Raw genomic sequence first — 57,111 nt, 5'->3', positions numbered from 1 at the left:
TGGCGCGCAGCACCGTCTTGCCCGCGTTGGGCGTATAGACGCCGCCGGCGCTGAACACCGTGTTCCCTCCGAACCGCGACTGGTGATCGTAGCGCACGCCGCCGTTGAGCGTCAGCCCGGCGAGAGGCGTCGCGCGCAACTCGCCATAGAGGCTGTCGGTCGAAGCGCGCTGCGGCACCAGCGCATAGGGCGCGGTGTTGTTGCCGGGCGAGGCCGTGGTCATGCGCTGTTCCTCGCGTTCGGCGCCGAACACGGCCTGCACCGCGTCGGAAAAGCGGAACGACCCCTGGTATTCGAAGCGGCGGACGCGGCCGTGCGCGTCGAAGTTCAGCGGGCGGATCGCGCGGGCGGGATCGTAGTTCTCGCGGTCGGTCTCGGTCTGCATCGCCGCCAGCCGGTTGGTGAAGCGGCCGTCGAGCAGCGCGAGATTGAGCCCGGCATAGCCCGACCATTCCTTTGTCAGGCCATAGACGAGCGAGTCGCCCGAGGTGCCGTCGAAATCGTTGCGCGCGTCGGCCCAGTAGCCGCGCAGGTCAAACGACAGGTTGGGCGTCAGCTTGAACGTGGCCGTGCCACTGGCCGAGGTGCGGCGGTATCCGTCCGGCTCGGTGCCATTGCTGCGGGCCGAAATGCCGTCGGTGGAGAAGGTCGAGGCGGACAGCCGCCAGTCGACCAGCGTGCCCGTGCCGCCGACGCCGGCTTGCGCGTTCACCGTCTTGTGCGTGCCCGCCTCCACCGCCAGGCTGCCTTCCAGCGGTTTTTCCGCGCGGCGCGTGGTCACGTTGACGACGCCGCCGATCGCGTCGCTGCCCCACAGGATCGATTGCGGGCCGCGCAGGATCTCGATGCGTTCGATGTCATCGACGAACAGGTTGGAAAAGGCATAACCGCCGGACGTGGCGGACGGATCGGACAGCCGCACACCGTCGATCACCATGACCGACTGGCCGGCGTCCGCGCCGCGGATGCGCAGCGAGGTGGCGGTGCCATAGCCGCCGTTGCGCGAAAGGCTGATGCCGGGCGTGCGGACCAGGACATCGGTCACGGCCAGCGGCTGCACCTGCCGGATGGCCGCCTCGTCCAGCACGGTGACGGTGGACGAGACGCGATCCTGCGCGACCGGCGTGCGCAGCGCGGTCACGACGATGGAGGTGTCAGGCGCCGCGTCGGGCGCCGGATCGTCGGGGTAAGGGGCGGCATGGGCGGCCACGGGAAGGCCCAGCGAGAGCGAGAGGACGGAAACAACGGAACAACGGGTCAGGCGCATGGTGCGGTTCCCTGGATACGAACGGCGATGACCTGCCGTTCGGACCGCATGGAAAACGCCCGCCGCGCGACGCCCCGGCGAGATCGCCGGAGGGCACGAGACGACGCTTCCCGCACGGTCTTCCCGGCAGGCAGTGGCTGTCGTTGCGCGAGGGATCGTCCCGCCTTTGACGCGGGAACCTCGAACGTCCGGTGCACCCTGCCCGAACGAAGAACGACCGCGTCAGGCAGGTCTCCTGGCTCGCGGGTCAATGCTGGTCCGGCCGCCTTCTCAGGACGGTGAAGTCCCAATGGCGTGATGGCCGGTCGGCTCGCCGCTTACAGTTGCAGGGGCAGCCGGGGTTTCGCACCCCGTTCCCTTTTGATCCCCTTTCGGGGAACCTGTCGCAGAGCGGCGGATAGCTTCGCGCCGGCCATGCCGCAAGCGCGAATGCTTGCGGCGGCGCATCGCTTCGCTTATCACCGGCAGCGTAACGGGTGCCCGAAAGGGCTTAATCGGGAAGTCCGGCCGGCGGAAATCCGCCGAATCCGGCACTGCTCCCGCAACTGTGACCGGTGAGCGCATCGCCATCACGCCATTGGGGTTCCGGCCCTGAGAAGGCGGCGACAGGCGCGATGATCCGGGAAGTCAGGAAACCGGCCCGCTACCGTCGTTCCTTCGCGCGGGCGGGATGCACCGGGCGGACGAGGGCTTCTCCCTTGGCGGACGACATATGTGCGTTTGTTGCCGAAGGGGGCCTGTGATGAACTGCGTCTGACATCCACGACACCCGCAGCAGGCGTGCGCCCCGGCCCCGAGCTTTCGGTTCCGCGCCCGCCCGCGCACCGCAAAGGCCCCCGCGCCGCAGCCGATGGTCGCGTGCGCGGCCACAACGCGAAATCCAACCCGTTCAGGAGACCCCTCATGGTCCGCAATACCCGATTCGAACTGTCCGTCTTCGGGCTTCTCGCACTCGTCATGCTCGTCACGCGCAGCCATTCGCTTAGCCAGGTCATCCACCTGCCCGATACCAGCCTCGCCAGCTTCTTCGTGCTGGGCTTCTTCGTCCGCCGCGCGGCGGCGTTCGGCGCGCTGTTCCTGCTTGGCTATGCCATCGACGTGGTAGTGATCGGCTGGTTCGGCCAGTCGAGCTTCTGCTTCACGCCCGCCTACTGGATGCTGGTGCCCGCCTATGGCGTGATGTGGCTGGCCGGACGGTACGCGCAAACCCGGCTGGGTGCGAGCCTTGCCGCCCTGCCGATCATGGCCGTGCTGCTGATCTGCGCCACCTTCGCGTCCGAACTGCTTTCCAGCGGCGGCTTCTACTTCCTCGGCGGCCGCTTCGCCGATCCCACGCTCGCCGGCTTCCTGCCGCGCATCGGGCGCTATTTCCCGCCGACGCTGTGGGCCACGCTGGGCTGGAGCGGCCTGGCCGCCGCCGCGTTCTCGCTGCTGTCCCTGATCCGGCCCGAACTGCGTGAAAGCGAGCGCCGGTGAGCGGAACCGACGACAGCGCGCACCGCGAGCGCACTCGCCGGCACAAGGCGGTGGTCGACGCCAAAATCGCCGCCGCCACGCGCGACAAGGGCCTGCTGCTGGTGCTGACCGGCAACGGCAAGGGCAAGTCCTCCAGCGCCTTCGGCATGGTCGCGCGCACGCTGGGATACGGTCGCAAGGCGGCCGTGTTCCAGTTCATCAAGGGGGCCGAGAACGTGGGCGAGCGCGCCTTCTTCTCGCGCCATCCCGACGTGATCTGGGAAAAGTGCGGCGAAGGCTTCACCTGGGAAACGCAGGACCGCCAGCGCGACATCGCCGCCGCGCGCGCCGGCTGGGAAAAGGCCAGGGCGGCGCTCGCCGATCCCGCGATCAGCCTGGTCGTGCTGGACGAGCTGACCTACCTCGTCACGTATCGCTACCTCGCGCTCGACGAGATCATGCCCGCGCTGGAAGCACGGCCTGCGATGCAGCACGTCGTCATCACCGGCCGCGCCGCCGACGAGGCGCTGATCGCCGCCGCCGACACCGTCAGCGCGATCCGCGACGTGAAGCACGCCTTCCGCGACGGCGTGCGCGCGCAGGAAGGGATCGACCGGTGAAGACGGCGCGTTGCCCGGCCCTGCTGGTCAGCGCGCCGGCATCCGGACAGGGCAAGACACTGGTGACGGCGGCGCTGGCCCGCCGCCACCGCCAGGCCGGGCGCAGGGTTCGCGTGTTCAAGTGCGGCCCGGACTTCCTCGATCCGATGATCCTCGAACGGGCAAGCGGCGCGCCGGTCTATCAGCTCGACCTGTTCATGGTGGGCGAAGCCGGATGCCGCCGCCTGCTGGCCGATGCCGCGCGCGAGGCCGATCTCATCCTCGTCGAAGGCGTGATGGGCCTGTTCGACGGCGATCCGTCCGCCGCCGATCTGGCCGCCCGCTTCGGCCTGCCCGTGCTGGCGGTGGTGGACGGCAGCGCCATGGCGCAGAGCTTCGGCGCGCTGGTCCATGGGCTGGCCACCTACCGCGATGACGTGCGCGTGATCGCGGGGCTGGCCAACCGCGTTGCGGGAGAACGTCATGCGGCCATGCTCGGCCACAGCCTGCGCGGCGGCGTGCAATGGCTGGGCGCCCTGCCCCGCGATGCCGGGATCGCCTTTCCCGAGCGCCATCTCGGCCTTGTGCAGGCGGACGAGATCGCCGATCTCGACGGGCGCATCGACCGGGCGGCGGCCGCGCTGCCCGACGAAGCCTGCTGGCTGCCGGCGCTGGTGGATTTTGCCAGACAGGACGCTCCATCCCCCGCGCAACGCGATCTCGCCGGGCTGCGGATCGCCGTCGCGCGGGATGCGGCGTTCGGCTTCCTCTATCCCGCCAACCTCGATTGCTTGCGCGCGATGGGCGCGACGCTGGCGTTCTTCTCGCCCCTCGCCGATACGGCGCTGCCCCCATGCGACGCGCTGTGGCTGCCCGGTGGATACCAGGAACTTCACCTCGACCGGCTGGCCGGCAACCACACTATGCGCGATGCGATCCGCGCGCACCATGCGGCGGGAAAGGCGGTGCTCGCCGAATGCGGCGGCATGCTCTATTGCCTGGAGGCACTGGACGACGGCAAAGGCGCGCACGCCCCGATGCTGGGCCTGATGCCGGGCCGGGCGACAATGCAGGCGAGCCTTGCCGCGCTGGGATTGCAGGACATGGCGCTGCCCGCCGGGAGCCTGCGCGGCCACACGTTCCACTATTCCCGGCTGGAAACCCCGTTATCGCCTGTTACCCGCGCCACGAACCCAAACGGACGAACCGGAGAGGCCCTGTTCCGGCAGGGATCGCTGCACGCCAGCTACATGCATTTCTATTTCCCCTCCTCGCCCGCCGCTGTCGCCAGCCTGTTCGGCGCATGAAGACGGACGATTCCTGCGCAGATCGCATATAACCCGCGTGGCGCAATGCGATAAATCCGGCGCAGTTTCGCATCCCGGGAGCAGGCAGGCAATCGATGGCAACCAACGTGACCACGACCATAGACGGCCGGCTCAAGCGCGTGCTGCGGCACATGCCCGCGCCGGTGGGCATCGTCACCAGCTTCGATCCCGCAACGAACACGCCGGTCGGCCTCGCCATGTCCGCGATCATGCCGGTGTGCCTCGATCCCTGCGCGATGGCGATCTGCGTCAACCGGTCGGGATCGAGCCACGACGCGATGATCCGCGCGGAGCGCTTCTGCATCAACCTGCTGCATGACGCGCACGACGCGCACATGGCGCCGTTCGCCGGTGCGGCCGCGCGCGAGGAACGCTTCGCGCAGGACGACTGGCGTCAGCATGGCCCGGTCTGGTTCATCGAAGGGGCGCCCGCGAACATCTTCTGCGCCATTCGCGAGCGCGTGCCCTATGGAACGCATGACCTGCTGGTGGGCGAGGTCTATGACCTGTTCGACAACGGCGGCGAGGATATCCTTGGCTGGGCGAACGGTGCGCTCGGCCGGATCAATCCTCTGCGCTGACCAAACTCAGGCCAGAACCGCGCGATAGCGGGCGGCGACCTCGCTGCGGGAAAGCTGGGGGCCAAGCGCCACGCGCGCCGACTGCATCGCTTCCCACCCGGCCAGATCGGCCAGCGGCGGAATCGTCACGCTCTCGCCGCGATCGAGCCCGACCAGCGCGGCATCGACCAGATCGTTCACGTCCATCACCATTTCTGCCGGGAAGGCATCGATGTCCTTGCCCGACCGTTCCCATATCTCCGTGCGCGTCGCGCCCGGAAGCACCGCCTGCACGTGCACGCCGCTGCCCGCCAGCTCGGTGGACAGCCCCTGCGAGAGGTTCAGGATGAACGCCTTGCTGCCGCTGTAGGTGCCATCGAACATTTCCGGCGCCAACGCGAGCACCGACGCGAGGTTGACGATCGCCCCGGCGCCCTCGTGCGTCAGGCGCAGCGCCGCGGCGCGGGCCAGCAGCGCCGGCGCGGTGATGTTGAGCGCGATCAGGCGCACCACTTCGTCGGCCGGACTGGTAACCAGCGTGCCGGTGAGCGACATGCCCGCGTTGTTGACGAGCAGACCAAGGTTGGGGATCGTGGCGATCCGGTCGGCCACGCGCGCGACGGCGGCAGGATCGGTGAGATCGGCCGGCAGCACCTCGATGGCTCGGCCGGTCTCCGCGCGCAGACGCTCGGCCAGCGCGTTCAGGCGGGCAACGTCGCGCGCGACGAGGACCAGATCGTGCCCGCGCCGGGCCAGCCGATCGGCATAGACGGCGCCGATACCCGTGGAAGCGCCGGTGATCACGGCGGTCGAATGGTGAGGGATAGTCATTTCGGGGATCCTTCAGTTGGAAAGTTGGACGTTGGCGGTAACGGAAAGGCCGGGACGCAGCGTGGCCAGCGCGGGCTGGCCGGGATCGAGCCGTATCCGCACCGGCACGCGCTGCACGATCTTGGTGAAATTGCCGGTCCCCGGCTCGAACGGCAGCAGGGCGAACGTCGAGGCCGATCCTGGCGCCAGGCTTTCCACCGTGCCCTTGAGCTTCGCGCTACCCAGCGCATCGACGCGGATGGTGGCGCGCTGGCCGGGGTGCATCCGGCGCGTCTGCGTTTCCTTGAAATTGGCGGTCACATAGAGCGCCTGCATCGGCACCAGCGTCAGCGCGCGCGTGCCGGGCTGCACGTAATCGCCCACACGCAGCTGCCGGTTGGCCACCACGCCATCGATCGGCGCGCGCACCTCGGTATGGCGCAAATCCTGTCCGGCAAGATCCAGCGCGGCGCGGGCGCGGGCCTCGCCCGCCTGTGCCTGCGCCAGCGCGGCCAGCAAATCGCCGCGCCGCGCGCCGACGACCGCCACCTGCCGGCGCGCCACGGTCAGATCGGCCTCGGAACGGGCAAGCGCCTGCCGTGCCGCGACTGCGCCCGTGCGGATGCTTTCCGCATCGCGCGCGGCCACCGCGCCGGTCGCCAGAAGCGCGTCATAGCGGCGCTGATCAGCCGAGGCGTGCCCGGCATTGGCCTCCGCCGCGCGGATCGTCGTCGCCGCCGCGCCGGCCTGTGCGCGGGCCAGCGCCTCTTCCGTACCCTGCCTGACCAGGGCGGCACGCGCCGCCGCCACCGCCGCCCGCGCGTCGGCGAGATCGGCTTCAGCCGTCGCCCGGCGCGCGCCGTATTCCTCGGGATCGATGCGCAGCAGCGGCATGCCCGCGCGGACCGACTGGTTTTCCTCGACCAGCACCGCGCTGACGAAACCCTTGATACGGGGCGCCACGCTGGTCGCATCGGCACCGACATAGGCATCGTCGGTGGACTGGCTGGCCGGCTCGGACAGGATCCAGGCCGCGCCCAACCCCGCCGCGACAAGCGCCGCCCCTGCCGCGATCACCGCGCGCGGCGCCCTGCGCCGGGGTGCCGGCACCACCGCGTCATCAACCTGGGATTCCGATGTGCGCTGAAGCATGGAAATGCACTCTTGTTGATATGATGAAAATAATATATATGTTGCCCATCATTCGTCCAGAGGGAAAATTGCCGCCATGCCCAGATGGTCTTTCGCGCGCTTCGGCACGGACTGGTCGGACGATCCGACGGCCATGCCCACGGCCCGCAAGTTCCTGATCTTCGGATTGATGGCATTCGGGCAGTTTCTCGCCCTGTTCGACATCCAGATCGTCTCCGCCTCGCAGCGCGAGGTGGCGGCCGGGCTCGCCGCCGGAGCGGATGAAATCAGCTGGGTGCAGACCGCCTACCTGATGGCCGAACTGGTGATGATTCCCCTGTCCGGCTTCCTCGCGCGCGCCCTGTCGACGCGCTGGCTGTTCGTGGCTTCGTGCACCATGTTCACGATTTCCAGCCTGCTGTGCGGCCTGTCGTGGTCGATCGGATCGATTATCGCCTTCCGCGCCTTGCAGGGCTTCACCGGCGGCGCGATGGTGCCGCTGGTGTTCGCGGTCGGGTTCACGCTGTTCTCGGGCAAGCAGCGCGCGCTGATCCCGGCCATCCTCGGCACCGTCAGCGTCCTGGCGCCGGCGCTCGGCCCTTCGGCGGGCGGATTGATCACCGACGCGCTGGACTGGCGCTGGCTGTTCTTCGTCAATGTTCTTCCGGGCCTGGCCATCGCGACGGCCTGCGCCATGCTGCTGCGGATCGACAAGGCCGACACCAGCCTGTTGCGCAGGATCGACTGGGCGCACTTCGTGGCCATGGCGGTGTTTCTCGCCGGCCTTGAATACGTGCTGGAGGAAGGCCCCCGTCACGACTGGCTGGGCGATGAAACCATCGCTATCGCCGCCTGGCTTTCACTGGTGGGGCTGGTGCTGTTCGTGGAGCGCGCGCTGTTCTCGCCGATGCCGGTTGTTTCGCTGCGCCCGTTCCGCCGGCCGATCTTCGCCTTCGCCTGCCTGTTCAACCTGGTGATCGGCTTTGGAATGTATGCCTCGATCTCGCTGGTGCCGGTCTATCTGGCTCAAGTGCGCGGGTACGATGCCCTGCAGATCGGCAAGACGATCTTCGTGGTCGGCGTGGCGCAACTGGGGTCGACGGTCGTCGCCGCGTCGCTGTCGCAGCGCATCGACATGCGCTGGATGATCAGCGTCGGCCTTTCCCTGTTCGCGCTGAGCCTGTGGCTGACGTCGGGCATGACCAGCCAGTGGGGCTTTTCGGAACTGCTGGTGCCGCAGATGCTGCGCGGCTTCGCCCTGATGCTGTGCATTGTTCCTTCGGTAAACATGGCTCTTTCGGGCGTGCCGCCGCAGGATCTCGGCGCAGCCTCCGGCCTGTTCAACCTGATGCGCAACCTTGGCGGCGCGATCGGCATCGCGGTGGTCAACAGCTGGCTGCAGGACGATACGCGCATCGCCGCCGCGCGCCTTTCCGAAGCGCTGGGTCGTCACGCGCGGCCCGCCAGCGATGTCATGGCCAGCCTGGGGCAGCGGATTGCCACGATGACGCCCGACGGCGCGCGCGCGCAGGACATGGCGCAGGCCGTGATGGCGCGCGTGATCGGGCGCGAGGCGCTGGCGCTGGGGTTCGACGACGTGTTCCGGGTGATGGCCTGGATGTTCATCGCGGCACTGGTGCTGGTGCCGTTCTGCCGGCAGGAGCCGGGCGCGACGCCCCCTCCCGCCGATGCCGCGCATTAAGGAGAAGTCTCATGCGTTTCCGCAATCTGCGCCCCGTCGCGCTCGCCCTGATCCTCATGGCCGCCACGCCGGCGACGGTTCACGCCCAGCCTGTCACCGGTGCGTGGTGGCAGGCGTTCCACGATCCGCAGCTCGACGAAACCGTCCGCCGCGCGCTGACCGGCAACCTTGACCTCGCCGCCGCCGCGGCGCGCGTCGATCAGGCACGGGCCATGGCCAAGGGCGCGCGCGCGGCGCTGTTGCCCTCCTTCGACGCCACCGGCGCGGCCGAAGCCGACCGGCAGTCGCTCCATTCGCCGATCGGTGCGGCGTCGCGGCAACTGGGCTTGCCCCGGAACTACGAACTCTATCAGGCCGGGGTGGAAGCCCGCTGGGAAATCGACCTGTTCGGAGGGCTTTCGGCGCGGCGCAAGGCCGCGGCGGCCAACGCGGCGGCTACGCTGGCCGAGCTGGATGCCATGCACCTGGCCATCGCCGCCGAAACGGCGGACGCCTATCTCCACTTGCGCGGGCTGCAGGAACGGCTCGCGCTGGCGCAGCAGCAGGCGCAATTGCGCGGCAACCTGGCGGCACTGGTGCGCCAGCGCGCCGATCAGGGCCTGGCCAGCGATTTCGATGCCAACCGCGCCGAAGCGGCCCACGCCGCCACGCTCGCCACCTTGCCGCCGCTGCGGCAGGCCATCGAAGTCGACATCGACCGGCTGGGCGTGCTGACGGGGGGAAGCGACCGGGCGTGGCTGGAACGCCTGCGCGAAACGGCCGCCATCCCCGCCCCGCTCGATCCGGCGCTGGATGCCGATCCCGCGACGCTGATGCGTCGCCGCCCCGATCTGGCCGCTGCCGAACGGCGCGTGGACGCCGCACGGGCGGGCATCCGCGTGGCGCGGGCGGAATACTACCCCCACCTCTCGCTCGGCGGGCTGGTCGGGCTGGTGACGCTGGGCGGCGCCTCGTTCGGATCGGGGGATTCGGTTTCGGCCAGTGGCGGGGCGACGCTGCGCTGGCGCTTGTTTGACTTTGGACGGCTTGATGCGGAACTCGCCGCCGCGCGCGGGCATGAGCGCGAGGTGCTCGCGCTGTGGCGGCAGGCCGCGCAGGTCGCCAGCGCCGAAGTGGCGGACGCGGTCGCCGCGCTGGCCGAAGGCCGGCGGGAACAGGACGAACTTGCGCGGCAGGTTTCCCTGCTCCGCCGTGCGCGCGATCAGGCGCGCGAAGCTTACGCGCAGGGAATCGTCGCCCTGATCGACGTGCTGGATGCCGATCGCAATCTGCTGGAGGCGACCGATCGCCTTGCGCAGAATCGCGAGGCGCTTGCGCGCGCCTCGGTCGCGGCGGTACGGGCGATGGGCGGCGGCTACGGCCCCGGCGAGCAGGAGGCGGATCACCATGGCTGACAAGAGCGCCCACAAGGCCAAAGTGCGCGCCCGGATTCTCGACGAGGCCGCCATCGCACTGCGCAGCGGCGGCACCGAAGGGTTGAGCGTCGCCAATCTGATGAAACGCGCAGGCCTGACGCATGGCGGGTTCTACGCCCATTTCGAGAACCGCGACGATCTAGTTGCCCACGCCGTCGATCGCATGTTCGAAGACAGCCGCGCGATGCTGGAACGCTTCCTGGGCGACCGGCCCGACCTTGGCGGGCTGATCGACCACTACCTGTCGGAAGCGGCCATGCGCCGGCACGATCTTGGCTGTCCCCTGCCCTGGCTGGCGGGTGAGGCCCCGAGAATGCCCGAGTCCGCACGCCTCCGCTTCCAGGCCGGCATTTCCGCCATGCGCGATGCCATCGCCGGCGCGCTGGTCAGAAGCGGCCACCCGAAGCCCGAAGCCGATGCCCTTGCCGCCTCGACGGTCGCCGAAATGGTCGGCGCCATGACTCTCGCCCGCGCGCAGGGCGAAGGCGAGGAAGCGGTCGCCACGCTGAAGGCCGCGCGCGCGGCGCTTCACGCACGCGTGGCGTTACGGCCTCACTGAAACGGGCCGCGGACTCAGGCGAAAGGCGCCAGCCCGGTCAGCACCATCCGCACCAGATCGGCCTGCCCGGCGGCCCCGGTCTTGGCATAGATGCGCTTCGAATAGTTCCGCGCGGTCTCGCTGGTCAGGCGCAGGCGGCGGCCGGCCTCCACGATCGTTTCGCCCATGCTGATGGCGTGCGCCAGCGCCGCTTCGCGATCCGACAGGCCATGGACCGCCGCCAGCGTACGGACCGCTTCGCGCGCGGCTTCGCGGTGTTCACGGCGCAGCGTGCCGATCACTGCCGGGAAGGCGCAAGGCTCCACCAGGGCAAGGTCCGACTTGCGCAGCAACACGTCGAGCGCCGAGCGCTCGTCGAGCCGGATCACCCGCGTTCCGCCCGCCGGACCGGCCGCCAGCGCGGCGCAGGCTGCATCGAGCGCGCGCGCGACATCGGGAAGCACCTGCAACCGACGGCCCGGCGCCGGCCCCGGCTCCGGCGTGAACGCCAGCAGGGCTTCCGCCCAGGGATCGGCGGCCATGACCCGCCCACCAGCATCGAACGCCAGTTGCCCCACGCCCAGCCGCGCCAGCGCGGCCTGTGCCATGGCGGCCAGCAGGCGCTGTTCGATCAGCGCGACCAGCGTGCGCAGGGCGGCGGTCAGGTGCGGCGCGATCGCCGCCAGCGCGGAGACGGCGGCGGCGCTGAAGTCCTCGCGCTCGCGCACCAGCAGCAGCCAGGCGTCGGCCGCGCCACCGGCGGAAACGCGCAGCCAGCGGCCATAGCGAATACCCATGGCGTGCAGCGCCGCGCGCTGTTCGGCAAGCCGGGCGGGATGGTCGTAGTCCAGCATTTCGTCGAGCGCATAGACCCGCCCGGGGCGCAGCGCGCCATAGGGATGCAGCCGCAGCGCATCGAGCCGGCGGAAATCGAGCGGTGGCTCCTGCGCCGCGCGCGGCGCGGCGACATGGATCACGGTCGGCTCCTGCGTGGGTGCGGCATTGGCCAGCGTCACGATCAGGAACGCCCGCCGGGCATAGGTCCGCGCCACCAGATTGCGCATGAACGCGCCCCACGGGGGGCTTTCGTGAATGCCCTCGATCAGGGGCAGGAATAGCTCGCGTTGATCGGCCGAAAGAAAAGCCATGTGTTTTTGCTCCCATATGGGAGCTTCATGGTCAAGCCGTTACGCCGATGTGACGGCCAGTCACTCCCGTGGAGTCATCCATGTCCAGTTCGTTGCACCGTTCCTCGCTGACCCATCTCGAACGGCTCGAGGCCGAGGCGATCCATATCCTGCGCGAAGTCGTGGCCGAGGCCGAACGCCCGGTCATGCTCTATTCGGTGGGCAAGGACTCCGCCGTGATGCTGCATCTGGCGCGCAAGGCGTTCTATCCCTCGCCGCCGCCCTTCCCGCTGCTGCACGTCGATACGACCTGGAAATTCCGCGACATGTACGCGCTGCGCGACCGGATGGCGCGCGAAAGCGGCATGGAACTGCTGGTCTATCGCAATCCCGAAGCGCTGGAGCGGGGCATCAACCCGTTCGACCACGGCGCGCTCCACACCGACATGTGGAAGACCGAGGGGCTGAAGCAGGCGCTCGACAAGTGGGGCTTCGATGCGGCCTTCGGCGGGGCGCGGCGCGACGAGGAGAAGAGCCGCGCCAAGGAGCGCATCTTCTCGTTCCGCACCGCCAGCCACGGCTGGGACCCGAAGAACCAGCGCCCGGAGCTGTGGAGCACCTACAACGCCCGCAAGAGCAAGGGCGAATCGATCCGCGTCTTCCCGATCAGCAACTGGACCGAGCTGGACATCTGGCAGTACATCCACCTTAACGACGTGCCGATCGTGCCGCTCTATTTCGCGGCGGAGCGCCCCACCGTGGAGCGCGACGGCATGCTGCTAATGGTCGATGACGATCGCTTCCCGCTGCGCCCCGGTGAGGAACCGGTGATGCGCTCGATCCGCTTCCGCACGCTGGGCTGCTATCCGTTGACCGGCGCGGTCGAAAGCAGTGCCGCCACGCTGCCGCAGGTGATCCAGGAAACGCTGCTGACCACCACCAGCGAGCGCCAGGGCCGCGCCATCGACAAGGACGCGGGCGGCGCCGGCATGGAAGTGAAGAAGCAGCAGGGGTACTTCTGATGTCCGAAGCAGAACCCATCTACAAGACCGATGCCCTCATCGCCGAGGACATCGACGCCTATCTCGAAACGCATCGCAACAAGACGATGCTGCGCTTCATCACCTGCGGTTCGGTTGATGACGGCAAGTCCACGCTGATCGGCCGGCTGCTCTACGATTCGAAGATGATCTTCGAGGACCAGCTCGCCGCGCTGGAGGCCGACAGCAAGCGCGTGGGCACGCAGGGGCAGGAGATCGACTTCGCCCTGCTCGTCGATGGCCTTGCCGCCGAACGCGAACAGGGCATCACCATCGACGTCGCCTATCGCTTCTTCGGCACCGAAAAGCGCAAGTTCATCGTCGCCGACACGCCCGGCCACGAACAATACACGCGCAACATGGTGACGGGCGCCTCCACCGCCGACCTCGCCGTGATCCTGATCGACGCGCGCAAGGGCGTGCTGACGCAGACGCGGCGGCACTCGTACCTCGCGCACCTGATCGGCATCCGGCATATCGTGCTGGCGGTGAACAAGATGGACCTTGTCGATTACGACCACGCCGTGTTCGACGGCATCGTCAAGGACTACACCGCGTTCGCGCGCTCGATCGGCATCGAAACCTTCGTGCCGATCCCGATCTCGGGCTTCAAGGGCGACAACATCACCGCCCTTTCGGCGAACACGCCTTGGTACAAGGGGCCGACGCTGATGGAGCATCTGGAGACGGTGGAAGTGGACGCCACCATCGACCAGACCAAGCCGTTCCGCCTGCCGGTGCAGTGGGTCAACCGTCCCAATCTCGATTTCCGGGGCTTCTCCGGCCAGATCGCGACCGGTTCGGTGAAGCCGGGCGACGCGGTGCGCGTGCTGCCTTCGGGCAAGACCAGCACCGTCACGCGCATCGTCACGCTCGATGGCGATCTCGAGGAAGCGGTCGCCGGCCAGTCGATCACGCTGTGCTTCGCCGACGAGATCGACTGTTCGCGCGGCGACGTCATCGCCGCCGCGGACAATCCCCCGCAGGCCGCCGACCAGTTCGAGGCGACGTTCGTGTGGATGGCCGACGAGGCGCTGATTCCCGGCCGCGCCTATTGGCTCAAGCTGGGCACGCAGACGGTTTCGGCCACGGTGCAGCAGCCCAAATACACCGTCAACGTCAACACCATGGAACAGCTTGCCGCCAAGACGCTGGACCTCAACGCAATCGGCGTGGCCGAACTGACGACCGACCGCGCGGTGGTGTTCGAACCCTACGCCGAAAGCCGCGCGCTGGGCGGGTTCATCCTGATCGACAAGATCACCAACGCCACCGTGGCGGCGGGGATGCTGAACTTCAGCCTGCGCCGCGCGCAGAACGTCCACTGGCAGGCGCTCGACGTGACCCGCAAGGCCCACGCCGCGCTTAAGCACCAGACGCCCGCGGTGCTGTGGTTCACCGGGCTGTCCGGCTCGGGCAAGTCCACGATCGCCAACCTCGTGGAGAAGAAGCTCCACGCCTATGGCAAGCACACGTTCCTGCTTGATGGCGACAACGTGCGCCACGGGCTGAACAAGGATCTCGGCTTTACCGAGGCGGACCGCATCGAGAACATCCGCCGCGTCGGCGAAGTGGCCAAGCTGATGACCGACGCCGGCCTGATCGTGCTGACCGCCTTTATCAGCCCGTTCCGCGCCGAACGCGAGATGGTGCGCGCGATGCTGCCCGAAGGCGAATTCATCGAGGTGTTTGTCGACACCCCGCTGGAGGAAGCCGAGCGGCGCGACGTGAAAGGCCTCTACAAGAAGGCGCGGTCCGGCCAGCTCAAGAACTTCACCGGCATCGACAGCCCCTACGAAGCTCCTGAACGGCCGGAAATCCGCATCGACACCACGCGCGAAACACCCGAAGATGCCGCCGAACGCATCGTCGAGCGCGTGATCGGCAGCTGGAGCCCCGTGATATGAACGACACCGAACTGGCCGCCCACCTCGCCGACGTGGCAGGCAAGCTGCTGATTACGGTGCGCGAAAGCGGGATTCTGAGCCTCAAGGCGCTGGGCAAGGCAGGCGATGCCACGGCCAACCAGTTCCTGTGCCACGCGCTGCGCGAACAGCGCCCGGACGATGCGCTGCTCTCCGAAGAGGAGAAGGACAGCCCCGATCGACTCGACGCCGCGCGCGTGTGGATCGTCGATCCCGTCGATGGCACGCGCGAATATGGCGAGGCGCGGACCGACTGGGCGGTCCATGTCGGGCTGGCGGTGGACGGCGCGCCTGTGCTGGGCGCGGTGGCGCTGCCCGGCGCCGGGGTGATACTGCGCTCCGACCGGCCGATCCCCCTTCCCCCCGCACCGGCGCGGCTGCGCATGGTCGTCAGCCGCACGCGCCCCGCGCCGGAGGCGACCGCCGTAGCCGAGCGGCTCGGCGCGGACCTGGTGCCGATGGGCTCGGCCGGGGCGAAGGCCATGGCCGTGATCCGGGGGCAGGCGGACATTTACCTGCATTCGGGCGGACAGTACGAATGGGATTCCTGCGCGCCGGTCGCCGTCGCGCTGGCGCATGGCCTCCACGCCAGCCGCATCGACGGCAGCCCGCTCGTGTACAACCAGCGCGATACCTACATGCCCGATCTGCTCATCTGCCGGAAGGAACACGCGCAACAAGTGCTTGATCTGGTGCGCGACGTGCGCGTGGAGGCATGATCACGCACTAGCCTGGACACGGCACCGCGGCGCGATCCGACAGAAATGAAGATGCGGAAGGGGAGGACAGTTTGATGGCGTTGAATGCACAAGTCGAAGCCCTGCTCGCGATGTTCGCGCAGATGCCGCCCGTCGATTTCGCCGCGATCTCCGCACGGGCGCTGCGCGAAATCAACGACCAGCGGCCGATGCAGATGGGGCCGCCGCCTGCCGTGGCGATCGTCGAGGACCTGTCGCTGGATCTGGCCGGGCGGACGATCCCGGCGCGGCTCTACGTTCCCGAAGGTTCGGGCGAGAACCCTCCAGTGGTGATCTATTACCATGGCGGCGGCTGGGTGATCGGCACGCTCGATACGCACGACGGGACCTGCCGCGCGCTGGCGCGGGCCAGCGGCGCGGCGGTGCTTTCCATCGGCTACCGGCTGGCGCCGGAGCACCCCTTCCCGGCCCCGTTCGACGATTGCTACGACGCGCTCGTCTGGGCGCGGGACCATGCCGCCGATCTGGGGGTGGACGGCACCCGGATCGCCGTGGCGGGCGACAGCGCCGGCGGCAACCTGGCAGCGGCGGTGGCGATCCGCGCGCGCGACGAAGGCGGACCGGCGCTGCGCCACCAGTTGCTGATCTATCCCGTCACCGATGCCGATTTCTCGCTGCCGTCCTATGCCGCCAACGGCGGCGGGCAGTATTTCCTCTCCACCGCCGCCATGCGCTGGTTCTGGGACCAGTATGTCGGAACCGAGGCCGACGGGCATATCCACGGCGCGACCGTGCTGCGCACCGAAAGCCTTGCCCGGTTGCCGTCCGCCACGGTCATCACCGCGCAATACGATCCGCTACGCGACGAGGGCGTTGCCTATGCGGAACGCCTGACGGCCGCCGGCGTGCCGGTGGAGGCGGAGGAGGCGCCCGGCATGGTCCATGGCTTCTTCTCGATGTTCGCGTTCGTGCCGGATGCCATGGCCTATATCGACCGCGCCGGCGCGCGCCTGAAGGCGGCTCTGGCCTGATCGAAGAAAAGGGGTGGATGGCCATGCCACCCACCCCAGTTTTGCGCAGGGTGAGGATCCTGCGCGCCCTTCGATAGCTCGTCAGAAGGTGATCGAGGCTTCCAGGCCGAACGTGCGCGGCGGGTTGAAGTTGCCGTAATCGCCCAGCACCGCATCGTTCGCGCCCGAGCGGCGATAGATATGCGTTTCGTTGAACAGGTTGCGCGCCCAGGCGGCGACCGTCAGCTTCTGGCCGTTGCCGTTCATCGGAATGTCCGCCAGCGCGAGCCGGCCGTTGACGATGAAGCTGTCGTCCGTCTTCACGTTCTCGGACTGGAAGCTGTACATGCTGCTCGCATAGTTGGCATCGATGTGGAAGCGCAGCGCAGTGCCCGCGGCGCTGAGCGGGACTTCGTAATCAGCGTAGGCCGACGCCGCGTTCCGGGGCGTGTAAACCACGAAGACCTGCGTCAACTGCCCGAACGTCGGCCCCGGGTTCGGGTTCGCCGTGGCGGGGATGTTGGTGTACGTATAGGCATAGGACGCGCCCAGCGTCATGTTCTCGACCGGACGCACCGTCAGGTCCGCTTCCACGCCACGGATCTTGGAGGTGCCCGGCGCATTGGCGGTGTTTTCGGTGTGCAGGTTGTAGGTCGGGTTGGGCGAGCCATCGGCCAGGAACTGCAAGGTATCGACGTTGTCGAAATCGATCTGCGTGCCGGTGCGATCCATGATGTAGCCGGCAAGGTTCAGGCGCACCTTGTGGTCCAGGAAGTCCATCTTCGCGCCGAGTTCGTAAGCCTTGACCTTCTCCGGTCCGAACGCGCCGAACGTGCTCGACCGGTCGTTGGCGCCGCCGGCGCGATAGCCGGTGGAATACTTGGCATAGACGTTCACGCCGGAGGACAGGTCGTAGGCCAGCGTGACCATCGGATCGAACCGGTCCTTGTCGAACCGGAACGTCCACGGCGTGGCGACGCCCGAAACCGTGGTCAGCGCGCCGTTGCGCTTGTCCTTGGTATAGCGACCGCCGACGGTGATGTGCAGCGGGTCGATCGGCGACCAGGTGACTTGCGCGAAGGCGGCATAGCTGCGGGCCGTGGCGTGGCTGTCGCGCTGGATGAAGCGCGAGCCATAGGCCCAGCCGTTGTTCGACGCGGTGATCGCGCCGTTCACGATCTCGCTGTTGATGATGTAGCCGGTGCCGTCCGCGTTCCAGGTGTTCGACGAAGGCGTCGCCGCCGATTCCTGCGCGTTCTCGGTGAAATAGTAGAGGCCGACCACATAGTCGAAGCGCGCCAGGCTGCCCACCGCCTGCAGTTCCTGGCTGAACTGGCGCTGGTGCAGGTCGGAAAGGCTGTAGCGGCTGAACGTGGCGTTCGGCAGAAACACCGTGCGGTGCGCGCCGCCGGAATTGTCCCACTGGTTGGTGGTCACGCCGCGCCATGCGGTGATCGAGCGCAGTTCGAGGCTGGGACTGACCTTGTACTTGAGCACGGCGGAAAACCCGTCGGTCTTGTCCACGCTCGGCTGCTGCGGCACGCCGATGTCCGCAACCGACATGCGCTGGTTGCCGCTCACCACCACCAGAGGCGAAAGCGGCGCGATGAAGCCCTTGGGCAGCTTGCCGCCGTTGGCCTGGATCTGCGCCAGCGTGGCAACCGGCAGGCCATTGGGGTTGTAGTTGATCAACTGGCTGTAGAACGGCGTGTTCTCATCGCGCGACTGATCATAGGAAAACTCGGCCGAAAAGCCGTCGAACGGCTTCCACAGGGCGGTGGCTCGGCCGCCGACGCGCTGATACTGGTTCCAGCCCGCCTGACCCGCCAGCGGGTTCTTCACAGTCGGGTCCTGATGCTGGACCACGCCGTCCAGCTTGAAGGCAATGTTGTGGAATTCGGGCAGGTTCACGTGCAGTTCGCCGTTGTAACTGCCGTAATTGCCCACGCCCGCCAGCACCCGGCCGCCGAATTCGCCGGTGGGCTGCGCGGTGACGATGCTGACCGCGCCGCCTTCGGTGTTGCGGCCGAACAACGTGCCCTGCGGTCCGCGCAGGACTTCCACGCGCTGCACATCGAACAGCGCGGCGTTCAGGCCCTGCTGGCGGCCGAGATAGACTCCGTCGAGATAGACGCCCACACCCTGGTCGCGCGCGGTCTGGTTGGCGTCGAACGGCACGATGCCGCGAATGCCGACCGTCAGCGCCGACTGGCGCGCTTCGAACGTGGCCACGCGCAGCGACGGAATGGCGCCATCGGCGAGATCGATCAGGCTTTGCACATGGCGATCGCGGATGACCGTGGGGGTCACCACGGAAATGGCGATCGGGGTCTTCTGCAGATTGGTCTCGCGCTTGGTCGCGGCGACCACGATCTGCTCCAGCCCGCGGCCGGAGTCGGGGCTTTCCGCCTCGGCGGCGGCGGGTGTCGCATCGTCAGCGGCGTGCGCCATGGCGGGCGCGAACGCGAGCGGCAGCGCCAGCGGCAGGGCCGCCAGCGACGTATGGAACTTCATTTCCGAATTCCTCCCTGGGGTGAAGGACGGGCTGCGACGATCGCTTGCACCCAAGTCCTTCGACACCGCGGGAGCTAACTTTAGTAATTTTCATTCACGTTACAGAAACAGTGTGGAAAATTAACTTTAGGTAATCTTCGACAGATTCCTGCGCGACCGCCACGATCAGGCCCAGCCGCCGCCTACGGCCTTGAACAACCCGACGGTCGCTTGCTGCCGGCGCGTGTCGATCTCGATCGCCTGCCGCTGCGTGCGCAGCGCGGTGGTCTGCGCCGTCACCACGTCCAGGTAGCTCACCGCACCCTTCTCGTACCGCCGCGTTGCCAGCTGCTCGACTTGCGCCGCCTGTTGCGCCGCGCGCTCTTCGGCGGCGGCTTCGTCTCCCAGGTGATGCAGGCGCGACAGTCCGTCCTCGACATCCTGCATCGCGCCCAGCACGCGCAGGCGATAGTCCGCCGTGGCCTGCTCCCACCCTGCCCTCGCTTCGGCAACGCGCGCCCGGTTGCGACCGCCATCGAACAGCGTCAGCAGGACGTTGGGACCGACCGACCAGAACAGGTTGGGCGCGCTGGCCAGGCCCGCCAGCGCGGTGTTCTGGACACCCCCCTGCCCGCCCAGCAAAAGCGAAGGGAAGAAGGCCGCTTTGGCAACGCCGATCCGGCGGTTGGCGGCGAACATCCGGCGTTCGGCCGCCGCCACGTCTGGCCGGCGCTGCAGCAACGTCGATGGCAGGCTGACCGGCACCTCCGGCATGGGCAACGGCGCGGAGGAAGCGGCGATCGAAAAGCCCGACGGCGTGGTTCCGACGAGCGCGGCAATGGCGTGTTCGGTCAGCGCGCGGGCGTTGCGCAGATCGGCCAGCTGGCCCTGCGCCTCGGCAAGCTGCGTGGCCGATTGCCCGGTTTCCATGCCATTGGCGATACCACCCGCGAACCGCCGGCGCGTCATGGCATCGGCGCGGGAATAGGCATCGACCGTCCTTTGCAGCAGATCGATCTCGCGATCGTAGCCGCGCAGGGCGATGTAATCCGTCGCAAGCTGCGCTTGCAGCGAAACCCGCACGGCCGCCAGATCGTCGGCACTGGCCTCCGCATCGGCGCGACCGGCCGCGACGCTGTTGCGTACCCGCCCCCAGAGGTCGGCCTCGTAGCTCACCTGTGCGCCCAGCGTATCGGCGGCATAAAGGTCTGGCTGCTTCTGTCCGCGCAGCGGGCGATTGTCCGACTGGCGGTTCTGCGTGACCGTCGCCTGCGCCCCGATCTGCGGGAACAGGCCCGCGCGCACTTCGGCGAGATAGGCCCGCGCCAGGTCATAGCGGCCGACCGCCGCCGCCAGCGATGGATTATCGGTGGCGAGCCGCGTTTCCAGCGCATCGAGCGTGCCATCGCCGAATGCGGTCCACCAGGTTGGCGACGGCGCGGCATCGCCGGGCGCGGCCGGCACCCATGGGCCGGCCTCCGCATACGTCGCCGGCACCGACACGGCGGGCGGCTGGTAGGGCGGCGCCATCGAGCAACCCGCCAGCGCGGTCAGCCCCAGCAGCGCGGCCAGCGCGCGACGGTCAGCCATGGCGGCTCTCGTCGACATGGACCGCTTCGCCCGTGGCGATCGAATCCGGCGGGTTGTCGACGATGCGCATGCCCGGAGAAAGGCCGGAGAGCACCTCTACCGTGCTGCCGAGATCGCGCCCCAGCGTGACGCGGATCAGGCGGACCTTCGAATCCGCGCCCACGGTCGCGACCTGGGTGCCGGCGGCCCGGAACACCAGCGCGCTGGACGGAATTGCCACGGCGCCCGTGCTGCCCGGCAGGTCGAACGAAACCTGCGCATAGCCTCCGGCGCGCAGCACCTGCCCCGGATTGTCGGCAACAAGCTGGACCTGCAGGGTCCCGGTCTGCGGATTGATCGCGTCCGACGTGCCGACAAGGCGCGCGGTGAACTGCCGCCCCGGATAGTCGGGCACGGTCAACCGCGCCTGCAAGCCCGGCTTCATCGCCGCCGCGTAATTCTGCGGAACGCTGACGTAGAGGCGGATGCGGCTGATGTCGGCGATCGTGAACATCGGTTGCTGGCTGGACGCGCCCGGCCCGACAAGGTCGCCAATGTCGGCATTGCGGGCGGTGACCACGCCGGCAAACGGGGCGCGGATGGTGGCATAGGCCTTCATCGCCAGGAGCCGGCCGAGATCCGCTTCGGCCCCTCGTACCGTCGCCACCTGCACGGCCAGATTGCCGTTCTTCTCGTCCGCCTCCTGTTGCGACACCGAATGATCGGTCAACAGGTCGTTCCAGCGGGCCGCCGTGCTGCGCGCCAGGCCGGCGCCAGCCCGCGCCCGCGCCAGGGACGCCCGCGCCGCGACGATCTGCTGGTCCAGTTCCGGCGTGTCGATCCGCCCCAGCGGCGTCCCCAGCCCCACGGCCGCGCCGATGTCACGATCCCAGGACCGGACGTAGCCCGGCACGCGCGCGAAGATGTGCGCGGTGTTCCACGCCGCCATCGTCCCGGGCAGCTCGAGCTGCCCGTTCGCATCGGCGCCGCGCACGGGGATGAGGTGGACCGTGGGCAGCGAGCGCGCGTCGCTCCACGCCTGCGCGCGGCTGGTGTCGCTGGTGCGACTGATCATGCCGGCGGCCACCACGGCCAGCGCCAGCGCTCCGGCAACGATCCCGGCGGTTTTCAGCCCCCGTGGGGACGCGGCCGGCGTTTCGGCAAGCCGTTCACTCTGCATGGACAAGGTCTCCCGTGGAGGAATGGGGCGCGGCATCGGACGCGGGGCGGTCCTTGCGATGCGCGATGGAGAAGACGACCGGCACGAACACCAGCGTGGCGATCGTGGCGCAGATCAGGCCGCCGATCACGGCGCGGCCAAGCGGCGCGTTCTGCTCGCCGCCCTCGCCCAGCCCCAGCGCCATCGGCGCCATGCCGATGATCATGGCCAGCGCGGTCATCAGCACCGGACGGAAGCGGGTCGATCCGGCTTCCACCGCGGCGGTCACCGCATCGCCCACGGCGGCGAGGCGTTCCCGGGCGAAGCTCACCACCAGCACCGAATTGGCGGTGGCGACGCCCATGCACATGATCGCGCCGGTCAGCGCCGGCACCGACAGCGGCGTGTGCGTGGCGAACAGCATCCAGGCGATGCCTGCCAGCGCGGCCGGCAGGGCCGAGACGATCACGGTGGGATCGATCCAGCTCTGGAAGTTCACCACGATCAGCAGGTAGATCAGTGCGATAGCGCCCAGTAGGCCAAGGACCAGGCCGACGAACGCGGTGTTCATCGTTTCCACCTGACCACGCAACTTCACCGTGGCGCCCTTGGGCAGGTCCGCCTTCGTCGCGTCCAGCACCTTCTGCACGTCACCGGCGACGGCTCCCAGATCGCGGCCTTGCGTCGTCGCATAGACGTCAAACGCCGGCTGGACGGCATAGTGCGAGATCACGGCGGCCGACGGTTCGCGATGCATCGTGCCCAGCGCGCCAAGCAGCTGCACGTCGCCCGGCCGGCCGCCGCTGACCGGGATGTTCTGGAGATCGGGAATGGTGTCCGTCCGGTACTGCGGCGTCTGGACGACGATGGGATAGGACACGCCGTTGCGGGGGTTGAGCCAGAACGCGGGAGCGACCTGGAAGCTGCCGGCAAGGTTCACGGAAAGGCTTTTCGTCACGTCGTTCTCGGTCACGCCGACGCGGTCGGCGGCGGTGCGATCGACGTCGAACCGCAGTTCCGGATAACTGCTGGCCTGTTGCAGGCGCACGTCGGCGATGCCGCCCACGTGCTGCATTCGCGCCACCAGTTCGTGCGCATAGGCTTCATTCTCGCGCACGTTCGGGCCGGTCACCATCACGTCGATCGGCGCGGGCGAACCGAAGTTCAGGATCTGGCTGATGATGTCGGCCGGCAGGAACGAGAACGTCGATCCGGGGAAGACCTGGGGCAACCGTTCGCGCAGGGCACGGACATAGCCCGCCGTGGGCCGATGCCCTTCGCCCAGCGTGATGAGAATATCGCCGTCCTGCGGGCCAACGCCGCCGGTATTGGAATAGGCGCGGTTGATCCCCGATACCGGCAGGCCGATGTTGTCCACCACCGAGACCAGTTCATCCTTGGGCACGGTGCGCCGGATCTCGTCCTCGATATGGTCGAACAGCGCCGCCGTTTCCTCCAGCCGCGTGCCCACCGGCGCGCGGACATGCAGGCTGATTTGCCCGGAATCGACGCTCGGGAAGAAGTTGCGGCCCAGGAACGGCACCAGCGCCAGCGATGCCAGGACCACCGCCATAAAGGCCGGAACGAACACCCTGCGCCGCTCCAGCGCGAACACCAGAACCGAGACGTAGTAGGCGCGCACTTTCTCGAAACGGTGCTCGAATCCCTGCTGGAACCGTCGCAGCGGATGGCCGCGCGGCGCGCGGCCCGCCAGCGCGTCGTGACTCGCCATGATTTCCGCCGTGTGCTGCGAGGCGTGGTCGCGCAACAGGTAGTTGCTCATCGTCGGCACCAGCGTGCGCGACAGGACGAAGCTGGCGATCATGGCGAAGACCACCGCCTTGGCCATCGGCGCGAACAGGAACCCGGCGACGCCCGGGAGGAAGAACATCGGCACGAAGGCGATGCAGATGCACAGCAGCGACACGAAAGCCGGGCGCACGATCTGCTCCGCGCCGTCCATGATCGCGGCGCGCACGGTCTTGCCCTGTTCCAGATGCCAGTTGATGTTCTCGATGGTGACCGTGGCGTCATCGACAAGGATGCCGACGGCGAGCGCCAGTCCGCCCAGCGTCATGATGTTGAGCGTTTCGCCCGCCGCCGACAACCCGGCGACCGCGGCCAGAATCGCGAGAGGGATGGATGTCGCGATAATGACCGTCGATCGCCAGGAACCGAGGAAAAGCAGGATCATCAGCGAGGTAAGGCCTGCCGCGATCACGCCTTCGCGCACCACGCCCGACACGGCCGCCTTCACAAACAGCGACTGGTCCGAAAGCAGCTGCACCTTGAGATCGGCAGGGAGCGTCTCCTTGAGCTTGGGCAGCAGCGCCTTTACCTGGTCGACGATGGCGATGGTGGAAGCGGAGCCGGACTTGAGGATCGTCATCAGCACGGCGCGGCCACCGTCCACGCGCACCTCGTTGCGCTGTGGCGGCGAACCATCGCGGACGTGCGCCACGTCGCGCATATAGACCGTGATGCCATCAACCGTGCGGATCGGCAGGTTGTTGAGCTGATCGACCACTTCCGGGCTGTTGTTCAGCCGGATATTGTATTCGTACTGGCCGATCTTGGCGGTCCCGGCGGGCACGATCTGGTTCTGCGCCGCCAGCGCCAAGCCGACGTCAGTCGCGGAAAGGTGACGCGCGACCAGCGCGGCGGGATCGAGATCGATCTGGATCTGGCGTTCGCGCCCGCCATAGGGCGAAGGGATCGCCGCGCCCTGCACCGATGCCAGCGACGGCCGGATGAAGTTCTGCCCCAGATCGAAGATCTTCTGTTCGGACAGGCCCTTGGACGACAGCGCCATCTGCAGGATCGGCACCGTGGAGGCGTTGTAGTTCAGGATCAGTGGCGGGGTGATGCCCGGCGGCATCTGCTTGAGCACCGTCTGCGAAACCGACGTGACCTGCGCCGTCGCCGTGCGGATATCAACGCCGGGACGGAAGAAGATCTTCACCACGCCGATCCCGTTGAGCGACTGGCTTTCGATATGGTCGATGTCGTTGACCGTCGTGGAAAGCTGGCGCTCGTAGTAATAGACGACGCGGCCCGACATGTCCTCTGGCGGCAGGCCGCGATAGGTCCATACCGCCGCGATCACCGGGATGCGGATGTCGGGGAAAATGTCGGTGGGTGTCCGCACCCAGGCGATCGAGCCGGACAGCACGATCAGGATGGCGAGGACGACGAACGTATAGGGCTTGCTCAAGGCAAGCTTGACCAGTTGCAGCATGGCAGTTCCGCAAATCGCGCTCGCGCAACCGGGGCCGGAAGGGGGGAGGCTGGTTGCGCGAGCGCCAAAGTTTGCCGTGGTCGCCCGTTGCGTGCGCCGCCGGCCGGCGCCTCAATTGCGCCAGCGCGGCCCGAGCGCCAGTGAAATGAATTTCACCTGGCCTGTTGCGCTTCCACAGGCGCGACGATGCGCGCGCGCAGGCCCGGTTCGGCGGGCAAAAGCTCCAGCGCGAACTGGTGCAGATGCACGATCGCGGCCACTACGCTGAGGCCAAGGCCCGATCCGGGCACAGCCGCGGACGCCACGCCCCGGTCATAGCGCCGCAGCACGGCCTGCAACTGGTCCACCGGAATACCCGGACCGTTATCGCGTACCTCGATCACCACGGAACCATCGTCATTCGCCAGCCGGATCGACACGCCCCCTCCCTCCGGCGCGAACTTGATCGCATTGTCGACAAGGTTGCTGACGGCCTCGAAGATCAGCTTCTCGTCGCAATACAGGCGCACAGGCGGCGCACCGCGCCACCGCAGCGCGACATCGCGCTCCTCGGCAAGCGGGCAGTACAGTTCGACCACCGTGTCCAGCAGCCGATCGATGCGGCTCATCGCAAAACCCTGGCGGCGGCCGGAGGCCTCTAGCTCCGAAATGCGGAGCAGCGCCGCGAACCGCGCCAGAACAAGATCAAGATCGGCCATGGCCGCCTCGATCCGCACGACATCGGCCGGCGCCATGGCCGGATCGTGGCTGGCGCGATAGAGCTGGTTGCGCACCCGGGTCAGCGGCGTCCGAAGATCGTGCGCGATCGCGTCGGTGACGGATTTCACCTGGTCGACGGTGCGCTCCACCTCTCCGATCATCCGGTTCACGGTGCCGGCAAACAAGTCCAGCTCGTCGCCCCGCCCCTCGATCGGCATCCGCGCCGCCAGCCGCCCCGATCCGATCTCCAGCGCCACGCGCTGCAGACGGTCCACGCGTCGGAGCGGCCCAAGACTGACAGCGAACCCCGCCGCCAGCAGCAAGGGCGCCACGAACAGGCCGCTGAGGACGAGAATTTCCACCATGCGCCCGCGCAGATCGACGATCGGCCGCACATCGCGGCCGACCATGAGCAGCGCTCCGCCCGGTGTTCGCATGGCCAGGATGCGCAACGGCCCGCGCACGTCCGGCCCGTCATCGCGCTCGTAGGGATGCCCGACAACCAAGGGCGGGCTCGCCCCGAGATCCCCCGCCAGCCAGCGTCCGCCCGAGGACAGCAGGCCGAAGTGGTTGAGACCACTGATGCTCGCTGCCGAGGATTTATCGATTTCCGCCGGCAGGTCCGCCTCCGGCAAGGCTGCCAGCCGCGCGATTTCGGTGCGGAGGATACGGTCGCTGCGGCCGTTCAGTTCGCGTTCGGTCAGGCTGTAGATGATCAGCAGCAGCAGGAGCACGCCAACAGTCGCGGCTCCGCCCAGGGCCAGTGTCAGCCGGAACGTGCTGGTCTTGCGAATGTCGCGCAGATGCGGCCAGTCACCCGGCATCGAAGCGGTATCCCTCGCCCTTGACCGTCGCGATCAGCGACGCGTGCCCTGGCCGGTCGATCTTCTTGCGCAGCCGCGCGATGTGCACGTTGATGAGGTTCGCGCCCGGATCGAAATAGTACCCCCACACGCGTTCGAAGATGATCTGCCGCGTGACGATCTCGCCCGCGTTGCGCATCAGGAATTCCAGCAGGCGGAACTCCATGTGCAGCAACCGCACCGGATCGCCATCCACGCGCACCTCGCGACGGATCAGGTCCATCTCGACCGGTCCGCCCCGCAGCATGGCGGCAGCCGTTTCCAGTTGCCGGCGCCGTCGCAGCAGGACTTCGACCCGCATCGCCATCTCGTCCGGCGCGAAGGGCTTGATCAGATAGTCATCGCCCCCGGCGCGCAGCCCGTCGATCCGCGCATCGACATCGCCCAGTGCGCTGATCATCAGCACCGGCGTAACGATGCCGGCGTCGCGCAGCCGCGCCACGACGGCCAGACCATCCAGGCCGGGCAGCATCCGGTCCAGCGTGATCGCATCGAACGGCTCGCGCAGGGCGCGCTCCAAACCGTTCTGCCCATCCGCCTCGGCATGGACGGCGTGACCGTGCACGCGCAATTCGTCCGCAATCTCGCGCGCCGTTTCGGCATCATCTTCAATGACGAGAATGGAAGCCATGTGCACCGTCGATCGGGCCACTGCCCTGAAAGCTCGCCCCTCATAGCGAACGGCACCGATGCGGCGCACGTTACATCTGCGTCACGTGGCGGGCCGCATTCCGCGCAGCGCGCGCGGAGCCAGGCCGCCACGATGCCGCTTGATTTCCTGCGCGGCATCGCGTGAATGCGCGGTCGCACACGGACAGGATACGGCATGACGGACAGCCCCGCGCCCGCAAGCGCGACACCCTACGAAACGCTGGGCGGCGAACCGTTCGTGCGCGCGCTTTGCGCCCGTTTCTATTCGCTGATGGATACGCTGCCGGAAGCCGCAGCCTGCCGGAACGTGCATCCGCCGTCGCTGGCCCGGGCGGAAGAAAAACTGTTCGAGTATCTTACGGGCTGGCTGGGCGGCCCGCCGCTCTACACGGACAAGTACGGCCACCCCCGCTTACGCCAGCGCCACTTCGTCGCGGCCATCGGACCGGACGAGATCGAGGGCTGGCTGCTGTGTTTCCATCGCGCATGGGACGAACTGGCGGAACCCTCGCCCGTGGCGGATGCCATCCTCGGCAAGATCGACGCGCTGGGTTGGCACATGCGCAACCAGGCGGGCGCGACGCCGGTGGCCTGATCCATCGTCCGGAATCCGAATCGGCGCGGCGACGCACGGCGCCCGAATCGATTCGGGCGTGGCCTTGGCGAACATTCCGTGACGACCCTCGCCTCGGTCACATCCTAGCAGGATTAACCGTTTTGCACGGAACGGACGGTTGGGATGGTGGTGCGCATATGTGCCCCGATAGTGCGGCCAAATGCAGCTTAACAACTGTTTTAATTTGATTTTTTACGAGCGCCTTCCGGCGTCGACCAGTCGTATAGTGCCCGAAAAAAGATATTGGTTTACAAAGAGTTAACAGAATTGCCCGGAAACCGCCCTTAGAGGCGCAAAACGCCCTGCGGGGTAGTCGTGCATAGGACGCTGAACCTTCGCGCTTCCACGGGCTCCTGAGCGCAAATTTGAACGCATCGGTTCCGCGGGGATGATCGGGCTGGGCGATCCGGAAGGGTCGAATGCGCCAAATCGGCCTTTCCTGAACCCACAATGCATCATCCGTTGCGTGTTGAAGCATTTTCGTGCATGTGTGTTGAACAAAGCTTCATATCCGCGCGCGGGGCAGTCCATGAATGAAATTGTAGCCCAGATCGGCGATCTTGCCGATGCCGGCGAAAAGATGATCGAGCGGCTGCGGCGCAAGGCCTTTCTGCCCGAAAGCCGCAAGGGGCTCAACTTGCGCTTCGGCATTGCCGAGGCGGCGCAGCTTCTAGGCTGCTCCACCAACCGCATCCGGATGGCGGAGGACGACGGACGCCTTCCCCCTCCCCCGGCGGGAGAGAACGGCCGTCGCGTGGGCTACACCATCGAAGAGCTGCTCAACATGCGCGAAGTGCTGGGCGCCGCGCCGCATCGCGCCCCGCTCGATGTCCCCGCCGTGATCGCGGTGCAAAACTTCAAGGGCGGCGTGGGCAAGTCCACGGTGACGACGCACCTTGCGCACTACTTCGCCGTCCAGGGCTACCGGGTGCTGGTTGTGGACTGCGACAGCCAGGCAACCACCACGACGCTGTTCGGCTTCAACCCGCACTTCAACATCACGCGCGAGGAAACGCTCTACCCGTACCTCTCGATCGATCCGACCCAGGCCGACCTGCTCTATGCCGTGAAGCGCACACCCTGGCCCAACGTGGACCTGATCCCGTCGAACCTCGAACTGTTCGATGTCGAATACGAGCTGGCCGCAGGCGGTGCGGACGGGCAGTCGGTCCTCGCCGCGCGCTTCCGCAAGCTGAAGGCGGGCCTGATGGACCTCGCGCGCGATTATGACGTGGTGATCCTCGATCCGCCGCCGGCGCTGGGCACCATCAGCCTGGCGGTGATGCAGGCGGCCAACGCCCTGCTTGTTCCGTTGGCCGCCACCACGCCGGACTTTTGTTCCACGGTGCAATTCCTGTCGATGATGGACCAGGTGATCGCGCAGCTCGTGTCCGCAGGCATCACCGTCGATTACAATTTCGTCCGCCTGATCTGCTCCAAGTTCGACAGCAACGACCCTAGCCACGCGATGATCCGCACGGTCATGGAACAGACGTTCGGTCCGGCCCTCCTTCCCGTTCCGATCCTCGAATCCGCCGAGATCAGCCACGCGGCGATGCGGATGATGACCGTGTACGAACTCGAAAAGCCGATCGGCACGCCGAAGACGCACAAGCGCAGCAAGGCCAATCTCGACGAAGCGCTGGGTCAGATCGAACAGCTGGTCCGGCAAGGCTGGGGCCGCGTGGCCCCTGCGCGCGAGGAGGATGTTCTCAATGCCGCATGATGCCCCTTCCCCCCATGGCCTGACGCCATCCAGCGAGAAAATCCATGGCGCGTAAGCAAAGCGACTATCTTGCCGCGCTGCTCGCGGACGATGAACCGATTGAAAAATCGTCGAAAGATGACCTGATCCAAGCGGAATCGCAGACGCCGGCCGCCCCGCCTGCCCCAGTCGAGACCCCACGCGCCGAACGGCTGCGCGGAACCACGCTGCTGGGGCGCGAAAGCGCTCTTGCCCGCGTCGCCAGCGGCGAGGTCCGGCAGGTTACGCAACTGTTGCTCAATCCCGAACGGGTGCGGATCTGGCCGGGGAACGCCCGCTCCTATGAGCATTTGACCGAGGAATCCTGCCGCGAACTGATCGATTCGATCGTGGCGGAAGGCGGCCAGAAGGTGCCTGCCGTGGTCAGGCGCGTCGAAGGCGACCCGGAGCACGATTACGAAGTGATCGCCGGTACGCGGCGGCACTGGTCGATCGCCTGGCTGCGCCGTCATTCCTACCCGGACATGATGTTCGTCGCGCAGGTTGCCCAGCTTGACGACGAGGCGGCCTTTCGCCTTGCCGACCTGGAGAACCGGGCGCGCAAGGACGTGTCGGATCTCGAACGCGCGCGCAACTACGCCCAGGCGCTCAAGGATCATTACGGCAACCACCAGACGCGCATGGCCGAGCGCCTCAGGCTGTCCAAGGGCTGGCTTTCGAAGATGCTCAAAGTCGCCGCCCTGCCCGACGACGTGGTCGCCGCGTTCGCCTCCCCGGCCGACGTGCAATTGAAGCCGGCCTACCCGCTTGCGCAGGCGCTGGACGATCGCGGCGCGGCGCAAGCCATTCACCGCGAAGCTCGGGCGCTCGCCCGGCTTCAGGACGCCCGGCGCAAGGCGGGCGACGCCACGCTTCCCGCCGCGGAAGTGCTTCAGCGGTTGCTCGCGGCGCCGATCGGCGACAAACGCCCTGCCGGCCCGCTTGCGGAATGGGTCAACCCCCGCACGCAGCGCGCGGCGGTTTCGGTTCTGTCGTCCAACCGGCAAGGCGCGACGGTGCGCCTGCACGCGGGTTCGGGATCGAACACCGAAGATCTGCTGAACGGCATCCGCGATGTGCTGGAGAGACTGGCGGCGGACGGCAAGGGCGTACAGGCTTGAGGACGTGCGATCGTTTCCTGCCCGTCCACGCATGGCCCCTGCCCCGTCCTGACCGCAGGAACGCGCGCCGAACAGCTGCCCGGGTTTCCCCGGGGAAACTTTTACCGTGAGCCGGGCACGCAAGGCTGGCGACACGGACCAGTTTGACCTGTTTCTTCCCTATATCGCCGACCTCCCCTTGCGCGATCAGCGCGAGATGATGGAGCGGCCGTTCTTCAGTCTCGCCAAGTCGAAACGCCTCAAGCCGATCGATTACACCTCGCCCGACGGGAAGCTGTGGGTGCATGTCTCGGCGAATCCGGATTACGGCATGGCGACGATCTGGGATGCGGACATCCTGATCTATTGCGCCAGCGTGCTTGCCGACATGGCCCGGCGTGGCGTGAACGACGTGCCGCGCAAGCTGCACATCATGCCCTACGACTTGCTGCGCGCGATCGACCGGCCCACCACGGGACGCGCCTACGAGCTGCTGGGCCAGGCGCTAGACCGGCTTGTCGCCACAACGATCAAGACCAACATCCGCGCCGAAAACCGGCGTGAAGCCACGTTCTCGTGGCTGGATGGCTGGACCCAGCTTGTCGACGAGAAGACCGAACGGTCGCGCGGCATGACCCTGGAGCTATCCAACTGGTTCTGGGAAGGCGTGATGATGAAGGGCGGCGTCCTCTCGATTGATCGCGCCTACTTCAAGCTGACCGGTGGCCGCGAGCGCTGGCTTTACAAGGTCGCGCGCAAGCACGCAGGCGGCGCCGGCGATGACGGGTTTGCCATTTCCATGCCGGTGCTGTTCGAGAAAAGCGGCGCCGAAGGCGAATACCGCCGCTTCAAGTTCGAGATCGTCAAGCTGGCGGAAAAGAACGCCCTGCCCGGCTACACGCTGGCCATCGAGCCCGGCAAGAACGGCGAGCCGCTGCTGCGGGCCACGCGCACCGACGGCAAGGATGGAGGCAGCCGCCCGCCATCCCAACGGGCAACCGCGACGGTTTCCCCGGGGAAACTTCCCTCCCCTGCTCCGCTTTCGCCGCCCGCGTCTTCCGCCGTTCGGGCTGCCCCGGCACCGATAGACCAAGCCCCCGCCGCTCCGACCGACGACGTCGACATGACGGTCGAAGCCGGCGCGCTCGTCCGAACTGCCCTCGCCGGTTTGACCAGCGCCTCGACCCGCGGCTTCGTCACGGGCGAAACCGCGGAGTATCTGCGCGAGACCTGCCCAGGCTGGGACCTCTATGCCCTGCATGCGGAGTTCGAACGCTGGGTCGATGCAGACCCTGAACGCACGCCCGCCAATTGGCAGCGCGCTTTCATCGGCTGGGTCAAACGCCATCACGCCAAGAACCGGAACAGCCTGCGCTGAGTTCCGAGCCGCGCGCAGCACCGCGACGGCCTGTCCGATCAGTCCCCGCACTCTCCCTCCCGGAAAGGGCAACGCGGGAAGGGGAGGGGAGATGTTCCTTCATCTCGTCGGCCCGGACCTTTTGTCGCCGCTCGCGATGAAATCCCACACACCGCTGTGTCGATACGATGCCCCGTTCTTTCTCTGTGAAGCGCTGCAATATGCCAGCGCTCTTGCCGTCGTCCGTTCCTGAAGTGTCGGGCCGGCGATCACAGGCGGCACGTTCCGTAACGAGCGCCCAAGGCATCTGCGCGATTTTGAACCTCGTTCCGGGCTCATTCGCTGGATTTGATTCAAACCCGCGTGCCAAAAATCGAGCGGCAGGCCATCATCGACCTATCAGGAACACCGGATCGGCAGATTTCGATCCTTCGGGAACGCCAGGACGATCCTTCGGGAACGCAAGATCGATCCTTCGGGAACAGATTAGCGGCACATCGGGAACGCGATCATCGTGCGACTCGCGCTGAATCAACGAGTCGGAAGGGCGTTTTTCCCTTTAACTCCTCTAAAGGCATTTAACCGTATCTAACGCCTAAGGAAATTTCATGCTGAAAATGGATACTGGAGAATGCGCGTCCCATAAGCGAAACCGGAACACCAACCGTTTCGGCCTCCTAACGCACGGCCTGCCACTTCGCATATCTTGTAGCGATTCCGCGACATCGAGCCCGATGGAGACGGTGAGGGGAAGGGGGGGAGGGAGGACAGCCCGGACAAACCGTAACCAACGCCTCGGCTCCTTTCACACAGGCCTCGCCAGCCCGGTGACGCCCGACGTCAACGAGAAGTCCGCGCGGTGCTGGAAGGAGCGACCTCGCCAGCCCGATTCTCTTCCAGATGGCGAAGCAACCGCAGCAGGCGAGGGCCGGCAACATAGCCGCCGCCTTCGCTCCGCGCGAGATAGCCCTCCGCCGCCAGCGTCACGACCTGGCGATGCGCCGTCGCCGGCGGAATGGCGAGATCACGCGCGATCTCCGTGATTGGCCGGTCCGCACCCCCCAACAACACGGCGTCGAGCGTTGCCAGTGTTCGCCTGAGCGAGCTCATCTGTGGCGTTCCATTTCTCACAATGTAAGATTGTAACGTTTGTTGCAAGAATGTCAAGAGGGAAGGGGTGGAGCGGTGTCCTAGGGAGAAGAATGCCGGGACGGCCTGGCGTAGGAAGGTGGCGTCAGCGCCAGCGTGAGCCCCATACAGCGGTGTGCCGGCACGTGCCGGGGATCGGCCGAGTAAAAGGCCTGTGCGCGCTTGTGGGGCCATCGGACGGGCCTTCACGGATGGAGCGCTCCTGGTGACGTCAGGAAGCTGACAGTGCCGGCGGCGGTTTTCTCGGTCGCGCGGCATCACGTGCCGCCAAACAGGCGACAATGGGTTATCCTTGGCCCGTCCGGCCCATGGCGAGCCGCCACAGGCAGGTCAGGTCAGGCTGTGCTGCATCCGCGCGGTATCGGGCCGGTGGCCCGTGATAATCTCCAGCGCCAGCGCGGCCTGACCCACGACCATGCCGATACCGTTGATGGCGCGGCATCCCTTGCTTCGTGCGACCCGAAGCAGCTCGGTTTCCGGCGGGAAGTAAATGATATCGGCGACCCAGTGACGCGGGGCGAGGGCATCTAGAGGGATCGGCGTGCCCGGACGTGCCGCCATGCCGATCGGCGTGGCGTTGACGATGCCGTCCACGCTGGCGGTATCCAGATCGGCGAGCGCGGTGGCGAAAACCTGTGCGGAGGGAAACCGTTGCGTCAGTTCCTGTGCCAGCAAGGTGGCGCGGGCGCTATCGACATCGACCAGTTCGAGCCGTTTCACCCCCAGCGAGAGCAGCGCGTTGGCCACAGCCGCGCCCGCGCCACCGGCGCCGAGCTGCATCACATGGTCCAGCCGCGCGTCGGGGAGGCCGGCCAGCAGGCTGTCGCGAAAGCCGGGCATGTCGGTGTTGTGCCCGATGAGTCGGCCGTCGCGCACCGCCACGGTATTGACCGCGCCGACCATCGCCGCGCTTTCGGAAAGTTCGTCGAGCAGCGGGATGATCGCCTGCTTGAACGGATAGGTCACGTTGAACCCCGCAAAGCCTTCGTCGCGCAGGCGCGCCACGATCGCGGGAAGATCGGCATCGTCCAGGCCCCGTTCGGTAAAATCGAACAGTTCGTAAGTCAGGTCCAGCCCGAGCGCCTTGGCCTCCTGCTCATGAAGCCAGGGAGAGCGGGAGGCCATGATGGCGCGGCCCAGAAGCCCGGAACGGATCATTGTTGCCTTTCGCAAAAAGGCCCGGCGCCGCGAGGGAGCGGCGCCGGGAGAGGGTGGATCAGAAACTGACTTTCGCGCCTATGTAGAAGGAACGCCCGATCGCGTCATAGAGCGCGACGTCCGTGCCGTTCTGCGAACTGGCGACATAGGGCAAGCCCTTGTCGAACAGGTTGTTCACGCCGCCGCGCAACTCGAAGTTCTTGCCGACCTTCACGGTGCCGAACAGATCCCACAGGTTGTACGCGCCCACGCCCACCTGCGCGGCCGACGGCGTCAGGACGGAGGTGGTGTCGGCCATGCTGCTCTGGAAGCGCCAGCGCAGGCCCATGCCGACCCGGTCGGAACGATAGCCGAACGTGGTCAGCGCCTTCCATTCGGGCGTGGCGCGCGGGGGCACCGAGCTGGGGCCGGCAGCGCCGTTGCTGATGCCGGTATAGTTCAGGAACGGCCCGCCGGGCAGCAGTTGCACCTTGTAGCTGTGCAGCCAGCCCACCGCCGAATTGATGTAGAGCTTGCCGGTCTGGCCCAGGAACGGCGCGGGGACGCCCCAGTTCGCCTGCACTTCCACACCGTCGGTCTTGAGCGAGCCCAGATTGAGATAGGGCGTGGCGACGTTGACGATCTGGCCGGTCGAATCCCGCTGGATCAGCTGGCAGTAGAGGTTGTTGACCGAATAGCCGGGATTGGAGCCATCGAGGTTGTAGCACTTCGACAGCACGGTCAGGCCCGGCACGGTCGAGATCACGTTCTTGATGCTGATGTTGTAGTAGTCGACCGACAGCGAGAAGTCCGCGAGCGGGCCGCTCTGCGCGGGCGAAGTGAACACGAAGCCCACGTTGAAGGTGTTGGCGCGCTCGGGCGTCAGCTTGGTGTTGCCGGAAACCAGCTGTCCGGTCGCGGTGGTGGGGAAGGTGTAACTGGAAATCGCGGCCTGCGGCACGCCCTGCGCGACGCAGAGGTTGGCGACACTGGTCCCGTTCGCGCCGGTGCGGGCGGTGGAGCGGTAGTCGCAGGGATCGCCCAGTGCGCCCGGCGGCGTACCGATCACCAGCTGGCTGCCCTGCTGCGGGGAGAACAGTTCGCCGATGTTGGGCGCGCGCACGGCGCGCTGGAAGCTGCCGCGGAACAGAACCGCATCGACCGGGCGCCAGCGGGCGTCGGCCTCGAAGCTGGTGACTGACCCGGTGACCGAGTAATCGGACACGCGCACCGCGCCACCGATGCCGAATTCCTTGAAGAACGGCTTGTCGGCAAGCAGGGGCACGTCGATCTGCGCCGCGAATTCCTTCACGGAAATGCGGCCCGATGCGGGCAGCGAAGCGATCACGGCCTCGATGTTCTGGGTCCGCAGGTCGCTGTCGGGCACGAACGAATAGGTGTTCTTGCGGTAGTCGGCGACAAGGGCGATCTGCGCGGGGCCGGCGCCAAGGTCGAACAGCTTGCCGTTGACCTGCGCCTGCACCTGCGTCTGCCCCAGCTTTTCGCGGCTGAACGCATCCTTGGTGATATAGGCGGCGCAGGCGGGCGACAGCGAACGGGCGTTGGCATCGCCGAACGGGTTGAAGCCGCCGGCGCACAGCGAATTGCCGCCATCGGCCGCGTTGAGCAAGGTCTGGACCCGGCTCTTGAGCACGGCGTTGTGCAGCGTCTGCTGGTGGACCGACTGGTCATAGGACGCGAACACGTCAAAGCTCCAGCCCGGCGCGATATCGCCTTTCAGGCCGGCCAGGTATTGCTGGACCTGGTAGTCTTCGTCCCAGGACTTGTAGGGCACGCCGACATAGCGTCCGTTCCAGGTGAACGGCGCGGTGGCGTTGGGGCGCGAGGCAAGGATCGTGCGCAGATCGTTCGGAATGAACGGATTGGTGACCGGAACCGTGGTGAGCGTGCCGAATTGCGTAAGGCTGCCGCCGCTGGCGGTGTGGACGTTGAGATCGACGAACAGGAACTGGCCATAGGCGGTCAGCGACGGGGTCAGGTCATAGTCCGCTTTGACGAAAGCGGTCTTGCGCTGCAGGCCGTTCTGGAAATCGATCTGCTGGCCCACCGGCATGCGCACGTTGCCGCCGACCAGAAGATAGCCCATGCCGTTGGTCGGGCCTTGGTAGTTGGCGCCGCCGGTCTGGAAGAACAGGGTGCGGTTGTTGTTGAAGCCCATATTCTGGAGCTGGTAGTTCGCCGGCAATCCGCTGGTCACGCCATATCCGGCGAATACCGACTGCACGACAGCCGCGTTGGGCGCGTTGGTGGCGCTGGGCACGAACGTGCCGGTGCCGATGAACGAGGACGGCGTCTTGTCGTAGAAGAACGACCGGCTGCTGCCGTTGACCGGGTCCTGCTTGGTGTAGCTGAATGCGGCGATGACATGCCCGCGATCCTGCGCGAACGAGGAGCCGAAAGCGACCGAGCCGTTGAACTTGTGGGCATCGCCCCGTTCGCTGATCGAGTTCTGGACGTCCATCTTCACGCCGTCGAAGGCGCGGATCGTCTTGAAGTTGACCACGCCCGACATCGCGTCGGACCCATAGACCGCCGAAGCGCCGCCGGTAATGACGTCCACGCCGCCGATGATCGATTCCGGGACGATGTTGGTATCGACGGTGCCGTTGATGTCGGACAGCGGCAGGCGCTTGCCGTCCAGCAACACGAGATTGCGGTTCGCACCGAGGCCGTGCAGGTTGACGGAGGCGCGGCCGCCGGTGCCCTGGCCGCCGGTGCTGGAATTGCCGGCCGTGGTAAAGCTGGGGAACTGGTTCAACGCATCCTGCAGGTTGACGTTGCCGCTTTCCTTGATCGCCTGTTCGCCCACCGACACGATCGGGCTGACTGCGGTGTTGTTGGGCCGCTGGATCAGCGAGCCGGTGACGATGATTTCCTTGGTCGATGGATCGTTGCCGTCCGCGCTCTGCTGATCGGCGGACTGGGGCGCCTCCTGGGCCTGAACGGGGCAGGCGAGCGCCACGGCCACCGACAGGACGGACGCGGACAAGACAAGACGGGTGCCTTTCAAACGCATGGTCAATCCTCCCTGGGCAGGCTTGGATTCGCCTGCCTTCGTATTTTCATTTATGTTACGAACTAGTTCCTGTCAAATTATTCAGAAACATTCCGGGAGAGACGATCGACGGTCGCGGAGGCCAGCGCGCAGAGCAGGAGCGGGATGCAGTAGCTGACGAATAGCAGCGGCAGACTGGCCTTGGCGGCCATCAGATAGCCGCCCATCATCGGGCCGATGACGGCGCCGGCGCGGCCGATGCCGATCGCCCAGCCCACGCCCGTCGCGCGCATTCTCGCGGGATAGACCGAGGCGGCCAGCGGCCAGACGCCGTTGTATCCACCCTGCAGCAGCACGCCGATGAGGAAGGCCACGCCCAGCGTTTCGGCGACCGGCATCGTCACGGAGCCGAACAGCAGCATCGCGCCGGCCGCGCCGACCAGCATGGCCGGGACCAGCCTGCCGAGCGGCACCCGCACGGCCAGCAGGCTCATTGCGGTCGTGCCGACGAAGGCGCCGAAATTGTAGAGCGCGCCGGCATAGATTCCGTTGGTTTCGGAAAGGCCGGCCTGGATCGACAGCTTGGTGATCCAGCTGACGATGAAATAGAGCACCATCAGCCCGAAGAACACTGCACTCCACAGGGCGATCGTGCGCTTGCGGAAGGCCGGCGCGAACAGCGTGCCCACGCGGCCCGCTTCCCCGGAGGCCTTTCCGTCCGCGCCGGCAGGGCCACGTGGCAGAATCAGGGCGGCGGCGGGAAACAGGATCACGGTGATCGCGCCCGCGACGATAAGCAGCGCGTGCCAGCCCGTGACCGGCAGCAGCCGCGCCACGATCAGCCCGGTGAACACCGCTGCAAAGGGGTAACCGGCCTGCACGATGCCCACGGCAAGGTTGCGCTGCACTGCGGGCGCGCTTTCCGCGGCGAGGGCCGCCATCGCCGCCAGCACGGTGCCGATGCCCATGCCGACGATCAGGCGCATCGCGAACAGCATGGGAACGCCCGTGGCGAAACCGCTGGCGACCATCCCTGTCGACATCAGCGCCAGCGCGGCCAGGATGATGCGGCGGCGGCCCAAGCGATCGGCCAGCGGCGCGATGCCCATGCCGCCGATCGCCATGCCGATCAGCCCGGCGCTGAACAGGTTGCCCATCGTGTCCGATCCGATGCCCCAGTCGGACTGGAGCCGGGGCGCGATGAACGACAGGATCGTCACGTCGACGCCATCGGCCATATTGATGGCAAAGCACAGCGCCACCACGGCAAGGCCCGAGCGCGTCCACTGCGCCGGCCCCGGACCAGCGCCTTCATTGATGGGGGCAGCCATATCCTCTCTCTCCCACATTCGTACCGGGTGAAAGAGGACGGGACGCGGGCGCTGCGCGGAGCGCGTCGCCCGGTTCAGTCCTTGTGCGTCACCCAGGCGATGATGATGTCCGCAACCTGCGTGGCCCTGCGCGCCACGGCTTCGGGACTGGTCATGTCCACGCCGAAGTTGTGCGCGAAGGTGAACTGGTTGGAGACGTTGTAGAAACTCAGCGCGGTCATGTTCATGTGCAGTTCGACCGGGTCGATGCCCGGGCGGAAGCTGCCTTCCGCTTCGCCGCGGGCGATGATCCGTGCCAGGATGTCGATCACGCTGTGGTTGCCCTGCGGAAGCCCTTCGATCTGCCGCAGGTGCTCGGCGCGGTGGATGTTCTCGTTCATCACCAGCCGCACCAGTTCCTGATGTTGCGAATGGTAATGCACATCGTGCTCGATCAGCCGGCGCAGGGCCTCGACCGCCGTGCCCTGCTCGATATCGACGTTGCTTTCGCTGGCGCGCACCCGGCGATAGGCGCGTTCCAGCACGGCGCGATACAGCTCGTCCTTGCCTTCGAAATAGTAGTAGATCTTGCGCTTGGTGGATTTGCCGGCGATCTCGTCGATGCGCGCCCCGGCCAGCCCTTTTTCGACGAATTCCTGCGTGGCGATATCGACGATCTGGTTGATCGCCTGCTCTCGTGTTTCCGCGCGCGAGCGGCGGGCGGGCTTTTCCGGCTGGGCGGCGGTCTCGACGTCGGACAAGGGGCACTCCTCGGCAAGGGCGCGGACGATCGTGCCTCCGCCCACGGCGGAAGCGGTTCCGATCCCGCCCGTTGCCATCCTTTGCCGCACCCGTCCCCCGTTGCACAAGCCCGCATGCCTGTTGGCTGCGGACATATGAAGCCTTGTGCATTAATGTAACGAACTAGTCCCTAACATTTCTGCTTTTGTCAAGGACGGCTCCGTGATACCGCTCTGCCGATCAGCCGGATGATGCTGACGTCCGGGACGGGATTTGCGGGCAGGACGCCATGAAAACTGCACTTTCGAAAAACGCGCCTTTCCGGACCTCGATCGCGACCGTCTCGATCAGCGGGACGCTGGATGCCAAGCTGCAGGCGATCGCCGGCGCGGGGTACGACGGCGCCGAGATCTTCGAGAACGATCTGCTTTCAACGCATCTTTCCGCGCGGGACATCGCCGCGATGATGCGCGATCTGGGGCTGGCCTGCACGATGTTCCAGCCGTTCCGCGATCTCGACGGACTGCCGCCGCCGCAGCGCGCGCGCGCGTTCGACCGGCTGGAGCGCAAGTTCGACGTGATGCAGGAACTGGAGACCGACCTGCTTCTGGTCTGCTCCAGTTGCTCCCCTCTGGCGGACGGCGATCGCGAACGGACGATCGCCGATCTCACCGAAGCGGCCGAGCGCGCGGTGCGGCGTGGGTTACGCCTGGGGTACGAGGCGCTGGCGTGGGGCCGCCATGTCAACGATCACCGCGAGGCGTGGGGCATCGTGCGCGATGCCGATCATCCCGCCCTGGGGTTGGTGCTCGATTCCTTCCATTCGCTTTCGCGCCGGATTCCGTCGAGCAGTATCGGCGATATCCGCCCCGACAAGCTGTTCATCGTGCAGGTGGCGGACGCGCCGATGCTGGACATGGATTACCTTAGCTGGAGCCGCCATTTCCGATCGATGCCGGGGCAGGGGGATTTCCCGCTCGACGACTGGGCGGCGGCGATTCGCCGGATCGGGTACGAAGGCTACTGGAGCCTCGAAATCTTCAACGACCGCTTTCGCGCCGGATCGGCGAGCGGCGTGGCGCTGGATGGCTATCGTTCGCTGCGCCTGCTGGAAGGGGGCATTGCCAAGCCGTCGGCGGCCGCGCCCGACCTGCCGCCGCGCGCGGGGACATCGGGCGTCGAGTTCATCGAGTTCGCGGCGAGCCACGAGGAAGCCGAAACGCTGTCCGCCATGCTCCGCCCGCTGGGCTTCCGGCCGACCGCGCGGCATCGCAGCAAGGACGTGACGCGCTGGACGCAAGGACCGGTCAACATTGTGGTCAATTGCGAGCCGGAAGGTCTCGCCCACAGTTTCGACGTGGTTCACGGTGCCTCGGTCTGCGCGATCGGGCTTGCGGTGCAGGACGTGCCGGCCGCGCTCGCGCGCGCGGATTTCCTGCGCGTGCCCCGGTTCGAGCAGGCGATCGCGCCCGACGAATGGCCGATCCCCAGCGTGCGCGGCGTGGGGGGCAGCCTGATCTACTTCGTCGACGCCGCCACGCGCGATGCGATGTGGGCGCACGAATTCCCCCATCCGCTGGAAGCGCCCGACGACCGACAACATCTCGCGCGCGTCGACCACATCGCGCAGACCATGCAGTATGAGGAATTCCTGAGCTGGCTGCTGTTCTATGTCGCGCTGCTCGACTTTTCGAAGACGCCCCAACTTGAAATCGCCGACCCGATGGGCTTGATCCAGAGCCAGGCGGTTGAGAGCGCGGACCGTTCAGTCCGCTTCACGCTCAACGGCTCGCTCGCCAGCCAGTCACTGTCCTCGCGCTTCATCCAGAACTACTTCGGCGCGGGCGTGCAGCACATCGCCTTCGGCACCGACGACGTCTTCGCGGTGGCGGAAGCGGCGTTGGCCGCCGGGCTGCCCCGGCTCGAAATCCCGCGCAATTACTACGACGATCTCGAAGCGCGCTGGGATCTCGATCCAGCGCTGATCGAGCGCATGGCCGCGCTCGACATCCTCTATGATCGCGCGCCGGACGAGAGGGGGGCCGAGACCGAGTATTTCCAGTTCTACAGCCGCGCCTTTGCGCGCCGCGTGTTTTTCGAAGTGGTCGAGCGGCGGGGATACGCCGGATACGGCGCGGTCAACGCGCCGATCCGCCTGGCCGCGCAGGCCCGCTACAAACCCGAATTTCTCGACTGATCCTGAAGACCGATAACAAGGGAGAAAGTGATGGCTGCAAAGGCCTTGTTGGGCGCGATCGCGCTGATCGCCGCCATGCCTGCCGCAATGCCCGCCGCGCAGGCGGCGGAGCGGACGTTTCCCACCGCCGCGCAGCCGGTGCTGGCGGACCGGTTTCCGCAAGTGCCGGTGGCGTTTCCGGGCGGCGTGAAAGCCTATCGGGACGTCACCTACCAGCAGTTGACGGGCTACCGGCCGCAGATCGTCGACATCTACGTGCCGGCAACGCCGGGGCCGCATCCGCTGGTGCTTTACATCCACGGCGGCGGCTGGGTGGCCGGGCACACGCGGCATTCCGGCGCGTTTTCGGACTGGCCGAAAGTGCTGGCGGCGCTGGCGGCGGAAGGCTTTACCGTGGCCAGCCTCGAATACCGCCTGGCGGGTGAAGCCAAGTTTCCCGCGCAGTTGCAGGATGCCAACGCGGCGCTGCGCTTCCTGAAGGCCCATGCGGCGGAATACCGCATCGATCCCGCGCGCGTCGGCATCTGGGGCGGTTCGGCGGGCGGTCATCTGACCGCGCTGACCGCGCTCGCCTGCGGCAATACCAAGCTCGATCCCGCCGCGGCCAACGATACTTGCGCCCGCGCCGCGGTCACCTGGTACGGCGTCTATGATTTCGCGGGAATGACGGCCGCGCCCGACGGCAATTCGGCCGGCGCGAGGCTGCTGGGCTGCGACGGACCTTGCAGCGAGGACAAGTTGCGCGCGGTCAGCCCGGTGACCTACATCGACGCCAAGGCTCCTCCGTTCCTGCTGATCCACGGCGAGGAGGACAAGACCGTGCCCGTCGCGCAATCGCGCGAGGGCGAGGCGAAACTGAAGGCGGCTGGCGTTCCCGTGCAGGCGATCTACATCCCCGGCGTAGATCACAGCTTCATCGGCAAGACGCCGGAAGAAACGCGCCGGGCTTCGTTGCAGGCGATCAACGCCACGTTCGATTTCTTCCACGCGAAGCTGGGCGTGCCCCAGCAAGCGGGGCAGCAGGCGGGCGGGAAGTGATACGCCGGCTGCTGGCGGCGCTGCTGCTGGCCGGGGCCAGCCCGGCGCTGGCAGATCCGGTCGCCGTCGACGGGGGCCTGATCGAGGGCACCACGCTGCCCTCGGGCGTTTCGGCCTGGCTGGGCGTGCCTTTCGCCGCGCCGCCGCTGCGCGATCTGCGTTGGAAGCCGCCGCAGCCCGTCGTGCCCTGGCAAGGCGTCTATCATGCCGACCGTTTCGCGCCGGAATGCCTCCAGCCGCTGCGCGGTTCGCTGCAAAACCACTATTTCGGCAACGAGGCGACAAGCGAGGACTGCCTCTATCTCAACGTCTGGGCGCCCAAGGAAGCCCGCAAGGCGCCGGTGGTGGTGTGGATCTTCGGCGGCGGGTTCAACATCGGTTCGGCCGCCATGGCGAACTATTCGGGCGAACCGCTGGCAAAAGACGGCGTGGTGCGCGTGAACGTGTCCTATCGTGTAGGCGCGCTGGGCTTCCTGGCCCATCCCGGACTGACGGCGGAATCCGGCTACAAGGGATCGGGCAACTACGGGTTGATGGACCAGATCGCCGCGCTGCAATGGGTCCGGCGCAATATCGCGCGGTTCGGCGGCGATCCCGACAACGTCACGATCGCCGGCCAGTCGGCCGGGGCGATGTCGGTTGCGCTGCTGCAGATGAGCCCGCTGGCCAAAGGGCTGTTCGCGCGCGCGGTGGCGATGAGCGGCAGCCCATTTGGCGGGATGCTTGGCCCGGCGCCACTGGACGCGGCGGAGAAGCAGGGCCTTGCGCTCCAGAAGGAACTGGGCGCGGCGTCGCTCGCGGACATGCGGACCCTGCCGGGGGATCGCATTGCGGCGGCCGCCACGCCGCGTTCGGCCATCGTGCTCGACGGGCATGTCGTGACGGGCACGGCGGAAGAGGTCTTTGCCGGTCGCCGCCAGAACGATGTGCCGGTGCTGATCGGCTACACGCGCGACGAAAGTTTCCGTCCGTTCGGACCGATCCAAAGCCGCGCGGAACTCGAAGCCGCCGTGCGCGATCGTTTCCCGGCGCAGGCCGAGGCGATACTCAAGGCCTATGCCGATCCCGATCCGGCGCGCGCGGCGGCCGACATCGCGCGCGATGCCACCGTGGGCCGCCAGATGGCCGATTGGGCCACGGCGCAACACCGCTATGGCAAGCAGCCAGCCTATGCCTATCTGTTTACCCGCCGCCAGCCCTATGCCAGCGGCATCGCCTTCAGCGATCACGATCCCGCGACCGTCGGCGCCTACCACACCGGCGATGTGCCGTACTGGCTGCGCACCCGCGATTCGCTCAACCTGTTCCGGGTGACGCGGGCGTGGGAGCCGGTGGACAAGGTGTTGGAAGACGAGATGGCCGGCGCCTTGCTGGCCTTCGCGCGCACGGGCGTGCCGACGAGCGCGGGAGTAGGGACATGGCCGGCCTTCGATCCGGCGAAGCCACGTCTCGTCTGGCTCGGCGCTCGTTCGCGCGTGGTGCCATGGCCGCACTATGCCGACCTGGCGATGCTGTCGGGCGCGGCGACGGAGGCGCGGCCCGCCGGCCCCCGTCCGCGCGATTGACCATGCTTGCGCTGCGCCTGCTGCCGTTGCTGCTGGCACTGGCCGCGCCCGCCGCGCGGGGGCAGGGGCGCGAGCTGTGGCTGGGTTCGTTCCAGTCGGCGCGGATCGGCATCGTCCCCATGCCCGAACCAGCCGATACGCCCGCAAGCAGGCCTTAGCCGGAGGTGAAGCGCGGGCCGGTCCGGCTTGGACCGGCCCGCGCCTCGCGTCAGAACGTGGCGATCCGGGCGACGAGGCGGACGGACCGGCCGGGCATGACCACCAGGTCCTTGTTGAAGGCCGTGGCGTAGCGCTGGACGTCGTTGGTCAGGTTCTGGCCGACGATCGAGAACTCGACGCCGGGATGCGCCTTGAATGGCCGCGCGGTGAGATGCGCGCTCAGGGCGTTGTAGCCGTCCGTCGGGGTGTCGAACACACCATAGTCGTTCTGGCGCCCGTAATGGATCAGCAGCATTCCGGCATCGAACCGGGGGCTGGTCCAGTCGAACCCGCCGCCGATCCGATACGGCGCGATGCGCGGCACATTGTTGCCGTCATCCAGCGTGGCGCGGGTATAGTCGCCCAGCATGCGCGCCGTCAGCACGCCCTTGCCGCTTTTGAGCAGGTCATAGGTCGCTTCTGCCTCGATTCCCCTGAAATGCGCGCCCTGCTGGCGATAGAAGACTTCGCGCAGGTCGTTGCCGTCGCCGACCACGCAGGTGCCGTCGTCGTCGCAGGTGCGCCCGGTGAGATCGCCGTAGATGTAGTTGCGGAACCATGTGCTGTAGAGGCTTCCGTCCAGATGAAACGGCCCCTTGTTGACGCGCAGGCTGAGTTCCAGCGCGTTCGCGCGTTCGATCCGGAGGTTGGGATCGCCGGTTTCGTAAGTCTGCGGACCGTCATGCCCGCCGCGCGCGAACAGTTCGGTCAGCGCCGGGGCGCGACCGGTGCTGGAGAACGTGGCCCCCAGCTTCACGCCGTCGGTGGCGGTGAACAGCACGCCCAGCGCGCCGCTGACCGGGGTATAGGTGCGCGCGGTGAACTGGTCGGTGTTCGGCGTGCCGGTGATGTGGACATTTTCCACGCGGCCGCTGGCTTCCAGATGCAGGCGTTTTGCGAGTTCGACCTCGGTGAACAGATAGCCGGCAAAATTTTCCGACGTGGCGGGGGACAGGTAGGAGCTGTCGTCTCCGATCGCCGAGAAGTTGCGGTGCTGGTATTCGAAACCCAGCGCCGTGTTGCTGATCGGCCCCAGGCGGTTGAGCAGCAGTTCGCTGCGCAGGTTGTATTCCTTGTTCTTGAACGTGGTGTTCACCGAACCGTCGGGGTTCTTCTCCTGGTGCTGGTAATTGCCATAGCTGCCGTCGATGTTGAGCGACTTGAACAGGCCGGCGCCCAGATCGAACACGTCGCGCGTGATCACCTTGGTCTGGCGCATGTCGATATAAGTCGTGTCGCTGGGGATGCCGTACTGCGCATCGTAGTGCGTCACCGCGAGGCCGACGTGGCTGCCGCCGTCCTTGAGGAAATAGGAGCCGCCGACCGATCCGCCCCAGCCGTGGAAGAACGAGTTGGCCTGCTGGCCCAGCGGCGTGTCGTAATCGTCGGTGTGCCGGTAGTACCCATCGGCATGGAGCGCGAGGTTACCGGACTTGGCATCGACCAGCCCCGCCACTTCCGCCGCGTTGTTGACGCTGCCATAGCTGCCGGTCAGTTCGGCGTTGAGCGGATCGGCGGGAAGGCTCATCGGCACGCGGTTGTTCAGCGTGTTGATGACGCCGCCGATCGCCTGGCTGCCATAGCGCAGCGTGGCCGCGCCGCGCACCACTTCGATACTGCGCGCGGAGAGCGGATCGATCGGCGTGCCGTGGTCCGGGCCGATGTCCGAAACGTCGGAGATGCTGGTGCCGTCTTCCAGCAGGCGCACGCGGTTGGAGTCCATGCCCCGGATGATCGGACGCGAAGCGCCAGACGCGAAGCCGGAGGCGGAAACGCCGGGGACGGTCTGCAACGCATCGGCGATGCTGGCGCCGCCGGCCTGGCGGATCTGGTCCGCATCCACCCTGGCCGGGATCGAAGGTGTCTCGTCCTGCGTGTGGCGGAAGGGTGTTGCCGTTACGATGATCGCGGGATCAGTGGTTCCGCTCGCCGGCGCGGAAGCGTCATCGGCGAGGGCGGGGGAGGTCCCCAGCAGCACGGACAGCAGCGAGCCGCCGGCGAGGAGGAACGGGTAGCGCATGACAGCGTCCTTTCAAACAAAACGCATTCTCACTGTCATGAATCGCAAACGTGGGTCCGGGCGGGGCCATATCCGTATCGCTCGAATGTTACAAGATAACATATCAATAAGGCGGCGAATGCTCGAGCGCGCTTTGATTTCTGTCGCTGGACGAGGTTGGATCCGAGATCGGGGCGTGGCGGACGGACTTCAACGCGTCCCGATCTCGCGCCCCAGGAGGGTCAAGCGCGGGCGCCAGGAGTGACACCGCCTTCCACGGCAATGCGCACCATCTCCGATGCCCGTCCTGCACCGAACTTCTTCATGATCTTGCCGCGACAGGCCTCGATCGTGCGCGCGCTGACCCCGAGCCGCTGTGCGATCTCGCGGCTCGATTGCCCCTCGACAACGCCCTGGACAATGCATTTTTCCCGTTCGGACAACAAACCCACCTTGTATTGCGCTATGGAATCACCGGCGTGATTCCAGTTCACGCGGGCGATCGCATCCTCCACCGCGCCGGTGAATTCGGCGTCCGTGAAAGGCCAGACAAGATAGGATTTTGCGCCGTTCAGCGCCGCCGTAATGATGCGCTGCGCATCCATGTCGCGACAATAGGCAACGATCGGCAGGCGTTGCCCCTTGATCGCTATCTTCAGCGCGGCATCGGCGATCATGTCGTTGCGATCATGGACCAGGAACACTGCGTCATCATGGGCCATCCGCACCGCTTCATCCACGGAATCAAAAGGTTCGGCATGAAATCCGCGTGAGAACAGATGGCTGCACATCTGCGCGCGGCACCCCTCCCTGTCGTCCACAACATAGATTTTCTGCATTATGACAGTAATCCTACGAACCCCCAACGTGCCTGAAAATATCGTCCATTTCGGCGAAAGCTTTGATCGTTATCAAGAATAACATCCGATATGGAATGTTTATTCGGTAAATTATTTCTTCAGAATCAACGTCCGGTGCGATTCGTTTCGCCTCGTCATTGATCCAGATCAACGTAAGCGCGATCGTTTGAGCTATGATCTTCCGTACACAGGATAAGGGTATTGCCCTTGTGGATAAAATTACGCGTATTCAAAGCTTTACGGGTCAACGGCGAAATAGCGGAGGTTGTTGAAACCAGGGCATCCGATCCTGCGCGGCAAGGCGCAGACCAGCAGACATGCCTTTTTCTGAGCGACGGCACGGAAGTGTTGCGCGACGATGCGGGCGGTCTTATTCTTTCAACCACCGGCGAAAGGTTGACGATTCTGGACGAGGGTGATCCGACACGCGGCCAGTCCAACTAGTTCGCATGCCTGCGGCCTTGCGTGAACATCGGCCCGGAGGCGTGGGGATCACGGCGATTTGCGGTATGGCAACTGCGCTGATTGGGGCAGGCCCGGCAAAGTTCCACCGTATTCACCAGCCAGCAATCGAGCTTGCTTAGCTGAATCCGTTCGTAGAACTGGAAGCCCAGACGCCCGTTCACCTGCCAGCGGACTTCCGCCGGGCGTTGCAGGAAGTTCTTGATGGACACCATGATCTGCGTGCCATGTGGGAAAGTACGCGGCGTCTTCAGCGTGACGCCGCCACCGCCCGGCGTGATATCGATCAGACTGGCTTCCACTTCCAGCGCCGCGGTCGAAAGCAGCACGCGCGAGCACCGCTGGATGCGCGGGGTGGATCGGCGCGCATCCTTCGGTGTCGTTGCGGACAGGACGTTTTCCACGTCGATGCAGTAATCGAACTGCACGCCAGCCGTCCCGGGCCGCACCCAGCGCACCGTGGCGTCCACCGAAAGGCTGCCGCCGAATTCCAGCACAACCCGATCGTCCACGCGCAGCGCCTGCTGCGTCCGGATCTGGGCACCGGACGAGGATACGTCCCGCACAAGGCACATGTCATCGGCATCGCCACCAATGAGCCTTGCGACCAGCAGCACCGAATGGGACCGTTGCGATGCCCTTCGCCCCAGCGGCCCGTCGGTCATCGTCCCGGGCTGCAACTCGGCGGGTTTCAGAAAGTCGATTGCGGTCGGCATGGAACACCTCTCCGGTTCATCACGCGGCCAGGATACCCCAAGCAAGAAATGAATTCGTAATCGCACCTTGCGGTTAAATGAAATGGAAAAACGTTGAAATATTAATCATAGATGAGGTTGATTTGTCTTATAAAATCCCTGTCTATTTTTGAGATCGTTATGAAAATCACTGGTTAATTGCAGGCCCTTCGAAACGACTCGCCAACATATCGATATCGATCATGAAGCGGGTGTCTCCGGGGCTGACCGCATCGCCCAGCAGGCCGGACAGAGCGCGCAACTGCTGGCCGATCAGATCGATCGCCTGCAGTTCGCGCAGGTGGTTGGCGATGACGTTCGCGTCGGCGCACAAGCGTGTTCCCAGCGCTTCTACATCCTCGCTCAGCTCCAGCAGCACGTCCGCCGCGACGCGGACATGCGCATGTCCCGATGCTCCGTTCATGCCGCACACCCCAGCTCTTCCGGCGCATCCTCGAGGATGGCCTCAAGGTTGAGCACCATCACCATCCGGTCGCCAACCGTCGCAAGCCCTTCGAGAAATGGCACGATCGCCTCCAGCGATACGGCTGGCGGTGGCTGCATCGCATCGGACGGCACGGTCACGATGTCGCTCACCGAATCCACGATCAGCCCGCGCGCCTGGCCGCGCACCTGCGTGACGATGATCGCGTGGCGCGGGGAGGCGTCGGTAACCTGCCAACCGAGGCGCGCGCTCAGATCGATTACCGGCAGCACGCTTCCGCGCAGGTTCACCACGCCCGCGACATAGTCCGGCACGCGCGGCAGCCGGGCGGCCGGCGTCCAGGCGCGAATTTCGCGGATCGCCATGATGTCTATGCCGAAGATCTGCCCGGCCACTTCGAAAGTAATCAGTTCGCGATGCATGGCTCGCTCCTTCTGTCGATCAATGTGCAACACGCCGCACGGCCGCCACCAGCTTTTCGGCGTCGAACGGCTTGACGATCCATCCGGTGGCGCCGGCGTCACGGGCGCGCGCCTTCTTCTGGTCCGAACTTTCGGTGGTCAGCACCAGGATCGGCCGATCGCGATGCCGGCTGCCCGCGCGCAGGCGCTCGATCAGCCCGAAGCCGTCAAGGCGCGGCATGTTGATGTCGGTAATGACGACGTCGGCCTCGTTGGCGGCCAGCCATTCGAGCGCGGCCTGGCCGTCTTCGGCCTGAACGACGCTGAAGCCGTGGCTGCTCAGCGCGTGGTTCAGCAACGCGCGCATGCTGGCGCTGTCATCTACAGTCAGAACGCGGGTCTGTTTGTTCATGGGCGGGACTCACTTTCAGAAGAGTTCGACATCGCCGTTGGCGCGGCGCGGTCTGGTTTCAGGCACTTCGTGCGGGGCAAGGCTGTTCACCACATGGCGGCAGCGGACCTGTCCCCGCACCGGACGAAAATCGACGCGTCGGGCGTTGGAGCCGCCAAGGTCTGCGTGCTGCAGCACGATCCGTTCGCGTTCCAGAAAGTTGCGCGCGAAATCCGCGTTCGCCGTACCGATGGCTTTCATCCCGGTTCGCAGGTTGGCTCCGCCGTAAAGGTGCGCGCGCAAATCCGCCTTGCAGGCGCCCTGCGCCAGCATCTCGTTGATCAGCATTTCCATCAGATAGGTGCCGTAATGCACGTCGATCCTGCCGCCACCGTGCGCGCTGGGCGGCTCGGCCAGCAGGAAGTGGTTCATGCCCCCGACCCCGGCCAGCGGATCAAAAAGGCAGGCGGCAACGCAACTGCCCAGAACGGTGCTAAATTCGTCACGCGGATCGCTGGTTGCGCGCGCATCCCCCTGCAGGATCGTAATCCGCCGCATCTCCTGCATCGGGGGGAACGGAGTATGGTGCATGGTCATGCCGCGCCTCCCGCAAGCAGGTGATCGGCGATGCGCTCGATCGGCGCCACGACACGCGCCGCGCCAAGCGAGATCGCCGCACGCGGCATCCCGAACACGATGGACGTCGCCTCGTCCTGCGCGATGGTTTTCGCGCCGGCCCGCGCCATCGCCAGCAGGCCTTGCGCGCCATCGCAGCCCATGCCCGTCAGCACGGCGCCAGCGGCACGCGCGCCCACGGCCTGCGCGGCCGATTGCAACAGCACATCCACGCTGGGCAGGTGCCCCGCAACCGGATCGCCGGTCCGCAACTTGATGCATGGCGTGGCCGATCCGCCGATCCGCATGTGGCGATGATCGCCCGGCGCGATATAGACCCGCCCCGGATGCATCGGCATGTCCGGTTCAGCCACCACCACCTCCGCATCGCAGATGGCGTTCAACGAATTGGCGATCGCCGGCACGAACCGGGCGTTGACGTGCTGCACGATTGCGGTGGGGGGGCAATCGGCGGGAAATCCGCGAAGCAGTGTCTGCAGGGCCTCTATGCCGCCGGTCGAGGCACCGATCGCGATCAGGGCCGGTCGTGCCGCACCACTGCGTGCGACCTCCCGGCTTGCCATCGTACCGCTAGCCCGCGCGTGCCGCGCCCCGCTGAAGCGTACCTGCGCCGCCTCGTGGATCAGATCGGGCAGAGCATCGCCGCCGGACCGGTCCACCGTGATGTCCGCCTTCGAACAGCATGCGACCGCCCCCAGCATGAGCGCCCGGGCGGTAACCTCGGCGCCCTTGGTGGTCGCCCCGGACACGATGATGACCGGCGTGGGGCGCAGGGTCATGATCTTTTCCAGGAAATCGAGCCCGTTCATTCCGGGCATCTCGATGTCCAGCGTCACCACATCGGGATTCAGGCGCTTTATCAGGTTGCGCCCCTCGACGGCGTTGGCGGCTGCGCCGACCACCTCGATCCCCGCTGCGCCCGACAATCGCGATAGCAGCAAGGCCCGCATCGTGGCGGAATCATCGATCACCAGGACACGAATGGTCATGCCGCTGCCTTTCGGTAGATGGTGGGGCCTACCGGCCGCAGGATGCGCGCCGCCGGTCCGGTCACGCGCTCGCTGTGCCCGATGTAAAGGTAGCCCCCCGGGGCAAGAGCATCGGCAAACCGCGCCACGAGTTGCTCCTTCGTCTCCGCGTCGAAGTAGATCATCACGTTCCGGCAGAAGATGACGTCGAATGGATGCCGCATGGGCCACGGCCCCAGCAGATTGAGCACGCGAAAACGTACCAGTGCGCGCGTCAGGTCGCTGAGGGTCGCCGTCCCGTCGGTTTCCTGCGTCCAGCACCGGCGCAGTTCCTGGGGTACCGGTTCCAGATCCTTGGCCGGGTAGGTTGCGGCTTCGGCCTGCCGCAGGACATGCGGAGCAAGATCGGTCGCCAGCATCTTCAGATCGCGCGCGGCCAGCCTTCGCCCGGCAAGCGGTTCGCCGCCCAGCAGGGTCATGGCCAGCGACCACGTTTCCTCGCCGCTCGAACAGCCCGCCGACCACAGCCGCACGCCGCGCCCGGCTTCCAGCGATGCGACGAGCGTCGGCCTGACCTGTTCGGCGAAATGCGCGAAATGGTGCGGCTCCCGATAGAAGAACGTGTGGTTGGTGGTCAGCGCGGCCACGGCGCGCGCTTCTTCCGCCGTATCGCTGCGCAGCCGTGCCACGTAGTTCCCGAAACTGCCGCATCCGGTTTCGCGCACCAGCGGCGCGAGCCGCGAATAGACAAGCATGGCCTTGCCTTCCGGCAGCATGATGCCGGCATGGGCATAGGCGATATCGGACAGCGCCCGGAAGTCGTCCACCGAATAGACCGCCGGGCTGATACCGGGCAGCGGTTCGGCAAAACCGGCGTGCGCGGCGCTCATGCTGCCTGCCTTTCGGAAAGGATGTTCATCGCGCCGGCGGCAAGGCCATCGACATCGAGGATCAGCGCAACCTGCCCGTCGCCCAGGATCGTCGCGCCGGCCACGCCTTCGACCTGGTGAAAGTGCGTATCGAGGCTCTTGATGACGAACTGGCGCTGATCGTGGATGTGATCGACCAGCAGCGCCGCCTTGCCGGCCGCTTCGGTATCGACCACGACCAGCACACCCCGTTCGCCGTCCGGCGCGGACCCGCCGATCCCGATCGTCTCGCCCACCGGCAGAACCGGGATGTAGCGTCCGCGCAGGTTGATCATGTGGCGACCGCCCATCGCTTGCAGGTCGCCGGGTTCCGGCCGCAGACATTCGACGATGTGAGCCAGCGGCACGACCATGGTCTCGTCACCAACCCCCACGACCATGCCGTCGGCGATGGCCAGCGTCAGGGGCAGCGTGAGCGTGAACGTGGTGCCTTTGCCGAAATGGGATTCGATCGTCACGCGACCGCCGAGATCCTTCACGTTCTGACGCACCACATCCATGCCGACGCCCCGCCCTGAAACGCTGGTGACGCTGGCGGCGGTCGAGAAGCCCGGCGCGAAAATCAGATTGTCGATCTCTTCCGGCGAAAGCTGCGCATCGGCCGAGACCAGCCCCTGCGCCACCGCCTTGGCCAGCACGCGTTCGCGGTCGATGCCGCGTCCGTCGTCGGCGATCCGGATCAGAATGCGGCCTGACCGATGCTCGGCCGACAATGTCAGCGTACCATCGGCCTCCTTGCCCGCGGCAAGCCGTTCCTCCGCGCTTTCGATCCCGTGATCGACCGCGTTGCGGATCAGGTGGGTCAAGGGTTCGCCCAGCCGTTCGATCACCGTCTTGTCGAGCTCGGTCGCTTCGCCCGCCAGCGACAGGCGGACATGCTTGCCCGTGGACGCCGCCAGTTCGCGCAATATCCGGGGCACGCGGCTGAAGACCGTGCCGATCGGTTGCGCGCGGATCGACATGGCGCTTTCCTGGATGTCGCGCGTCAGGGAATCCAGCAGGTTCAGTTCCTCGCTCGCGGAAATCCCCTGGTTCGCCATGCGCTGCGCCACCATCGCCTGCGCGATCACCAGTTCGCCCACGGAATCGATCAGCCGGTCGAGCTTGGCCAGGTCGATGCGGATGGTCTGCCCTGCGGCAGCCGCCGGGGGCGTCGCGGCAGCGGTATCCGCAGCGGCGTTCGCCGGGGCGCTATCGGCCGGCTGCGGCCGGGATTCGGCAGCCTGCTTCACGCCCGCCGCCGGCAAGTCGCTTGCGATACGCGGTGCCGGAATGGCCGCATCGTCACCGATCGCGATCGAACAATCGTCTCCCACGAAATCGAAGATGTCACGCGCCTCTGCCTCATGGACATGCGCGGGCATGCGGAAGGTCCAGCCAAGGTATCCCTGCCCGGGGACAAGCAGATCGAGTGGCGGGACGTTCGCCGTGTCGCACAGGATGCATTCCCCGCCGAGGCTGGCGACTTCGCGCAGCAGCAGAAGCGGTTCCCCGCCGTTGAGCATGGCCCCGGCATGCGGACGCACATGCAACAGCCAGCCCTCGGCCGTTTCATCTGCGTCCGCGGTTGCAGGCTCATCCACCCCCACAAGGTCGTCCAGCAGCGAATCAAGGTCGAAATCCATTTCGACCTCGTCCGTCGGCGCGGCTGGTCCGGAATCATCGACGGCCGCGGCCACCGCCTCCTCCGCCGGCTTCGCGCCACCGCATCCCTGCGCGGCGGCCAGCTCCGCAACGACGGCGGCATCGTCGACATCCGGCCCGCCATCGCGCACCGCCGCGACATGATCGCTGAGCACATCCAGAGCGCGAAGGAGCAGATCAACCAGACCCGGCGTCAGGTCGACCATCCCTTCGCGCACATCCGAAAGCAGCGTTTCGAACGTGTGCGTATAGGCCTGCAGCGCGGCAAACCCGAAAGCGCCGGCGCCTCCCTTGATCGAATGCACCGCGCGGAAGATCGCGTTGACGGTCTCCGCATCGTGCGTCCCCGCCTGGCAGGCGGCAAGACCGGCTTCGGCGGCCGCCAGCGATTCTTCGCATTCTACGAAGAATATCTGCTGAAGTTCCTCGTTGGTCATGCCGGTTCACTTTCGTTCAGGACAGCGGCGAGTCCCGCCATGCGCGCGATTTCGGACAGGGCTTGCGACGGCACGATGCGAACGGTGTCGCTGGTCCTGCGCGCGCTGATGATGAGCTGCAGCAGGGCCTGGCTGACGTGAGTCACCTGCGCGGCGTCGATCGTCAGCGGACCTGTGCCGACCGCCGCGGCAAGATCGGGCAGCAATGCCTCTACGGTCGCGCGATCGCAGCGGGGGGGGAGCGGAAATGTCTGCATGATGAAACGGCGTCCTTTGCGGGCTGGCGCGGATCAGAATTCGGACCAGTCGTCCGCCTGTTCGGCGACAGTGGCCGCCGGTTCCGGCGCGAGAGCGAGATTGCCTTGCACCCTGGGCATCGACGGGATTGCGGGCCTGGACCGCGCCGCCGGGTGATAGGCGGGGCGGTCTTCGCTTTCGCCCATGCGAAACCGGTCCACCAGCGCGGTCAGTTCATGCGCTTCGCTGGCGAGACTGCGCGCCGCAGCCGTGGCCTATTCGACCATCGCCGCGTTCTGCTGCGTCATGCGATCCATCTCGCCGACCGAAGCGTTGACGTGGCGCAGGTTCTGCGCCTGCTCGTGCGCGGTATCGGCAATCTCCGTAACCAGCGCCGAGATCTCGCCGACACCCCCGACGATCCTTTCAAGCAGGCCGCCCGCTTCACCCACCAGCATCACGCCATCGGCAACCTGACGTGAACTCTGGGTGATCAGTTCCTTGATGTCTCGCGCGGCGTTGGCGGAGCGCTGGGCCAGCGCCCGCACTTCGTTCGCCACCACGGCAAAGCCCTTTCCGGCATCGCCTGCGCGCGCCGCTTCAACCCCGGCATTCAACGCGAGCAGGTTCGTCTGGAAAGCGATGCCGTCGATCACGTTGATGATCTGGCTGATCTCGCGCGCGGACGACTCGATCGCGGACATCGCCTCGGTCGCCCGCGTCACCACCTCTCCGCCTTCGCTGGCTTCGCGATGCGCGGCCCCGATGGTCTGCTGCACTTCGCCGGCGCGTTCCGCCGTCGACACCATCTTGCCGGTGATCTGGTTCATGGCCACCGCGGTTTCTTCGAGGCTGGCCGCCTGGCGTTCGTTGCGCTGGGCAAGATCGTCCGACGCGGCCCGGATTTCCGACGCTCCGACCAGCACCCCGGCGGCCGCGGCCCGCACCGACTGGAGCGCGGTGGCAAGGGCTTCGGCCGCCGCGTTGAAATCCCGCCGAACGGCATCGTACGCGCCGGGGAAGGGCTTCTCGAGACGGAATTCCAGATTATTGGCCGCAAGGTGCCCCAAGCCGTCGCTGAGGCTGTTGATGATTTCGCGCTCCTCGGCGGCGCGGCCTTTGCGCAGTTCCAGTGCATTGTTGCGAAAGATCGCCATCGCCTTGGTCATCCGGCCAACGCAATCGCGGTATTCGGTGAAGCGGACCGGCGCATCGACATCGCCCGCAGCCAACGCCTCCATGCGTTGCACGGTCTGGACATAGGGCGTGCAGATCGCGCCGCGCGCGTATGCCAGGATCGCCACCGCCGTCACCGCAAGGGCCAGCGCGGCCGCCATCACCGGGGCGCTGCCGCCGGCGGCGAGCACCAGAATCACGCCAGCGCCGGAAAGCACCGCCTGAATACAGATCAGAACGGCGAATTTCGTGCGGATCGGCGCGTCTTTGACAAACCAGTCTAACATCGGACCTCCTGCACCAGTTCCATCCCGCCAGCGCCATCTGGCCTCGCGGGACTTGCGGTGTGGTGCAGGGTTTATCCCTACGTAATGAACGCAAGGCCCTGTTCGGGGATCGTAAATCTACGATCAGGCGGCAGCGGTTTGCTTGCTTTTGGCGGTTAGAAGGGACCGGTGCCCTCACGGCCAACGAATCCACCAATACGTTGAAATGAAAGACTTATGCCATGCATGACGCCAGGGTTCTCGTGGTCGACGACTCCGCAGCGATGCGCGCCCTCTTTTCCGATCTGCTGGAACAGTCCCGCAACGTCCGGGTCGTGGGAACCGCTGCTAACGTCAACGAAGCGCGCGAACAGATCGAACTGCTACGCCCCAACGTCCTGACGCTCGACGTGGAAATGCCCGGCATGAGCGGGATCGAGTTTCTCGAAGAGATCATGGACAGCAATCCCATGCCGGTCGTCATGCTTTCCAGCCTGACGCAGAGCGGCGCGGTGACGACGCTGCGGGCTTACGAACTGGGCGCGGTGGAATGCTTTCCGAAGCCGTTGAAAGTCAGCCCTGAACAGTTCGCCAAGAACGTCAGCAAACTGGGCAAGATCGTGCTGGCGGCCGCCAACAGCAACGTCCGCCAAAAGCGGCCCCATCACGTGAATCGCTGGCACAAGGAGCAGTTCCACTGGAACGGCACCATGATCGCCATCAACGCATCGATGGGCGGGTTCGAGGCTCTGACGGATCTGTTTGCCGCCTATCCGCCCAATTGCCCGCCGACGGTGGTGGTTTTGCAAGCGGAACCCGAAGTGGCCAATGCGTTCATCCAGCGGCTGAACACCGAACTGGCCTGCACCGTAACGCCCGCAAAAGACGGTACGCCGCTGCTCCAGGGCGGCATCTACATTGCTTCCGATCCGGATTACCACGTCGTGCTGGAAGCGGGCGAACCGGCGCAGTTGCGCCTTCTGGCGAGAGAGCCGGCCAACGGGGTTCGCCCGTCGGCCGACCTCCTGTTCGGAACGATCGCCCGCGCCGGCGTGCCGGCCATCGGCATCATGCTGTCCGG

At 66.5% G+C, this 57,111-nt stretch carries 50 protein-coding genes and 2 riboswitches (2 of these 52 only partly in view); of the genes, 22 read left to right on the top strand and 28 right to left on the bottom strand.

What is annotated here, in order from left to right; translation table 11 throughout:
* Positions 1-1,267: the 5' portion of a TonB-dependent siderophore receptor gene (locus FA702_RS20535; RefSeq protein WP_136957928.1), read on the bottom strand. It extends 686 nt beyond the left edge of the window; the window shows 1,267 of its 1,953 coding nt (coding positions 1-1,267); its start codon is at positions 1,265-1,267; the stop codon falls past the left edge of the window.
* Between the two features lie 207 nt (positions 1,268-1,474).
* Positions 1,475-1,666, bottom strand: a riboswitch (cobalamin riboswitch).
* A gap of 58 nt (positions 1,667-1,724) precedes the next feature.
* A riboswitch (cobalamin riboswitch) is annotated at positions 1,725-1,926 on the top strand.
* A gap of 244 nt (positions 1,927-2,170) precedes the next feature.
* Between FA702_RS20535 and FA702_RS20530 the strand changes: the two genes are divergently transcribed.
* The 4 genes from FA702_RS20530 (at position 2,171) to FA702_RS20515 (ending at position 5,230) form a co-directional block, all read left to right on the top strand.
* Complete coding sequence (locus tag FA702_RS20530) at positions 2,171-2,743, top strand: hypothetical protein (RefSeq protein ID WP_136957927.1); 573 nt, start codon at positions 2,171-2,173, stop codon at positions 2,741-2,743.
* On the top strand, positions 2,740-3,342 hold the full coding sequence (gene cobO, locus FA702_RS20525) for a cob(I)yrinic acid a,c-diamide adenosyltransferase (RefSeq protein ID WP_136957926.1): 603 nt from the start codon (positions 2,740-2,742) through the stop codon (positions 3,340-3,342). The genes FA702_RS20530 and cobO overlap by 4 nt, the downstream gene beginning before the upstream one ends.
* Positions 3,339-4,628 carry a cobyrinate a,c-diamide synthase gene (locus FA702_RS20520; protein WP_136957925.1) on the top strand — a complete coding sequence of 430 codons (1,290 nt, stop codon included), beginning with the start codon at positions 3,339-3,341 and terminating at the stop codon, positions 4,626-4,628. Before cobO ends, FA702_RS20520 begins: the two co-directional genes overlap by 4 nt.
* A gap of 95 nt (positions 4,629-4,723) precedes the next feature.
* Complete coding sequence (locus FA702_RS20515) at positions 4,724-5,230, top strand: flavin reductase family protein (RefSeq protein ID WP_136957924.1); 507 nt, start codon at positions 4,724-4,726, stop codon at positions 5,228-5,230.
* A gap of 6 nt (positions 5,231-5,236) precedes the next feature.
* On the opposite strand, the gene FA702_RS20510 is transcribed toward FA702_RS20515, so the two are convergent.
* Both FA702_RS20510 and FA702_RS20505 read right to left on the bottom strand, forming a co-directional pair.
* Complete coding sequence (locus FA702_RS20510) at positions 5,237-6,040, bottom strand: SDR family oxidoreductase (RefSeq protein ID WP_136957923.1); 804 nt, start codon at positions 6,038-6,040, stop codon at positions 5,237-5,239.
* A 12-nt stretch (positions 6,041-6,052) separates the two neighbouring features.
* Positions 6,053-7,171: an HlyD family secretion protein gene (locus tag FA702_RS20505; RefSeq protein ID WP_136957922.1), complete on the bottom strand. Its 1,119-nt coding sequence runs from the start codon at positions 7,169-7,171 to the stop codon at positions 6,053-6,055.
* 76 nt (positions 7,172-7,247) lie between these two features.
* Here FA702_RS20505 and FA702_RS20500 point away from each other — a divergent pair, with 76 nt between their 5' ends.
* Genes FA702_RS20500 through FA702_RS20490 form a run of 3 tightly spaced genes read left to right on the top strand, consistent with a single transcriptional unit; the run spans position 7,248 to position 10,826 of the window.
* Positions 7,248-8,852, top strand: a complete 1,605-nt coding sequence (locus FA702_RS20500; protein ID WP_370385531.1) for a DHA2 family efflux MFS transporter permease subunit — start codon at positions 7,248-7,250, stop codon at positions 8,850-8,852.
* A gap of 11 nt (positions 8,853-8,863) precedes the next feature.
* Positions 8,864-10,246, top strand: a complete 1,383-nt coding sequence (locus tag FA702_RS20495) for an efflux transporter outer membrane subunit (RefSeq protein ID WP_136957921.1) — start codon at positions 8,864-8,866, stop codon at positions 10,244-10,246.
* On the top strand, positions 10,239-10,826 hold the full coding sequence (locus FA702_RS20490; protein WP_168196167.1) for a TetR/AcrR family transcriptional regulator: 588 nt from the start codon (positions 10,239-10,241) through the stop codon (positions 10,824-10,826). Before FA702_RS20495 ends, FA702_RS20490 begins: the two co-directional genes overlap by 8 nt.
* A 14-nt stretch (positions 10,827-10,840) precedes the next feature.
* Here the strand turns inward: FA702_RS20490 and FA702_RS20485 are convergent, their stop codons facing one another.
* Positions 10,841-11,953 carry a LuxR family transcriptional regulator gene (locus tag FA702_RS20485; protein ID WP_136957920.1) on the bottom strand — a complete coding sequence of 371 codons (1,113 nt, stop codon included), beginning with the start codon at positions 11,951-11,953 and terminating at the stop codon, positions 10,841-10,843.
* 80 nt (positions 11,954-12,033) lie between these two features.
* Between FA702_RS20485 and cysD the strand changes: the two genes are divergently transcribed.
* From cysD to estDL136, 4 genes are all read left to right on the top strand, one after another.
* Positions 12,034-12,954 carry a sulfate adenylyltransferase subunit CysD gene (gene cysD / locus FA702_RS20480; protein ID WP_136957919.1) on the top strand — a complete coding sequence of 307 codons (921 nt, stop codon included), beginning with the start codon at positions 12,034-12,036 and terminating at the stop codon, positions 12,952-12,954.
* Positions 12,954-14,879 carry a sulfate adenylyltransferase subunit CysN gene (gene cysN, locus FA702_RS20475; RefSeq protein WP_136957918.1) on the top strand — a complete coding sequence of 642 codons (1,926 nt, stop codon included), beginning with the start codon at positions 12,954-12,956 and terminating at the stop codon, positions 14,877-14,879. The genes cysD and cysN overlap by 1 nt, the downstream gene beginning before the upstream one ends.
* Positions 14,876-15,616 (top strand): 3'(2'),5'-bisphosphate nucleotidase CysQ, encoded by a 741-nt coding sequence (locus FA702_RS20470; protein ID WP_136957917.1) that lies wholly within the window; start codon positions 14,876-14,878, stop codon positions 15,614-15,616. Before cysN ends, FA702_RS20470 begins: the two co-directional genes overlap by 4 nt.
* A gap of 74 nt (positions 15,617-15,690) precedes the next feature.
* The gene (gene estDL136, locus FA702_RS20465) at positions 15,691-16,626 is read left to right on the top strand and encodes a chloramphenicol hydrolase (RefSeq protein WP_136957916.1); all 936 of its coding nucleotides are present in this window, start codon (positions 15,691-15,693) and stop codon (positions 16,624-16,626) included.
* An 81-nt stretch (positions 16,627-16,707) separates the two neighbouring features.
* Here estDL136 and FA702_RS20460 read toward each other — a convergent pair whose 3' ends face one another.
* The 6 genes from FA702_RS20460 to FA702_RS20435 form a co-directional block, all read right to left on the bottom strand.
* On the bottom strand, positions 16,708-19,119 hold the full coding sequence (locus tag FA702_RS20460) for a TonB-dependent receptor (RefSeq protein WP_136957915.1): 2,412 nt from the start codon (positions 19,117-19,119) through the stop codon (positions 16,708-16,710).
* A 165-nt stretch (positions 19,120-19,284) separates the two neighbouring features.
* Positions 19,285-20,688: an efflux transporter outer membrane subunit gene (locus tag FA702_RS20455; protein ID WP_136957914.1), complete on the bottom strand. Its 1,404-nt coding sequence runs from the start codon at positions 20,686-20,688 to the stop codon at positions 19,285-19,287.
* Positions 20,681-21,847, bottom strand: a complete 1,167-nt coding sequence (locus FA702_RS20450; RefSeq protein ID WP_136957913.1) for an efflux RND transporter periplasmic adaptor subunit — start codon at positions 21,845-21,847, stop codon at positions 20,681-20,683. The genes FA702_RS20455 and FA702_RS20450 overlap by 8 nt, the downstream gene beginning before the upstream one ends.
* Positions 21,837-25,064 (bottom strand): efflux RND transporter permease subunit, encoded by a 3,228-nt coding sequence (locus tag FA702_RS20445; RefSeq protein ID WP_136957912.1) that lies wholly within the window; start codon positions 25,062-25,064, stop codon positions 21,837-21,839. Before FA702_RS20445 ends, FA702_RS20450 begins: the two co-directional genes overlap by 11 nt.
* Before the next feature lie 152 nt (positions 25,065-25,216).
* Positions 25,217-26,587 carry a HAMP domain-containing sensor histidine kinase gene (locus FA702_RS20440; RefSeq protein WP_136957911.1) on the bottom strand — a complete coding sequence of 457 codons (1,371 nt, stop codon included), beginning with the start codon at positions 26,585-26,587 and terminating at the stop codon, positions 25,217-25,219.
* Positions 26,577-27,257 carry a response regulator transcription factor gene (locus FA702_RS20435; RefSeq protein WP_136957910.1) on the bottom strand — a complete coding sequence of 227 codons (681 nt, stop codon included), beginning with the start codon at positions 27,255-27,257 and terminating at the stop codon, positions 26,577-26,579. Before FA702_RS20435 ends, FA702_RS20440 begins: the two co-directional genes overlap by 11 nt.
* On the opposite strand from FA702_RS20435, the gene FA702_RS22920 reads away from it, so the two are divergent.
* The 5 genes from FA702_RS22920 (at position 27,171) to FA702_RS20415 (ending at position 32,115) form a co-directional block, all read left to right on the top strand.
* Positions 27,171-27,422 carry a hypothetical protein gene (locus tag FA702_RS22920; RefSeq protein WP_168196127.1) on the top strand — a complete coding sequence of 84 codons (252 nt, stop codon included), beginning with the start codon at positions 27,171-27,173 and terminating at the stop codon, positions 27,420-27,422. The two genes, FA702_RS20435 and FA702_RS22920, sit on opposite strands and share 87 nt — an antisense overlap.
* Before the next feature lie 30 nt (positions 27,423-27,452).
* Positions 27,453-27,872: a group II truncated hemoglobin gene (locus tag FA702_RS20430; protein WP_136957909.1), complete on the top strand. Its 420-nt coding sequence runs from the start codon at positions 27,453-27,455 to the stop codon at positions 27,870-27,872.
* Positions 27,873-28,422: 550 nt separating this feature from the next.
* On the top strand, positions 28,423-29,619 hold the full coding sequence (locus FA702_RS20425; protein WP_124811000.1) for an AAA family ATPase: 1,197 nt from the start codon (positions 28,423-28,425) through the stop codon (positions 29,617-29,619).
* Between the two features lie 44 nt (positions 29,620-29,663).
* Positions 29,664-30,758, top strand: a complete 1,095-nt coding sequence (locus FA702_RS20420; RefSeq protein WP_136957908.1) for a ParB/RepB/Spo0J family partition protein — start codon at positions 29,664-29,666, stop codon at positions 30,756-30,758.
* 106 nt (positions 30,759-30,864) lie between these two features.
* Entirely contained in the window at positions 30,865-32,115 is a 1,251-nt protein-coding gene (locus tag FA702_RS20415) for a replication initiator protein A (protein WP_136957907.1), read from the top strand.
* An 819-nt stretch (positions 32,116-32,934) separates the two neighbouring features.
* Here the strand turns inward: FA702_RS20415 and FA702_RS22915 are convergent.
* From FA702_RS22915 to FA702_RS20390, 5 genes are all read right to left on the bottom strand, one after another.
* Complete coding sequence (locus FA702_RS22915) at positions 32,935-33,204, bottom strand: helix-turn-helix domain-containing protein (protein WP_168196166.1); 270 nt, start codon at positions 33,202-33,204, stop codon at positions 32,935-32,937.
* A 369-nt stretch (positions 33,205-33,573) separates the two neighbouring features.
* Complete coding sequence (locus FA702_RS20405) at positions 33,574-34,401, bottom strand: shikimate dehydrogenase (protein WP_136957905.1); 828 nt, start codon at positions 34,399-34,401, stop codon at positions 33,574-33,576.
* A 58-nt stretch (positions 34,402-34,459) separates the two neighbouring features.
* The gene (locus FA702_RS20400) at positions 34,460-37,417 is read right to left on the bottom strand and encodes a TonB-dependent receptor domain-containing protein (RefSeq protein WP_136957904.1); all 2,958 of its coding nucleotides are present in this window, start codon (positions 37,415-37,417) and stop codon (positions 34,460-34,462) included.
* 77 nt (positions 37,418-37,494) lie between these two features.
* Positions 37,495-38,727, bottom strand: a complete 1,233-nt coding sequence (locus tag FA702_RS20395) for an MFS transporter (RefSeq protein WP_136957903.1) — start codon at positions 38,725-38,727, stop codon at positions 37,495-37,497.
* Positions 38,728-38,801: 74 nt separating this feature from the next.
* Entirely contained in the window at positions 38,802-39,545 is a 744-nt protein-coding gene (locus FA702_RS20390; RefSeq protein ID WP_136957902.1) for a TetR/AcrR family transcriptional regulator, read from the bottom strand.
* A 191-nt stretch (positions 39,546-39,736) separates the two neighbouring features.
* Here FA702_RS20390 and FA702_RS20385 point away from each other — a divergent pair, with 191 nt between their 5' ends.
* From FA702_RS20385 to FA702_RS22910, 4 genes are read left to right on the top strand one after another with little or no spacing between them, the layout of a single operon-like run.
* On the top strand, positions 39,737-41,644 hold the full coding sequence (locus FA702_RS20385; RefSeq protein WP_136957901.1) for a bifunctional sugar phosphate isomerase/epimerase/4-hydroxyphenylpyruvate dioxygenase family protein: 1,908 nt from the start codon (positions 39,737-39,739) through the stop codon (positions 41,642-41,644).
* 30 nt (positions 41,645-41,674) lie between these two features.
* Positions 41,675-42,682, top strand: a complete 1,008-nt coding sequence (locus tag FA702_RS20380) for an alpha/beta hydrolase (protein ID WP_136957900.1) — start codon at positions 41,675-41,677, stop codon at positions 42,680-42,682.
* A complete protein-coding gene (locus tag FA702_RS20375) occupies positions 42,679-44,247 on the top strand; it encodes a carboxylesterase/lipase family protein (protein WP_136957899.1) in 1,569 nt (522 codons plus the stop codon). The genes FA702_RS20380 and FA702_RS20375 overlap by 4 nt, the downstream gene beginning before the upstream one ends.
* Before the next feature lie 2 nt (positions 44,248-44,249).
* Positions 44,250-44,405, top strand: a complete 156-nt coding sequence (locus FA702_RS22910; protein WP_168196165.1) for a hypothetical protein — start codon at positions 44,250-44,252, stop codon at positions 44,403-44,405.
* A gap of 50 nt (positions 44,406-44,455) precedes the next feature.
* Here FA702_RS22910 and FA702_RS20370 read toward each other — a convergent pair whose 3' ends face one another.
* Together FA702_RS20370 and FA702_RS20365 are read right to left on the bottom strand one after the other, a co-directional pair.
* Positions 44,456-46,465, bottom strand: coding sequence for a TonB-dependent siderophore receptor (locus FA702_RS20370; protein WP_136957898.1), 2,010 nt, complete (start codon positions 46,463-46,465; stop codon positions 44,456-44,458).
* Positions 46,466-46,686: 221 nt separating this feature from the next.
* Entirely contained in the window at positions 46,687-47,283 is a 597-nt protein-coding gene (locus tag FA702_RS20365; RefSeq protein WP_136957897.1) for a response regulator transcription factor, read from the bottom strand.
* A 222-nt stretch (positions 47,284-47,505) separates the two neighbouring features.
* Here FA702_RS20365 and FA702_RS20360 point away from each other — a divergent pair, with 222 nt between their 5' ends.
* Positions 47,506-47,748, top strand: coding sequence for a hypothetical protein (locus FA702_RS20360; protein WP_136957896.1), 243 nt, complete (start codon positions 47,506-47,508; stop codon positions 47,746-47,748).
* Here the strand turns inward: FA702_RS20360 and FA702_RS20355 are convergent.
* From FA702_RS20355 to FA702_RS20310, 11 genes are all read right to left on the bottom strand, one after another.
* Entirely contained in the window at positions 47,745-48,482 is a 738-nt protein-coding gene (locus FA702_RS20355) for a PilZ domain-containing protein (RefSeq protein ID WP_136957895.1), read from the bottom strand. The two genes, FA702_RS20360 and FA702_RS20355, sit on opposite strands and share 4 nt — an antisense overlap.
* Before the next feature lie 166 nt (positions 48,483-48,648).
* The gene (locus FA702_RS20350) at positions 48,649-48,924 is read right to left on the bottom strand and encodes a hypothetical protein (RefSeq protein WP_136957894.1); all 276 of its coding nucleotides are present in this window, start codon (positions 48,922-48,924) and stop codon (positions 48,649-48,651) included.
* Complete coding sequence (locus FA702_RS20345) at positions 48,921-49,367, bottom strand: chemotaxis protein CheW (RefSeq protein ID WP_125953213.1); 447 nt, start codon at positions 49,365-49,367, stop codon at positions 48,921-48,923. The genes FA702_RS20350 and FA702_RS20345 overlap by 4 nt, the downstream gene beginning before the upstream one ends.
* 19 nt (positions 49,368-49,386) lie before the next feature.
* Entirely contained in the window at positions 49,387-49,758 is a 372-nt protein-coding gene (locus FA702_RS20340; protein ID WP_125953214.1) for a response regulator, read from the bottom strand.
* Between the two features lie 15 nt (positions 49,759-49,773).
* The gene (locus FA702_RS20335) at positions 49,774-50,328 is read right to left on the bottom strand and encodes a chemotaxis protein CheD (RefSeq protein WP_370385544.1); all 555 of its coding nucleotides are present in this window, start codon (positions 50,326-50,328) and stop codon (positions 49,774-49,776) included.
* 2 nt (positions 50,329-50,330) lie between these two features.
* Entirely contained in the window at positions 50,331-51,362 is a 1,032-nt protein-coding gene (gene cheB / locus FA702_RS20330; RefSeq protein ID WP_136957893.1) for a chemotaxis-specific protein-glutamate methyltransferase CheB, read from the bottom strand.
* Positions 51,359-52,231: a protein-glutamate O-methyltransferase CheR gene (locus FA702_RS20325; protein WP_136957892.1), complete on the bottom strand. Its 873-nt coding sequence runs from the start codon at positions 52,229-52,231 to the stop codon at positions 51,359-51,361. Before FA702_RS20325 ends, cheB begins: the two co-directional genes overlap by 4 nt.
* Entirely contained in the window at positions 52,228-54,351 is a 2,124-nt protein-coding gene (locus FA702_RS20320; protein WP_136957891.1) for a chemotaxis protein CheA, read from the bottom strand. Before FA702_RS20320 ends, FA702_RS20325 begins: the two co-directional genes overlap by 4 nt.
* Positions 54,348-54,608 carry a lipid asymmetry maintenance protein MlaB gene (locus FA702_RS20315; RefSeq protein WP_136957890.1) on the bottom strand — a complete coding sequence of 87 codons (261 nt, stop codon included), beginning with the start codon at positions 54,606-54,608 and terminating at the stop codon, positions 54,348-54,350. The genes FA702_RS20320 and FA702_RS20315 overlap by 4 nt, the downstream gene beginning before the upstream one ends.
* Positions 54,609-54,641: 33 nt before the next feature.
* Positions 54,642-54,809 (bottom strand): hypothetical protein, encoded by a 168-nt coding sequence (locus FA702_RS23365; RefSeq protein ID WP_255504862.1) that lies wholly within the window; start codon positions 54,807-54,809, stop codon positions 54,642-54,644.
* A gap of 54 nt (positions 54,810-54,863) precedes the next feature.
* Entirely contained in the window at positions 54,864-56,051 is a 1,188-nt protein-coding gene (locus FA702_RS20310; RefSeq protein WP_255504861.1) for a methyl-accepting chemotaxis protein, read from the bottom strand.
* 221 nt (positions 56,052-56,272) lie between these two features.
* Between FA702_RS20310 and FA702_RS20305 the strand changes: the two genes are divergently transcribed.
* Positions 56,273-57,111, top strand: the 5' portion of a protein-coding gene (locus FA702_RS20305; protein ID WP_136957889.1) for a chemotaxis protein CheB. The gene runs 190 nt beyond the window's last position; only the first 839 of its 1,029 coding nucleotides appear in the window; the start codon lies at positions 56,273-56,275; the stop codon falls past the right edge of the window.

Origin of the sequence: Novosphingobium sp. EMRT-2 (assembly GCF_005145025.1) — a bacterium.
Lineage (GTDB): Bacteria > Pseudomonadota > Alphaproteobacteria > Sphingomonadales > Sphingomonadaceae > Novosphingobium.
Note: the sequence above shows the minus strand (reverse complement) of the source record. Positions and strands in the feature narration are given on the sequence as shown.

What these genes read in the sequence shown, in the direction of transcription:
- FA702_RS20530 (WP_136957927.1), top strand. Translation starts at nt 2,171, where the DNA reads ATGGTCCGCAATACCCGATTCGAACTGTCCGTCTTCGGGCTTCTCGCA.
- FA702_RS20515 (WP_136957924.1), top strand. Translation starts at nt 4,724, where the DNA reads ATGGCAACCAACGTGACCACGACCATAGACGGCCGGCTCAAGCGCGTG.
- FA702_RS20510 (WP_136957923.1), bottom strand. Translation starts at nt 6,040, where the DNA reads ATGACTATCCCTCACCATTCGACCGCCGTGATCACCGGCGCTTCCACG.
- FA702_RS20505 (WP_136957922.1), bottom strand. Translation starts at nt 7,171, where the DNA reads ATGCTTCAGCGCACATCGGAATCCCAGGTTGATGACGCGGTGGTGCCG.
- FA702_RS20500 (WP_370385531.1), top strand. Translation starts at nt 7,248, where the DNA reads ATGCCCAGATGGTCTTTCGCGCGCTTCGGCACGGACTGGTCGGACGAT.
- FA702_RS20495 (WP_136957921.1), top strand. Translation starts at nt 8,864, where the DNA reads ATGCGTTTCCGCAATCTGCGCCCCGTCGCGCTCGCCCTGATCCTCATG.
- FA702_RS20490 (WP_168196167.1), top strand. Translation starts at nt 10,239, where the DNA reads ATGGCTGACAAGAGCGCCCACAAGGCCAAAGTGCGCGCCCGGATTCTC.
- FA702_RS20485 (WP_136957920.1), bottom strand. Translation starts at nt 11,953, where the DNA reads ATGGCTTTTCTTTCGGCCGATCAACGCGAGCTATTCCTGCCCCTGATC.
- cysD (WP_136957919.1), top strand. Translation starts at nt 12,034, where the DNA reads ATGTCCAGTTCGTTGCACCGTTCCTCGCTGACCCATCTCGAACGGCTC.
- cysN (WP_136957918.1), top strand. Translation starts at nt 12,954, where the DNA reads ATGTCCGAAGCAGAACCCATCTACAAGACCGATGCCCTCATCGCCGAG.
- FA702_RS20470 (WP_136957917.1), top strand. Translation starts at nt 14,876, where the DNA reads ATGAACGACACCGAACTGGCCGCCCACCTCGCCGACGTGGCAGGCAAG.
- estDL136 (WP_136957916.1), top strand. Translation starts at nt 15,691, where the DNA reads ATGGCGTTGAATGCACAAGTCGAAGCCCTGCTCGCGATGTTCGCGCAG.
- FA702_RS20460 (WP_136957915.1), bottom strand. Translation starts at nt 19,119, where the DNA reads ATGAAGTTCCATACGTCGCTGGCGGCCCTGCCGCTGGCGCTGCCGCTC.
- FA702_RS20455 (WP_136957914.1), bottom strand. Translation starts at nt 20,688, where the DNA reads ATGGCTGACCGTCGCGCGCTGGCCGCGCTGCTGGGGCTGACCGCGCTG.
- FA702_RS20450 (WP_136957913.1), bottom strand. Translation starts at nt 21,847, where the DNA reads ATGCAGAGTGAACGGCTTGCCGAAACGCCGGCCGCGTCCCCACGGGGG.
- FA702_RS20445 (WP_136957912.1), bottom strand. Translation starts at nt 25,064, where the DNA reads ATGCTGCAACTGGTCAAGCTTGCCTTGAGCAAGCCCTATACGTTCGTC.
- FA702_RS20440 (WP_136957911.1), bottom strand. Translation starts at nt 26,587, where the DNA reads ATGCCGGGTGACTGGCCGCATCTGCGCGACATTCGCAAGACCAGCACG.
- FA702_RS22920 (WP_168196127.1), top strand. Translation starts at nt 27,171, where the DNA reads ATGGACGGCGTGACCGTGCACGCGCAATTCGTCCGCAATCTCGCGCGC.
- FA702_RS20435 (WP_136957910.1), bottom strand. Translation starts at nt 27,257, where the DNA reads ATGGCTTCCATTCTCGTCATTGAAGATGATGCCGAAACGGCGCGCGAG.
- FA702_RS20430 (WP_136957909.1), top strand. Translation starts at nt 27,453, where the DNA reads ATGACGGACAGCCCCGCGCCCGCAAGCGCGACACCCTACGAAACGCTG.
- FA702_RS20425 (WP_124811000.1), top strand. Translation starts at nt 28,423, where the DNA reads ATGAATGAAATTGTAGCCCAGATCGGCGATCTTGCCGATGCCGGCGAA.
- FA702_RS20420 (WP_136957908.1), top strand. Translation starts at nt 29,664, where the DNA reads ATGGCGCGTAAGCAAAGCGACTATCTTGCCGCGCTGCTCGCGGACGAT.
- FA702_RS22915 (WP_168196166.1), bottom strand. Translation starts at nt 33,204, where the DNA reads ATGAGCTCGCTCAGGCGAACACTGGCAACGCTCGACGCCGTGTTGTTG.
- FA702_RS20405 (WP_136957905.1), bottom strand. Translation starts at nt 34,401, where the DNA reads ATGATCCGTTCCGGGCTTCTGGGCCGCGCCATCATGGCCTCCCGCTCT.
- FA702_RS20400 (WP_136957904.1), bottom strand. Translation starts at nt 37,417, where the DNA reads ATGCGTTTGAAAGGCACCCGTCTTGTCTTGTCCGCGTCCGTCCTGTCG.
- FA702_RS20395 (WP_136957903.1), bottom strand. Translation starts at nt 38,727, where the DNA reads ATGGCTGCCCCCATCAATGAAGGCGCTGGTCCGGGGCCGGCGCAGTGG.
- FA702_RS20390 (WP_136957902.1), bottom strand. Translation starts at nt 39,545, where the DNA reads ATGGCAACGGGCGGGATCGGAACCGCTTCCGCCGTGGGCGGAGGCACG.
- FA702_RS20385 (WP_136957901.1), top strand. Translation starts at nt 39,737, where the DNA reads ATGAAAACTGCACTTTCGAAAAACGCGCCTTTCCGGACCTCGATCGCG.
- FA702_RS20380 (WP_136957900.1), top strand. Translation starts at nt 41,675, where the DNA reads ATGGCTGCAAAGGCCTTGTTGGGCGCGATCGCGCTGATCGCCGCCATG.
- FA702_RS22910 (WP_168196165.1), top strand. Translation starts at nt 44,250, where the DNA reads ATGCTTGCGCTGCGCCTGCTGCCGTTGCTGCTGGCACTGGCCGCGCCC.
- FA702_RS20370 (WP_136957898.1), bottom strand. Translation starts at nt 46,465, where the DNA reads ATGCGCTACCCGTTCCTCCTCGCCGGCGGCTCGCTGCTGTCCGTGCTG.
- FA702_RS20365 (WP_136957897.1), bottom strand. Translation starts at nt 47,283, where the DNA reads ATGCAGAAAATCTATGTTGTGGACGACAGGGAGGGGTGCCGCGCGCAG.
- FA702_RS20355 (WP_136957895.1), bottom strand. Translation starts at nt 48,482, where the DNA reads ATGCCGACCGCAATCGACTTTCTGAAACCCGCCGAGTTGCAGCCCGGG.
- FA702_RS20350 (WP_136957894.1), bottom strand. Translation starts at nt 48,924, where the DNA reads ATGAACGGAGCATCGGGACATGCGCATGTCCGCGTCGCGGCGGACGTG.
- FA702_RS20345 (WP_125953213.1), bottom strand. Translation starts at nt 49,367, where the DNA reads ATGCATCGCGAACTGATTACTTTCGAAGTGGCCGGGCAGATCTTCGGC.
- FA702_RS20340 (WP_125953214.1), bottom strand. Translation starts at nt 49,758, where the DNA reads ATGAACAAACAGACCCGCGTTCTGACTGTAGATGACAGCGCCAGCATG.
- FA702_RS20335 (WP_370385544.1), bottom strand. Translation starts at nt 50,328, where the DNA reads ATGCACCATACTCCGTTCCCCCCGATGCAGGAGATGCGGCGGATTACG.
- cheB (WP_136957893.1), bottom strand. Translation starts at nt 51,362, where the DNA reads ATGACCATTCGTGTCCTGGTGATCGATGATTCCGCCACGATGCGGGCC.
- FA702_RS20325 (WP_136957892.1), bottom strand. Translation starts at nt 52,231, where the DNA reads ATGAGCGCCGCGCACGCCGGTTTTGCCGAACCGCTGCCCGGTATCAGC.
- FA702_RS20320 (WP_136957891.1), bottom strand. Translation starts at nt 54,351, where the DNA reads ATGACCAACGAGGAACTTCAGCAGATATTCTTCGTAGAATGCGAAGAA.
- FA702_RS20315 (WP_136957890.1), bottom strand. Translation starts at nt 54,608, where the DNA reads ATGCAGACATTTCCGCTCCCCCCCCGCTGCGATCGCGCGACCGTAGAG.
- FA702_RS20310 (WP_255504861.1), bottom strand. Translation starts at nt 56,051, where the DNA reads ATGTTAGACTGGTTTGTCAAAGACGCGCCGATCCGCACGAAATTCGCC.